We start from the raw sequence: 55,756 nt of genomic DNA, 5'->3' as shown, positions 1-55,756 counted from the left end.
GACTCCTGGGGTAATGGGGAAAGATGATTTCTTAAAATTGTTTTTATCAAGTTTCCAACATCAAGATCCATTTAATGCGATGGATATGAATCAAATGATGAATCAGACAGCACAGTTATCTCTTATGGAACAAGTACAGAATATGACGAAAGCAGTAGATAAGCTGCAATCAACGATGTATTCAACAGCACTTGATGGTGGAATGAAGTTTTTAGGTAAATACGTAAGAGGTGTTGACGGCGACGGAAACAAAGTAACCGGTCAAGTAGAAACGGTTCGCCTTGCGGAAAATAACGATGTACAGCTCGTTATTAACAATAAGGTTGTATCTCTTCGTTTCGTTGAGAGAGTGTCTGATAAACCGATTGGGGAAACGAATCCAGAAGACGCAAAGAAAGACGATCAAAAAGTAACTGAAGAAGTAAAAACTACAAATTCATAAGGAGTGTCCATACGTTATGATTAAAGCGTTATATACAAGTATTACAGGGATGAATGCAACACAAAATGCATTAAGTGTAACTTCAAATAATATTGCCAATGCACAAACAGTAGGTTATAAAAAACAAAAAGCAATGTTTGATGATTTACTATATAACAATTCGATTGGTGCAAAAGGTGACGGTAAATATGCAGGAACGAATCCGAAAAGTATTGGTAACGGTGTGAAAATGAGTGGTACGGTTACGGATTATAGTGATGGTACAATTACGTTAACAGGTGGCAAAACACAAGCCGCAATGGAAGGTAATGGTTTCTTCGTTGTAGGTGATTCAAAAGGCGGAAATATGGAATTTACTCGTAAAGGTACGTTTGGGATATCTTCAGATTACTATATTACGAATACTGAAGGTCAATACGTATTTGCATACCCTGCAAATGAGGCAACTGGTGAAGTTGATTTATCTGGAATTCCAGGACCGTTGCAAATTCCAATGGGAACAGCAATTGGTGGTATTCGAACATCGAAAGGGACAATTAAAGGGAATATTCCAACTGGTGAAAAACAAATTACACAAGATTTACCTGTATATGATAATGCGGGAAATACATGGACAATGCGTGTCGAGTTTAAACAAACGAGCGAACATAATTATACATATAAAGTACAAATGCGTAATGACTCGAAAAAAGAAACAGAGTTTAAGGATGTTCAAGGTGCAGGTGGTAATATGACATTTGATGCTGTTGGAAATCCAAATCCGAAAGAGCAAGGGGCCAATATTCCATTTGATGGCGGCTCTATAAAATTAGACTTAAGTCATTTAACAAACCATCCAACAGATAAAACATTATCAGTAACAGACGTAGATGGTAGAGCAGCAGCGACGGTTAAAGATTGTTTCATTGCTGACGGTGGATATGTGATGGTAAAATATTCTGATGGAAGTATGAAATCTGCAGGTCAATTAGCTGTTGCGATGTTCCCGAACGAAGGCGGACTAATGAAAACAGGTAATGGTAACTATACAGCGACGAATACAACAGGTATTTTAGCTCTTGGTGCATCTGGTCAAAACGGTGCGGGTAAAGTACGTGGTGGTGCACAAGAAGGTGCAAACGTAGATTTATCTGTAGAGTTCGTTGACTTAATGTTATACCAACGCGGATTCCAAGGAAATGCGAAAGTAATTAAAGTTTCAGATGAAGTATTAAATGAAGTTGTAAACTTAATTCGATAATATATCGTAATGAAAAAATGTAATGGAGTAGAAAGGGTTTTTTATTCGTATGACAAGACAAGAGCGAATTTTACAATTGCCTTTTTTCGAAAATAAACGTGAACTTGCCGAGCAAGTATTAAAAATAGAACGAGAAGAGCATGTATATTTACCAGATCAATTTGAAATTAAGCAAGTGCCTCCGTATTCATTTGGTGAAAAACAAGCAATCATTGGCCGTATCCATGAGTTTTATTTCATAAGTGTTGGTAGCGATAGCGTTTGGAAGTATCAACTGTTTAAGGATGAGATGAAGTGTCGTGAGTTTTTTGTTATGTTGCCTGATATTACGGATCAGCAGATAGCGTTTTGGTTTAATAACATAGAGTTATTGAAAAGTTCTTAAAAAAGATCTTAAAAGCTCTTTTTAGGGTTGACGAGAGGACCCAGCGTTGTTTTGGAGCGGTTAGTGCCTAATAGGGACTCGACTGGTGTGTAAGGACAGAGGTATGAAGAGTTACTAGGGTAGTATAAGAAGAGGTAAGCAAGATAAACAGTTATGATCCAGAAGAGCTCCTAGTTGTAAGAATAGAGCTATGGAGGCGTACTGAGATAGTTGGAGATGAGATAATCATCTCATAGTAGGCCAGTGCCTTCTGGATAGTATGTGATGATAGATTTTTATAAAAGGAGAGGTGAGGAGGATGGCGCAAAATAAGTATCGCGTTACATTCATTTCGCCGAGTGAGATTGAGCAGCGGACTGTAATGGCGGCGAATAGTTTGCCAGATTTAATTCGTAAAGTAGAAAGTATTATTGCAGATCCAAACGGTTATTTTGTAAATGATAAAAAAAATAATTGTTATTTTAAAGTGATTAAAGAAAATGTTACGTTTATTCAATATGAGTTACTATTTTCGGATAAGGAAATTCATATTGAAAAATTAAAACATATAGCACCGGTGGTATTAAAACGATTATTCGAAAAAATAAATGACCCGGAATTATATGCACTTGCGCTACTTGATGTTGATATAGCAACGAAAGAATATGTGCTAGCCGAAATGAATTCTGAGTTGAGAATAAGAGTAGAGACCGAGCTTTCGAAAAAATGGGAAGCAATGCCGACGGAAGTTGTAGGAGCACAAGAAGTGTTATTAGAGGCACTTGCTTCGTTTATACAAGATTAATTGTTTTTTTATAAAATGAATCGTTCGACTATCTATATTTTTTATATAGGTAGTTGACTTTTTCGCTTTTATAAAGCTTAATAATTAGATATACGGAATTAATGGAAGGGGAGCGACACCTTTATGTCACAAGCACAAAGTATTTTATTAGAAAGCGGAACAAATGAATTAGAGATTGTTACGTACACTGTTGGTGAAAACCTATTTAGTATTAATGTAATGAAAGTACGTGAAATCATTAATCCATTCCCTGTTACAACTGTGCCAGAATCTCATCATGCAGTTGAAGGTGTTGTTCAAGTACGTGGTGAAATTTTACCTGTTATTAACTTGGCAATGGCTCTTAATTTAAAGTCAACAAAGCCACTTGATCAAACGAAATTTATCATCTCAGAATTAAACCAAATGAAAGTTATTTTCCGCGTTGATGAAGTGCATCGTATTCAACGTATTTCGTGGGAACAAATTGATGAACCAGCTTCATTATCTATGGGACTAGAAGAAACGACATCTGGTATTGTAAAACTAGATGGCAAAATCATCTTACTATTAGATTATGAAAAAATTGTATGTGAAATTAGCGGCACTGGTTATGACAATAAATCAATTGCAGGGTTAGAACAAAAAACAGATCGAGCTGAAAAAGTAATTTATATTGCAGAAGATTCAGCGATGCTTCGCCAAATATTAGAAGAAACATTATCATCAGCTGGATATACAAAAATGAACTTCTTCAGCAATGGTGCAGAAGCGTTAGCGCAAATTGAAAAATTAGCGAAAGAGCAAGGCGAAAAAATGTTTGAACATATTCACCTGCTAATTACGGATATTGAAATGCCAAAAATGGATGGACATCATTTAACAAAAGTAGTTAAGGATAGTGAAGTAATGAATCGTTTACCAGTCATTATTTTCTCTTCATTAATTACAAATGAATTATTCCATAAAGGTGAAGCTGTAGGAGCAAATGCTCAAGTAAGTAAGCCAGATATTCAAGAGCTAATTGGTTTAGTTGATAAGTTAGTGCTTTAAAAGCTTCTATCTAGCCAGAATAGAAGCTCTAGCTAAGTGTTGAGCGGTCAGTGCTTAATAGAGCCCGCGATGTTGAGACCAGAGATATGGAGTGGTTATAGGTAAGTAGAAGAGCTGGTGTATAACATTTTTCTATTTAGTAGGAATAGGGGAAACTACTTATGTAAGTAAGTTTTCAGTGATTAATAGAGTCTCATGCGATGTGAGTTCAGAGTTATGAAGTAGTTTTAGGTAAGAAGAAGTGAGACTTCGATTGAGGATTTGAAGATTGGATTTATAACTCTATTCTGTTAGAGAGAGGAAGGAATTAGCCATATGTAGCATTGGCTAATTCCTTTTTGGTATTCTATACTCTAACCTGGCAGAAAAATGAAAGGTTTCTGAGATGTTTGGCGCTGTATGTATGAAAAAATCTTCAAATAAAGATTTTTGATTCGAAAATATAAGCAAACGTATTTTCGAGGGTTATTTTAGTAACATTTCGTGGTAACGCAAATTTTTTCGGTGAAAAAATATTCAAAATACCATATAATATAATTAAATGTAATTAATATGCAATTTTACATATTAATAAAAAAACATTTTCCAAATTTTTATACTTTCTATACATTTTTGTATGTTAATTATTTGACAGATAATTTCGAACTGTTATAATATGGATATGTAAAAATTGCTATTTTCTTAAAAGACATGGGAGTCAGATGAGAATTGTGAAAGGATGAGGGGGAGTGGCACAGATTATGTATCACCACACAGCAATTAATGTATTAGGTCTTTTACAAAACATGTCAAATAATAAAATGAACGATATGCAACTAGAGGTGGAATTTAAAAAAATAGAAAAAGAATTCCAAGTAAAGTATGAAGAATTAGTTGATTTACATAATAGAATGGTATTATTTCAAATAGATATAGAAAAAAATGGCGGGATGCAAGCATATGAAAAATCAGCAATTACATGGTTGAAGTCTGAACTAGAGCTACTGTATGAAGTGTATCAATTTTGTCAACGTCACGGTTTAAACATTTTAAATATTTCAAAATACGTAAGTAAAAATGAACTAAATCTTTTTCCAAAAACAGAAAGTCAATTGCAAAATACGTATTATAAATTGAAAAAACGTGAAATACCGTTTGAAAATATTGAAAAACAAAAACCAGGACGAAAGCGAAAATATATACCAGTAAAAGAGACAATTGTTGCAAGAAAACAAGAAAACGAGTACGAATTAAAAGAAGAAATCCAACATAAAGAGGATGAAAAAAATCTTGTAACAGTTATATCTGGTATCGTTGATAACTTTGAAACAATTAATCAGTGTAGTGAAAGAAAAGAAGACGAACTACATCAGTTTATGGAAGGTATTTATAAGCTTTCTAGCATGGCAGCAGGGCGTTCTAGAGAAGCAAAGAATACACGTAGCCTAGAAGGTGAATTGCGGTCGTTACAACTAGAAAATGAAAGGTTAAAACGAGAGAAAGAAGAGCTTGTACAAGATATTAAAGGCATGACGCAGCTTTTAATTCATTTCATTACAAGTTCTGATATCGATCAAATTCGTAAATTACCAACTTTCGTACAAGATTGTAAAATGGAATTACATAAACTAGGGCTATATAATGCACAAGACGGTAAAATGAAAATTATGGTTGATCGTAGCGGACAAGTTATGACCGTAACACAGTAATAAAATTTGGGTACAAAATAAAAGGGAGATACATAGTTTATATGTATTTCCCTTTTATTTTGTATGGAATCGTTTCAAAGAAGGAAGATAATTTTTTAAGATTGTAGTAACTTGGAAACCATTTGCGGTATTTGATTTGCTTGTGAAACCATACTAAGCGCAACTTCAGTTAATAATTTGAACTTTAAAAAATCACTTATCTTCTGTGCCATGTCTGCATCTTCAACTTGAGATGCAGTATCTGTTAACGCCATACTTTGGCTATTTAAATTTTCAATATTGAATTGTAAACGATTTATCATAGAGCCAAGGTCAGCACGATGAAGTGATACATTTTGTAAAGCCTCTTCAATTTTAAGAATCGCCGCTCTTGCTTCTTGTTCTGTTGAAATCTTGATGTCATGTTGTGTAGGGGAAGGGGGAATAAGTTTCGTCATATTTATTGTATGACCGATATCGTCTAATGTAACTGGGCGGTTTTGACCGTCAAATACGGATAAATCATTAAACTCCGTCGTCTCGTCAATATAGCCAATTTGTTCTGTTAAAGACTGAAACTCTTTATTTAGTGGATCACGGTTTGCATTTGAATTTGTCCCGTTTGCGGATTGAATGGCTAAATCACGCATGTGCTGCAAAATAAATATTCGTAACAGTTTGAAGGGCAGCTTCTGCCGTACGTAGCATCGATATCGCATCCTCATTATTTCGAATGGTTACGCGCATACCACTCGCTCTCGCATGCATACGAGTTACAATCGCAACATTTGCAGGATTATCAAAAGCGTTATTTAACTTCTTACCAGTAGCCGAATGCTCCATCGCAACATTCATACGTTTCTCATTCTCATAAAACGACTGTCTAGCATTCATACTCGAAATATTCGTACTAATACGCATAATAGACACTCCTTATAGATTGATATAGTTAGTGTTCTAAAGCTAATAAATAAAAAATAAACCTCTCCGCAAGCAGAGAGGTTTATTCAGGAAACTAACTCAAATGGCTTATTGTAATAATTTAGAAACCATTTGTGGTGTTTGGTTTGCTTGAGAAAGCATGCTGATTCCAGCTTCGTTCAAGATTTTGAACTTAGTCATTTCAGACATTTCTTTCGCCATGTCAGCGTCTTCGATTTGAGAAGCAGAAGCTGCCATAGAGTTTTCTTGGCTCTTAAGGTTGTTTACATTGAAGTCAAGACGGTTTAATGTAGCACCTAGAGTAGCACGGTTATCAGCAACTGTTGTAAGAGCAGCATCAAGTTGTCCAACTGCATTTAGAGCTGATGGTTTTGCAGTATCTAATTTTGCAGTATCTTTAATTGCATCAAAAGCATTTACAATATCAGTGTATCCTTTTGCTGCTGTTGTTGGATCTGTTGCTGCTGTTGCAAAGCCAGTTGCTGCTGTTGTAACTTTAGTTGCATCTGCACTATCAAATCCTGCTGCTTTAAATGCAGCTCCAAATGCAGCTACAGCTGCCTTTTGATCAGTAAGGTTAGCTGCTTTAGCATAGTCAGCTTTAAATTTGTCAAAAGCTTCAATAGATTTTTTTGCATCATCTGTTAAAGCAGTTTCGATTGATAAGTCTGCGATACCTAAATCTGTAAGGCTCGCACCCTCTAATTTAATTCCAATCTGTTGAGCTGTTGCATCAGAGTCAAGAGTTTGGATTTTAATTTCTTGTGTAGACTTTAATAGGTTTTTGTCGTTAAATTGAGTATTGTCAGCAATGTAAGTGATTTGCTCTTTTAATGCAGCAAACTCCTTGTTTAAAGCAACTTGGTTTTTTGTAGTATTTGTACCAGTTGCAGATTGGTTTGCAAGGTCACGCATACGAAGTAAGATGTTAGATACAGAGTTTAAAGCTGAATCTGCAGTACGGATTAAAGACATACCATCTTGTGTGTTACGGGCAGCAACGTTTAAGCCGCCTTCACGAGCTTTCATACGAGTTGCGATTGCAAGACCTGCTGCATCGTCAGCTGCGCTATTGATACGTTTACCGCTTGATAAACGATCCATAGAGTTACTCATTTTTGCTTGGTTTTGGCGCATGTACTCTTGAGTACGCATGCTGTTAATGTTTGTATTAATTCTCATGTTAAGAAACCCCCATTTTTTTATATTGACTTTTCTGCAAATTGAAAAACGGTAATATGCGAAAAAATCAATTTCGAGATTTATTGTAATCCCTGTCATAGCGGGTGTCAACTAAAAATTCGAATTAATAAATATAAAAAAATAACAGTTTAACAATATATTCATTTTTTTATTACATAATTATTAAAAGGATTATTGCAAACTTTAAAAAAAAACTCTAATATTAGATTATCTTTGTTTACCGAAAAGGTGATTTTATGATAGTTGGAAATATAGTAAAAGAAGTGCTTGCATATAAAAAAGGACAAATTCAGCAAAAGCTAAGTAGTCCACAAGCATTTGTTAGTAGTCGTTTTCAAGAGAAGTTGCAGAGTGAAACTGCGAAGGAGACGAAAGGAACTACGCAGCCGGCAAAAGTAGAGGATATGAGTCAGCCGGTACAATCTACGAAAATAGAAGCGGTTGTTAATAAACCGGCAGAAACTATTAATAAAGTAGAGGAAGCGAGTAAACCTGAAGAAAAGGTTGAAACGAAGAAAGCAGATGAAGTGCAAGTTGCGCAAAAAGAGTTTGAACGACGTTTCCCAGAAACGAAAAATGAGGCTGTTGATACGTGGGAATTAACGAAGAAGTATAATATTCAAAAAATACGTTCTTCCAATGAAGGGAAGTATGAGGATATTATTGATCGTGTAAGTCGTACATACGGAATTCCAAAAACGTTAATTCAAAAAATGATTGAAGTAGAGTCTAATTTTAATCCGAAAACGGTGTCACATGCCGGTGCGATGGGACTTATGCAGCTTATGCCAGCGAATGTGAAGGAGATGGGTGTGAAGAATCCCTTTTCACCAGCTGAAAGTATTGAAGGTGGCGTGAAAGAGTTAAGCGGTTATTTAAAGAAAAATAATGGCGACTTAGTATTGGCGCTTGCTTCTTATAATGCTGGTCCTGGGAATGTGAGAAAGTACGGAGGCGTTCCGCCATTTAAAGAAACGCAAGGATATATTAAAAAAATATTAAATATCGACGTTTCAAAATAGGGAGTTTCATATATAGAGAGAACATGAAATTTTCGTGAACATGATATGGGAGTTGGCTAGATTTGAAATTACAAGATGATATTCCGTTAACAATTTATTTTGAAATCGGAAATACGAAAAAGAAAATTGAAGATCTGCTTCATATTACGAAAGGTACATTGTATCGTCTTGAAAATTCAACGAAAAATACGGTGCGTCTTATGCTTGAGAATGAAGAGATTGGAACCGGAAAGATTTTGACGAAGAATGGGAAGATGTACGTTGAAATCGTTGAATTGAAAAGGTAGGGAAGGGGATTGTCATGAGTGGCGAAAAATTAAGCCAAGAGCAAATTGATGCCCTGCTGAAGGCGGTAAATGAAGGCGAGGAAATGCCAGCTTTCGCACAAGAAGCAGGAAAGCAAGAGAAATTTCAAGAGTATGATTTTAATAGACCAGAGAAGTTCGGTGTTGAGCATTTACGTAGTTTGCAAGCGATTGCTTCTACGTTTGGAAAACAGACGTCACAGACGTTATCAGCGCGTATGCGTATTCCAATTGAACTAGAGCCTTCAACAGTTGAGCAAGTTCCATTTACGAGTGAGTATGTGGAGAAAATGCCGAAAGATTATTATTTATATTGCGTGATTGATCTCGGTTTACCAGAGCTTGGAGAAATTGTTATTGAGATTGATTTAGCATTCGTTATTTATATTCATGAATGTTGGCTTGGCGGAGATAGTAAGCGTAACTTTACGATGCGCAGACCGTTAACAGCATTTGAGTTTTTAACGCTTGATAATATATTTTTGCTTCTTTGTAAAAATTTAGAGCAATCATTTGAAAGTGTTGTTGCGATTGAACCAAAATTTGTAACGACGGAAACAGATCCGAATGCATTAAAGATTACGACAGCGAGCGATATAATTTCATTACTTAACGTAAATATGAAAACAGATTTCTGGAATACGACGGTGCGTATCGGGATTCCGTTCTTATCTGTTGAAGAAATTATGGATAAGTTAACGTCTGAAAATATTGTCGAACATTCTTCAGACAAACGTAGGAAGTATACGTCTGAAGTGGAAGTGAAAGTAAATCAAGTGTACAAACCTGTTCACGTTGCGATTGGTGAGCAGAAAATGACAATGAGTGAGATTGAACAAATTGAAGAAGGCGATATTATTCCGCTTCATACGAAAGTTTCGGATGAATTACTTGGTTATGTAGATGGAAAGCATAAATTTAATTGTTTTATTGGAAAAGATGGAACGCGTAAGGCGCTCCTATTTAAAAGTTTTGTAGAGTAGGAGGATCCATATGAAGCATGAAGTATCTCCTGTGTCATTAATGGGATTAGAAGATTTTGCAGGAAAGCGAAATGAAGCAGGCAAAGCACATATCGATACTGTTTCAGATATTTCGATTGAACTTGGTGTAAAGCTTGGAAAGTCATCTATTACGCTTGGTGATGTAAAGCAGTTAAAAGTTGGCGATGTTCTTGAAGTAGAGAAAAACTTAGGACATAAAGTAGATGTGTATTTAAGTAATATGAAAGTCGGCATCGGTGAAGCAATCGTAATGGACGAGAAATTCGGTATTATCATTTCTGAAATTGAAGCTGACAAGAAACAAGCGGCGCTTATGAAAGCGCAAAGTCAAATGCAAGATAAAGAGTAGAGGAGGAGTCATATGTCGTATATGACGACCTTATTTCAAGTCGTTTTACTGTTTGGTGCGCTCGGTTACGGTGCATATTATATGACGAAAAAGACGCGCAAACAGCAGTTTTTTAAGCAGGGTGAAAATGGCCATATTCAAGTAAAAGACGGCGTGTATTTAAATCATCAAACGAGTGCCTTTTTATTTGAAGTGGACGGAAAGCAAGTGTTCACTGTTATTAGTAATAACGGTGTGCAGTCTGTGCAATTAACCGGAACAGGAAATCAGTTTCAACAAGCACTAGAAGACGCGGTGAAGACTGAAACGAAAAAAGTAGAGGATCCATCATGAGAATAAAGAAACAGTTATCATTATTAGCCGTTATTTTCGTATTTTCTATCGTTTTTTCAATTATTTTTGTAAATCCAGCGTATGCGGCCCCGAACGGTTTTATTAATTTCGAAAATGGAAAAGAGTTTACGAGTAATTCAAGTGTACAACTATTTGCGCTCGTTACCCTTTTATCATTATCTTCTTCTATCGTTCTATTATTTACACATTTTACTTATTTTATGATCGTTCTTGGGATTACACGTCAAGGACTTGGGGTAATGAATTTACCACCAAACCAAGTGCTTGTTGGACTTGCATTATTTTTATCACTCTTTACGATGCAGCCTGTACTCGGGCAACTGAAGAGCGATGTGTGGGATCCGATGACGAAAGAGAAAATAACAGTAAGCCAAGCTGCGGAAACGACAGCTCCTATTATGAAAGAATATATGTCAAAGCATACGTATAAGCATGATTTGAAAATGATGCTGAAAGTACGCGGAGAAGAGTTACCGAAAGATTTGAAAGATCTTTCCTTATTTACACTCGTACCATCCTTTACGTTAACGCAAATTCAAAAAGGTTTACTAACAGGGATGTTCATTTATTTAGCGTTTGTATTTATAGATTTGATTATTAGTACACTTTTAATGTACCTCGGGATGATGATGGTACCGCCGATGATTTTAAGTTTACCGTTTAAAATACTTGTTTTCGTATATTTAGGTGGATATACAAAAATCGTCGATATTATGTTTAAGACGGTCGCCTGAAGCGTTTGATGCTATGTGATAGGAGTCATATAAATGAATACGTCACCAATTATAGATATTTTCCAAACCTTTTTTTATAAAGGGGTTATGATTTTAATGCCGATTGCCGTTGTAAGTCTGATTGTCGTTATTATTATCGCGGTTATTATGGCGATGATGCAAATTCAAGAGCAAACGCTGACGTTTTTACCGAAAATGGCGAGTATTGTGCTCGTTATTATCATTTTAGGTCCGTGGATGTTCCAAGAGTTAACGATGCTTATTTTAGATTTATTTGATAAAATCCCATCGCTATTGCGTTCGTACTAAGATAGGTGAACTGAAATGAATATGGAATTATGGGCGGCGACGTTTTTTGCGTTTTGTCGCATTACTTCATTTTTATATTTTTTACCGTTTTTCTCAGGCCGATCCATTCCAGCGATGGCAAAGGTTACATTTGGACTTGCTCTTTCAATTACAGTGGCCGATCAAGTGGATGTCTCTCACATCAAGACAGTTTGGGACGTTGCAGCTTATGCAGCAACGCAAATTGTAATTGGTTTATCACTTTCAAAAATTGTAGAGATGCTGTGGAACATTCCGAAAATGGCAGGGCATATTTTAGACTTTGATATCGGTTTATCACAAGCAAGTTTGTTTGATGTAAATGCGGGCTCACAGTCTACTTTACTATCAACCATTTTTGATATATTTTTTCTCATTATTTTTATTTCACTTGGCGGCATTAACTATTTCGTTGCCACGATTTTAAAGTCGTTTCAATATACAGAGGCGATTTCAAAATTGTTGACGACTAGTTTTTTAGATAGTCTACTCGCAACGTTATTATTTGCGATCACATCAGCGGTTGAAATTGCTCTGCCGCTTATGGGAAGTTTATTCATCATTAACTTTGTTCTTATTTTAATTGCAAAAAATGCTCCACAATTAAACGTTTTTATGAATGCATACGTAATTAAAATTACATGTGGTATTTTGTTTATTGCGATGAGTGTACCGATGCTCGGTTATGTGTTTAAAAATATGACGGATGTATTACTTGAAGAGTATACGAAACTATTTAACTTTTTCTTAACGAAGTAGGGGGACGCGCATGGCAAAGGATAATAAAACAGAAAAGGCCACCCCGCAGAAGCGTAAAAAATCGCGTGAAGAAGGGAATATTGCCCGAAGTAAAGATTTAAATAATTTATTTTCCATTCTCGTATTAGCAGTTGTCGTTTACTTTTTCGGAGATTGGCTAGGGTTTGAGATTGCGAATTCCGTAGCGGTGCTGTTTGATCAAATTGGAAAAAATACAGATTCAACCGAGTATTTTTATTTAATGGGGATTTTATTACTGAAAGTATCGGCTCCGATATTAATACTCGTATATGCTTTTCATTTATTCAATTATATGATTCAAGTCGGCTTCCTATTTTCTTCTAAAGTCATTAAACCGAAAGCGTCACGTATTAATCCGAAAAACTATTTTACGAGATTGTTTAGTCGTAAAAGTTTAGTAGATATTTTGAAATCACTGTTTTATATGGGATTAATCGGTTACGTTTCGTACGTTCTCTTTAAAAAGAATTTAGAGAAAATCGTCAGTATGATTGGATTTAACTGGACAGCGTCACTTACTGAAATTATTAGCCAAATTAAATTTATCTTTTTAGCCATTTTAATTATTTTAATCGTTCTTTCTATTATTGATTTCATTTATCAAAAATGGGAGTACGAACAAGATATTAAGATGAAAAAAGAAGAAGTAAAAAGGGAGCATAAAGATAATGAAGGGGACCCGCAAGTAAAGGGGAAACGAAAAAACTTTATGCATGCGATCTTGCAAGGGACAATCGCGAAGAAGATGGATGGTGCAACGTTTATTGTGAACAACCCGACGCATATTTCAGTGGTGCTTCGGTACAATAAACAAGTTGATGCGGCGCCTATTGTCGTTGCAAAAGGGGAAGATGAGCTCGCATTATATATACGAACGCTTGCCCGTGAACATGAAATACCAATGGTGGAAAACCGTCCGCTTGCTCGTTCTTTATATTATCAAGTCGAGGAAGATGAGACAATTCCTGAAGATTTATACGTAGCTGTAATTGAAGTTATGCGCTATTTAATTCAGACGAATGAACTTGAAGTATAATAGCGCGTTTGGAGGAGATCTCTTTGTTTAAGATAGATTCTGCAAGAACCTATTTTTCTATCTTTTTAGCAGCGTCATTCGTTGTGGCGCTCTTAATTCCACTTCCACCATTTATACTTGATATCGTTATCGTTTTTCTGCTAAGTATGTCAGTACTTATTTATATGCGAGCGACAAGTATTAACGAGTGGGATGAATTAAAGTCATTTCCGACGATGTTGTTATTAATCGGGATTTTCCGCGTATCGATTAACGTTTCGACGACGCGAGCGATTTTAACAGACGGAAATGCCGGTCATGTTATTGAAGAGTTTGGCCAGTTCGTAATTGGCGGGAACTTATTAATTGGTATCGTTATTTTTATAGTTTTAATCATATTCCAGTTTATCGTTGCAAACGGTGCATCTCGTACAGCTGAAGTAGCAGCTCATTTTACACTTGATTCTTTACCAGGGAAACAAATGTCTATCGATGCTGATTTAAACCAGCGTATTATTTCAGAAAAAGATGCACAGGCAAAACGTAAAAAATTAAATATGGAAACAGAGTTTTACGGAGCGATGGATGGTGCCGGGAAGTTCATTAAAGGGGACGTTATTTTCGGGATTGTCATTTTATTCGTAAACATTATTTTCGGTTTAATTGTCGGCATGATGCAGCAAAGAATGAGCTTTGCAGATGCAGCTCTTCATTATACACAGTTAACTGTCGGTGACGGAATCGTAAACCAAATCGGTTCATTAATGCTTGCAATTTCAACAGGTATTATCGTAACGCGTGTATTTGACGGCTCACCGGATACAGTAACAGAAGGTATCTTTAAAGAGTTATTAGCGCATGAAGTCGTTGTATATGCACTAGGTGGTTTATTTATTGCAATGGGTATTTTTACTCCGCTACCGTTTTTACCATTCGCACTCGTTGGTGGAACGATTATCTTCTTAGGCATTCGTAATAAAAATCGAATAAAGAAAGAAAAAGAAGACGAGCTTCAAAAAGAATTAGAAATGATTCAAGGTGAAGATGAGCAACTGCAACAAGTGGAAGATTCATTCGGAGTATTTACGGATAAATATCCGATTATTGTAGAACTCGGTTTAGATTTAGCAGCACTTGTAAAGCAGAAAATTAACGGGGAAACAGCTCGTGATAAAGTTGTTCTTATGCGGAAGTCGATTATTACTGACCTCGGTATTAACGTTCCTGGAATTAACTTTAAAGATAATACGAGCTTTAGACCACGCGGACGTTACATTATTCGAATTAAAGGTGCGAAGGCGGCTGAAGGTGTTTTAAAATCAGGTTATTTATTAGCACTGAAAACGCCAAACGTAATGGCTGATTTAGATGCAGAGCCAGCGAAAGATCCAATTTTCGGTGAAGATGGATATTGGATTTTAGAGCATATGGTGCAAGATGCACAAATGAAAGGCTATCAAGTGTTAGAGCCACTTAGCATATTAATTACACATTTAGATGTTGTCGTAAGGCGTAATCTGCATGAATTAATTCAGCGCCAACATGTAAAAGACTTAATTAACTCGCTTGAAAATGATAATGGCGTTCTATTAGAAGAGATTAAGAAGAAAGAAATTGATTTATCACTCGTTCAAAATGTTATTAAACAACTTCTAAAAGAAGGTATTTCTATTCGTGATTTACCAACAATTATTGAAGGTATTATTGACGGAAAAGAAGTGTATCAAAATCACGTTGATGGTGTGACATCATTTGTTCGTGAATGTATTTCAAAAGTTATTTGTGAAAATGCGAAAAATCCGGACGGAAAAATTTATGCAGCGCTCTTCTCTGATTCAATTGAGTTAGATGCGGATGTTGTGAATAATTCATATCAAGGTTACTTGTTAAACTGGGATTTAGATTTAGAAACACGTGTCGTTGAGCAAGTGCAGCGCGTCTTTAAGCAAGCACGTTTAATGGGAAGAGAACCAGTGTTATTAACACGTAGAAAAGATTTTAGATTTGCAATTGTAAGACTGCTAGAACGTTATCAAGTAGAAGCACAAGTACTTTGTATTAGCGAATTAGCACCAGAAATTGTTGTGGATCAAATTGCCTATATTGAATAGTAGGGGGTGAAGTAATGGAAAGTACAGAAAAGAAAGAAGCGTTAATGCGAATAAAAGCAGCTTCGAAAAATGAATTGTATCGAAAGTTATTTGACCAATATGGTACAGATTATTATTACGTTGTCGATGAAAGTGTAAAACGAAATATACCGTTTTTTTGGAAAAAGGATTATGAAATGTTAGTTGCTTTTCCAGAAGAAAAACAGGAAGAAGTGAATGAAGGTACAGCTCAATTTCATGAACAGTTAATGGATGTCGTGAATGATCCTTCAGAACAAATTGTGAAGGCGAATGGAATTCAATCAGTACTGCACAATTTAGAAAACGTAACGACTTCTATGTCATACGCGGCAATGCAAACAGGAAATAGTGAAGAATGGGCAAGAAAAAAAGAAAAACTATTAAAGCTGTTTGAAAAAGGAATTGTCGTGGTGAAACAGACGAAAGAAACGGAAGTACCGAAAAAGAAAAAAGTTGTGAAACAAGTCGTTCCGGTAAAGAAAGAAGAAGTAGTTCCAAAGAAAGAAAGTCAAGAATCTGTACCGTTTATTATTCAAAAGGTAATTCGGATGCTAGAACAAAACGATGTGGAACAATATTTCATTTATGCATATGCTGAAAAGTTAAAAATAAAGTTTGAAAATGCAACGATGATTACGGAAGAAGAAGTTATTAGGTACATATTGGAAGATATGAAATCTCATTTCAATACGGAAAACGTCTTTGAAAAAGAAGTACAAACAATTGCATTAATCGGTCCAACTGGTGTTGGTAAAACGACGACGCTTGCGAAAATGGCATGGCAATTTCACGGTAAGAACAAAACAGTTGGTTTTATAACGACAGATCATTCGCGCATAGGGACAGTGCAGCAATTGCAAGATAACGTAAAGACAATTGGATCGGAAGTAATTGCTGTGCGTGATGAAGCTGCCATGACAAGAGCGCTTACGTATTTTAAAGAAGAAGCGCGCGTCGATTATATTTTAATTGATACAGCCGGAAAAAATTATCGTACGACAGAAACAGTGGAAGAAATGATTGAAACGATGGGACAAGTAGAACCAGATTATATTTGTTTAACGTTATCAGCTTCGATGAAAAGTAAAGATATGATTGAAATCATTACAAACTTTAAAGATATTCATATAGATGGTATTGTGTTTACAAAATTTGATGAAACAGCAAGTAGTGGTGAATTGTTGAAAATTCCAGCAGTATCATCAGCTCCTATTGTATTAATGACAGACGGCCAAGACATAAGGAAAAATATACATATCGCTACAGCTGAACATTTAGCGAAACAAATGTTACAAACATCGTAGAAAAGAGGTGAAGAATAAGGCGCTTGCCTTATTCAAACGAATATGAACGGTCTTTATATAGGTTCTATGGGTATGATGAACTACATGCAGCGAATTAATGTTCATTCGAATAACGTTGCAAATGCTCAAACGACAGGATTTAAAGCAGAAAATATGACGTCTAAAGTATTTGATGTACAAGACACATATCGCCGCGGAGATGGGGCGGTAACAAATATCGGTTCGGTCGATTATGCTGTAGTACCAGCTGCAACACATGTGAATTTAGTACAAGGAAATATACAAATGACAAATAGCGCTACAGATTTCTTTTTAGATGACGGCGCAGCCGGCACAACATCATTTTTCATTACTTCTAAAAATGATGAAACGTTTTTAACGAGAGATGGTAGTTTCACATTAAATAGTGATCGTTATTTACAAACATCTTCAGGTGCTTTCGTAATGGGAGAGAATAATGAGCGTATTCGTATTCCGGAAGGAGCAAAGGTTGCTGTACAAGCAGACGGTACATTATATGATGAAGTAACACAAAATAATATTGCTCGTTTGCAAACAAAAACAGTAGATGCAGAAACGAATGCTCGTCTCGTGCAACGTGAAAATAAAAGCTTTACACTAGCAGAAGGAAACATTGCTAATTTACCGAACGGAACAGGAATAGTAAAAAATCATATGCTAGAAAATTCAAATGTAGATATGACGAAAGAGATGGCCGATCTTATGACGGATCAAAAGATGATTCAAGCATCACAGCGCGTTATGACGTCATTTGATAAAATTTATGAAAAAGAAGCGAATGAAATATTGAGATAAAGGACTTCCAAAAGTGGGAGTCTTTTTTGTTATTGCTTTTATTACAGTTACATCATAAGATGATAATGATTATCAATATCATTTTACCTATTTTCATAAGAATAGAATTTCATAATGACAGCAACATTTGTTTAACTAAGTGAATTAAAAACAAGGGGATGGTGTATATATGTCTACAAAGAATCAACTTTGCATTGGATTATGTTTAATTTCTAGAAAGAAAGAACAAGAGAATGAGTTTAATTCCGGAATTGATGAACAAGTAGAGTTGGCACTACAGGCAGAAAAGGCTAAGTTAGATTTTGTTTTTAAAGCCGATTATTTAGTGGCGCACCCAGATTTAATTGCTCGTAATAAAGGGAATGTCATTTTAGACCCGACGTTACTGTTTACTGCTATTGCTTATGCGACAGAAAAAATTGGAGTCGTTACGACCGCTTCAACTTCGTTTTATCCACCATATATATTAGCAAGGCAATTACAATCGTTACACTGGATTAGTAACGGCCGAGTAGGGTGGAATATTGTTACATCCATTGACGGTGCTGAAAACTTTGGTGAGGAAGGGGTGCCATCATCTGAGGAACGATACGCGAAAGCGGCAGAATGTACAGAGTTAGTAAGAAAACTTTGGAGGAGTCACCCTAATGAAGTATTGAAAGTAGATAATCCTGATGTTATTAGAGAGATGGTAAAGCCTATTGAGCATAATGGTGAGTACTTTAAGGTAAAAGGTCCACTGAATATCCCACAGCATATATCAGGAGAAATGCCATTATTTCAAGCCGGTGCTTCAGAGTCTGGTCGGAATTTTGCTGCTTCTGTTGCTGATGCAATTTTTGCTGCAACGCCAGATGTAGAGTCAGGTATTGAACTTCGTCAAGATTTAAGAAGAAGAGCAGAACAGCATGGCCGCAAGCAAGATGCTATACGTGTATTACCTGGATTATATTTCTTTATAGGTGATACATATGAAGAAGCGTTAGAAATGCATAGGCAAGCTCATCAACATCTCACAAAAGAGAAGAGATATACGTTACTTGAAATGGTTCTCGGATTAGATGCGAGAGGGATTCCGCTAGAAAGTAAAATTACGGAAGAGATGCTGCCAAGTCGGGATCAAACTGTTCGTAGTAAAACTCATGCCGAGTTATTACGGAACTTCATTATTAAAAATGAACCAACAGTTGAACAAATACTAGAACGACCAGAAGTTGTTGGATCGGCTCATTGGGTTGCAGTTGGTACACCAAAAGACGTTGCGAAGCAAATTATGGATAGGTTTGAGGCAGGGGCGTTAGATGGATTTATTGCCATTCCAGGAGGACCTCCAAAGTCACTAGATCTATTCTTTAGTGAAGTCATCCCTTTATTTGTGAAGGCGGGTGTATTTAGGGAAGAGTATACAGGTTGTACTTTACGGGAGCATTTGGCGGGGAACATATTAAATACTTTACAGTTAAAATAAATAATAGTATGTAGAAAAAAGCCTTATTGTAAAAGGCTTTTTTTATTTGAAATTAAAAATTCTGAAATATAAGTTGACTGTATGAATGTTATTTTTTATATTAGTAGGTATAACTATAACTACTAAAGGGGTGCGAGTATGACAAAGGCATTATATTTAGAAGATGCATACAAAACGAGTTGCGAAACAGAAGTGATAAAAGTAGAAGGGAATAAAGTATTTCTAAAAGAAACAGTTTTTTATCCAACTGGTGGAGGACAGGAATGTGATACGGGTGTCATTGTACAAGAGGGGCTTGTATTTGAGGTTGAAAAAGTAAAGAAGGAGCAGGGAGAAATAGTTCACTATATAAAAGATGAAGCTCAAGTAAAATTAGGTCCAGTTAAATTAGAGATGAATTGGGAAAGACGTCATAATTTAATGCGTCATCACTCGTTACTGCATCTTATCGGAGCTGTTGTTTATGAAAAGTATGGAGCACTATGCACCGGAAACCAAATTTATCCTGATAAAGCACGTATCGATTTTAATGAGTTACAAGAGTTATCGAGCGTGGAAGTAGAAGAAATTGTTGAGGAAGTGAATAAACTTATTGAGCAAAATAAAGAAATTTCCACTCGCTATATGAGCCGCGAAGAAGCAGAAAATGCTGTAGGAATGATTAAAACAGCAATAAATCTCCTGCCAACTACTATCCAAGAAATCCGCATTGTTACAATTGAAAATTTAGACGAACAAGCTTGTGGAGGCACACATGTGAAAAATACGAGTGAAATAGGAACACTTGTTATTGATAAAGTAAAAAGTAAAGGGAAGCAAAATCGTCGTTTTGAAGTAAGGGCGATTTAGATTGTGAGGGGTTACCGATGGATGAAATTATAAAGGAATTACAAAAGTTAGGATTTTCCCAGTATGAATGTAAAGCGTATATTGGATTGTTAAAACACTCCCCAGTAACAGGCTATGAAGTGAGTAAACAAACAGGAGTACCTCGTTCTATGATTTACGAGGTACTCGGTAAGTTAATGGATAAAGGAGCGGTGCATATTGTACCTTCTGAACCAGTTAAATATGTACCAGTACCAGCTACCGAATTAATGAATCGAATGCGAAAAGACTTTGAAAAATCCTTTGAATTTTTAGATGAGAAACTAAATTGTTTAGAACAAGAGCGACAAATAGATGTAATTTCGCATATTCGCTCAAATGATCGTGTTTTAAAAGAAATATGCAATATAATTAATAGGGCAAAGGAAGAATTATGGATTTCTGTATGGGAAGATCAAGTGCATGAAATTGAGCCATACATTCATCAAAAGAAAGAGGAAGGCGTACATATATTTTCAATCTTATTTGGAGCTCCAGAAACAAAAATAGGAGCGACGTTTCATCATAATTATATGACGCCCCACGTTGTTGAAAAGAGAATGGGTGGTCATTTAACTGTTATTGCTCGTGATGGAGAGGAAGTATTAATTGCGAACTTCTCAAATGATAGCACTTCATGGGCCGTTACAACGTATGACCCAGCGCTAGTTCTCGTTGCGACAGAGTATGTGCGGCACGATATTATGGTTGAAGAAATCACAAAGGAATTTGGAGCTGATAAGTTAGATACGTTATGGCGTGAAAATATAGATTTAGTTCATGTCGTAACAGGAAAACGAACTTTAGAAGGAATGGAGGATGATAAGGATGAGTAAAGCTGAGGCACATGTAGCTTTGCAGAGCGATGATACATTTCAGCAAGGAGTAAAAGATTGTTTACCAACTGTATTTGGTTATTTGAGCATCGGTATAGCAGCTGGTGTAATTGCAAAAACAGCAGGTTTTTCTATCATTGAAATTGCATTTATGTCCACTTTAATTTATGCAGGTTCTGCCCAATTTATATTAGCTGGTATGTATGCAGCCGGTGCTCCTGCTTCCGCAATTATTTTTACTGTATTTTTTGTTAATTTACGCCATTTATTAATGAGTGCTGCCCTCGCACCGTACTTTACGAAACTACCTCTATTAAAAAATGTCATTATCGGTTCTCAAATTACAGATGAAACTTTCGGCGTTGCAATGCAGCATGCAGCGCAAAAAGGATATTTAGGTGAAAGATGGATGATTGGGCTTAATGTAACAGCGTATTTAAATTGGATACTTGCTACTATTATTGGTGGGCTATTTGGTGAGTGGATACCAGATCCACATACATACGGGATGGATTATGCATTACCAGCGATGTTTATCGGATTATTTGTTCTTCAGCTCATAAGTAGTAAACCAAAACTAGTAATTCATTTAAGTGTTGCAATTGTAGCGATTATTATCGCATACGTTTCACACCTATTTATGCCAGATAGTATAGCGGTTATTATCGCAACATTACTAGCTGCGACGATTGGAGTGGTGATTGAAAGATGGAAATGAGATTAGATGTATTATTACTTTTACTAGCAGCAGGAGCTGTTACACTCGTGCCACGTATTTTACCTCTACTCGTGTTTAGCAAACTACAAATTCCTGACTGGGGTTTAAAATGGTTAAATTACATACCAATTGCGATATTAGCAGCGCTTTTAGCACAAGTTTTATTTATGCATGAGACGATACAGTGGGATTATCTTATTGCAGCAATTCCAACATTTCTTGTAGCGATATATACTCGTAGTTTATTAGGTACAGTATTAACGGGAGTGGTTGTGATTATTTTGTTACGTTTCTTTTTCTAAAAAGGATTCAGCTCATATAATAGCGAAAAGTGTAATAACATGAAAAATATAGGGGTGGTGTTATGATACTTTTAACGATAGGAGCAATTTTGTTAACGTTGTTTATTTTCTTTATTATCGGTTTCGTTACGTTTATGATGTTTGTTGATAAGGCGACACCTCAAATATATTATACACCTTGTGAATCAGTGACAGTGAAAACTAAAGGTAAACATAGAAGGAAGAAAAGTTGAAAGTTGGCTTTTCTTCCTTCTTCTATTACATCCCCGAAAGAACTAACAACAACAGCCCAAATAGAAAACTAATAAAGGAAAGAAAACCAATACATATCGAGAACACACGATTATTTCTCCATTCGTGCCAAAAAGCGATAAATCCTAAAATACAAAGGAAAAACCAAATGGGCAGGAATATGAACTCGCTAACTTTCTCGGGGAGTAACGAATAAAAAGTTGTTACATATAAGATCCAATTTGTAAAAAATAAAATGCAAATGATAATAGATTGTAAGTAGGGGCGGTTGAAAAATATCCCTTTTTTTACGGTTTTAAAAATGATAGTTAGCGCTGAGATAAAGGCAATGAGTATGAAAACAAGTAAGAGTAATGTCAGCGTCATTTTGAGTCTCCTTTATAAGATTGTTCTTATCACGCATGGGCAGTAAGACCCACATCTTAAAACTCAACGTAAGAAAAGAGATTAGGTGGGGGATGAACACCCCCCACTGATTGAAGTTTCACTTTACAAGAAATGAATCTATTAAATGGTATGCTTGTTTTGTAGAGTGCCAGTTATATTTTTTAGTGTACGGATTTAGAAATCCATGTTCACCGTGTAGTTGTTTTATTTCTAATAAAGGATTATTTTGTTGCTGCAATGTTTGAATTAAAGAGGATACTGAAAAACTAGCTTCTTTTTCAGGAAATATAAGTAGTGTAGCGCATGTAGGCTTTATGTGAACATAGTCGCGTATACGAGAACCGTAACATCCGATAATAAAATCTATTTTCGGATTGTTACTACATAGCCATGAGACGGTAGCTCCAACGCTAAAGCCGATAAGACCAATATGTGTATAACTACTAGAAAGATGAGAAATGAATTCTTCAATTTGCTTTTTTCCATAATCAAATCCAATATGATTTACAAAATGTTCATATGCTTTTTCTTCATCACTATAATGAAATGCATGTTGCGATTGTAGAAGGTTAGGACAGAATACGTCTATATGAGATGAAGTAAAGTGGTTGGTAACGTGATGCATATGGTCGTTCACACCATATATTTCATGAACAATAACGAGAGCTACTTTTTTCTTCATAGTTATATTGTGCCTCTTTGAAACTTAAATTCTTTCTCAACAAGGCAGATACGCAGGTGGAAGTTTTCATACCATTGCTCACGACCTCTTTTTTTCGCTTCTTTATGTAAGGCGTTCTTTTTCCAATTTTCAATCGCATCAAGTGATTCCCAATAAGAAATTGTTATTCCGAGTCCAGAATTACCTCGTGCACTTTCTACACCTAAAAATCCATGTTGCTGTTTCGCAAGTTCCTCCATTGTTTCGGCAACGGTACTATAATCTTTCGTATCATTTGATAAATTAGAAGTGAATATAACTGCATAATAAGGTTTGTTTTTTTGTAAATCAGATTTCATTGTCTTTCCCCCTTAATATATAGTACGAATAATTGATTCATAGTTTGTATTTTAGCAGGTCAAAAAAAGAAAAGAAGTAGAAAATTCTTATTTTTTTCATCCCATGTAAAATAGAGGGGTAGAAGAAATTTATAGTAAATAATCTAAAGTAAGAAAAACGCCACTCCAAAAAATTGAAGTGGCGTTTCTTATATTTCCTCTAAACTATTAACTGGAACTGTTAATTCGCGTTTTGGATTTGTTACTTCATATATGCGGGCGGTTTCGTTGCTTTCGTCGACGTGTTGAATCATAACAGGCATGCCTTGGAAACTGACATTGGCTTCTTCAGATGACTCGGAAAGCTCTTTTGCACGTTGTATATTCATTTATATTCCTCCCATCATTATTATCTTTGCAAAAATAGAGGAATAATATACCATTTTGAGACGTTCTTAAAGTTTTTGTATTATTTGTAATGTTTCTTTAATAAATGCAGAGAAAATAGAATCCGGATAAGATTGTATAATTTGATTTGCTTTTGTTGCTTCTTCAAGAGCTCTTGTTTTATCATTTAGTCTGACGTAACAAAGTGCACGATATGCACCTGCTGTTGTAAGCCACGCTTGATCAAGTGGATGGTTCATATAATCCGGTATAATACCACGTTGCAATGCTTGTAAAGCTTCCTCGTAACGTTTTAATCCGTATAAAGCTTTTCCTTTTTCAAGATAATACAATCCGTCGTCTTGAAAAATTGGTTCATCTTTTAGTTTTTCTCGAAATTGTTCTAGATGTTCTAATGCAATTGTATATTCATTCGTAATTGTGTTGTAGTAGTAAGCCTTTAAAAGATCAACAATCGCAGCGGATAAAGTATCTTCTGTAAAGATGGCAAATTGCTCAGATTTTTTTATGTAATATAAATATTGTTCTTTATCAGCTGTAATGACTTTTTGGTAAGATAAAATACGGTAAAATTCGTCTGTTTTAAAATACACTTGATGCTTTTTTGAAAACGCGAGTGCCTCTAATATCGTTTTTTCACATTTTTCATAATCGCCACATGCTAGTAAAATGATGGCTTCATATAAACATAACTCGATATGTATAATGAGATCCATTTCTAAATGTTTCTCTTCATAATCATTTCTAATACTAGCTATAAGTTGTAAACATTCAGCATATTCTTTACGTGTGAATATCGCAAAAGATAATTTTAATTTTGTTTCTGTACTGTCGCGGTATAACTTATATTTTTCAAAAATAGAAACAGCTTTTTCTACGTAAGATTCAATGCTGTAATCTTTCATAATCGCCGCAGCAGTTATAAATTGTTTGTATAAACGAGCTGTATTTAAAGTAGAAGGTAGTTCTTTTTGAACAATCGGTAGTAGAGCTTCATATACTTCATCACATTTATTTTTCTTTATGAGTTGCTCCATTTTTGTAATGAGTTCTGCCATTTCTATATCATCTTCTTCTAATAAAAAGCTCGTTTCACATTCAAGTTTTTCCGCAATATATTGTAATGTTTTCATAGAAGGTGTAGCTTTTCCATTTTCAATTTGACTAAGCATACTTTTTGTCAGTTCCGAACCTGCCAGTGCTGTTTGCGTAAGCTTTTTATCTTTTCGTAATGCTTTAATTTTTTCACCGAGAGTTGCCATATTATTGCTCCTTTATATTTAAAAAGTTTAATTGTATTTAACTTTTTGTTGTGAAAATTGGAAAGTTGATTATATAATAAGTTTAACACAATTTAACTTTTAAGGGGAGAGAGTCAAAAATGGGAGATATAAGTATAGGAAAACATGATTCAAGAATGAAGATTGCAACTAGAAATATCATTTTAATGATGATTGGAAAAATGACGTCTTTATTAGGCGCAGGTATTTATACGTTCGCAATGGGGTTATATGTATTAAAGACTACTGGTTCAGGGATGGGTTTTGCAATTACGCTCGTTTGCGGATCACTTCCAAGGATGATCTGTGGCCCAATTGCTGGTGCTGTAGCAGACCGTGTGAATCGAAAATGGCTTGTCATTGGTACTGATTTATTAAGTAGTTTAACGATGCTTAGTATGTTTATTCTTGCTACTATATTTGGGCCATCACTTCTTTTTATTTATATTTCAGCAGCATTATTATCAATTTGTGCAAGTTTTTATTCTGTTGCATTAACTTCGTCTATTCCGAGTTTAGTAGATGAAGGACGTATTCAAAAAGCGAGTGCTTTAAATCAAACGGCGGCTTCTTTATCAAATATTTTAGGACCGATTATTGGCGGAGTTGTATATGGTTTCTTTTCAATTAAATCGTTTTTCCTATTGAATAGCATTACGTTCTTTTTAGCGGTTATTTTGCAATTATTTATCGTATTTGATTTATATAAAAAAGAAGTGGCTGAAAGTACAGAGCATTTCTTGACGAGTATAAAAGAAGGTTTTTTATATGTAAAAAGACAACGTGAAATATATGGTTTAATGAAAATAGCATTGTGGGTAAACTTTTTTGCGTGTGGTCTAACAGTTGCACTTCCGTACATTATCGTCCATACATTGCATTTATCTTCAAAGCAACTCGGTACTGTAGAGGGAATGTTAGCAGTCGGGATGCTAATGGGAGCGATTGCTTTATCAGTGCGTAAAGAAGTGAATAATCCGTTTCGTTCTATTTATACTGGACTGTTTTTGTTTGCAGGTTTAAGTTTATGTACAGTCTTTCCGTTGTTAGTTATCATTCCAAAAGTAGCAAGTTTTATTTACTATATTGCTTTTATGATGTTAACTGGTATAGCAATTATGATTGTAAACATTCCAATGCAAGTACATATGCAAAAAACGACAGATCCGAGCTACCTAGGGCGTGTGTTTGGCCTACTTGAAACAATTGCGACTGCAATCGCACCACTTGGTATGATTGTATATGGACTACTATTAGATATGTTGCCAACTAGCATTGTTATGATGACAATAGGCGGAGGGTTATTGTTAGTTGTATTAGTTGGAGTAAAGCAACATATGGCGAAAAAACAAGTAGATGTGTCCGCTTAAAAATAAGAAAATAATAAAAATTTGACTTATCATTATAAAAATGACTAAATTAGTATTTTAGTTTTTGAAACTCTTTTTCATGTATGTTAAAGTAAAGTGAGCTTGCAAAGAAAAGGAGACAACAGCATGAAAAAATTAAGTTTTGTTATGCTTTTTCTATTAGTCGTAATGGCTGGATGTAGCAATTATGACACATATATTGAAACAGGTATGCAATCATTGAAAGATGAAAAGTATAGTGATGCAACAATGTGGTTCGAAAAAGCAGAAAAAGAGAAATCAGGAAATGAAGCGAAATCATATAAAGAAGTTGCTGAGAAAATGGATCACGGAGCAACAGCATTAAAAGATGGTAAGTATTTAGAAGCGAAAGACATTGCAAATGAAGTGTTACAAAAGAAAAAAGATGCTGAACTTGAAAAAGCTGTAACATCAAATGCAGAGAATATGCTTCAAAAAGCAAAAGATGTGGAAGAGAAAGTAAATGAAAGAGTGGCAAAGCGTAGAAAAGTAGAAGAAGAAGGAATCGATAAAATTATTAAAGCTGTCGATAGTATAGATGAAGTGAAAGAAAAAGAGAAGAAAGTATCAGAAGCATTAGATAAGGCTGAAGAGGCGCAAGCAAAAATTGAGGCAAAGAAAAATAAATAGATTTATAGTTTGAAAGGCTGTCGTGCATAACGACAGCCTTTTAATTTTTTGTTGCAAATGAAGTGATGCTCTGTAGTAAAAAAGAAATGATTTTAGAATTCCATCTGTCCTCATGATGAATCGTATAAATGTTACGCTGAAATTCAAATTCAGGGATTGGTATATAGCATAGCTCATTTCGTTGTATTTCTTGCTCGATAGCAAGTTTAGAAATAAAGGCAATTCCATTACCATATTTTAAAATTTGTTTCATCGTTTCTAATGAGTCTAATTCAATTTCAGATTGGAATGTAATGTTGTGCGCCAACGTCCATTGTGTAAGTAAATCTCTCGTTGTAGATGGATTACGATGCAATAGTATGCGTTCCTTTTCGATATTTTGTAACGATACATTGTCTTTCTTTGAAAAATGATGTTCTTTGGAAAAGGCAAGAACAAGTGTATCGGGCATTATATTCGTTTGTTTTAAAAGTGGTTCATCAAATGGAGCAGCGGAAATTATCCCAAGATCGATTTCGTGATTTTGTAGCATCATTCGAATTTCAGGGGCTGTTTTCACTAGTAGCGTTATTTTTATATTGGGAAATTCACATTGAAATTGATGAACGACTTCTGGTAAAAGATAAGTCGCTGGTACATAACTAGCGCCGATTGTTATAGCACCTTTATGAAAATCTTTAAACTCTTGCGTGACACGTCTGGCTTCTTTCATAAGTGCATCTATTTTACAAGCATAATGGTGCAAAGCCTCACCAGCCTCTGTTAAGAAATACCTTCCAGAACGTAATTCGAATAGAGATACACCGAGTTCTTCTTCTAAGCTTTTTATATGAAATGTAATAGTTGGTTGTTTAACGCCAAGTTTTTCTGCAACGATTATAAGCTTTTTGTATTTCTTAATAAGTACTACAATTTCTAATTTTAAGAGATTCATTATGAATTGCCGCCTTTTTTATTTTAACTATAGAAAAAATCTATAGAAATAAATAGTTTATTAGAAGTTTTTTAATTTAATCTTTACAGTACATTAACATTCAGTATAAATCTTCCATATAGAATGAAAGCAGGTTAAGAATGAGGTGAGAGAGGTGAAGCAATGGATATTACAATTAGTGGATTAGAAAAGACATTTGGAAAAATACAGGCGTTAAAGCCGTTGCAGATTGTAATGAAACAAGGGGAATTTACTACACTTTTAGGACCTTCGGGGTGTGGGAAAACGACTTTACTTAGAATGATAGCAGGGCTTGAAGAACCGGATAAGGGAGAAATATATTTTGGAGACCAGTGCATGTATTCTGCTGCAAAAAAGATAAAGACATCTCCTCATGAACGGAATATCGGTATGGTATTTCAAGATTTTGCTTTATGGCCGCACATGACTGTTTTTGGAAATGTTGCATTTGGTTTAAGAGCTACAAAGCAAACGAATCAATTGCGAGAAAAAGTAGAAGATGCGATAAAGCGAGTTCGCCTGCAAGGTATGGAGAAAAGGTATCCACACGAACTTTCTGGTGGACAGCAACAACGTGTCGCATTCGCTAGAGCAATTGTAACAAAACCTCATTTTATTTTGTTTGATGAACCGCTAAGTGCACTCGATGCAATTTTGCGAGAAGAAATGAGAATAGAGCTTATGGATATCGTTCATTCCATTGGTTTAACTGCACTGTATGTCACTCACGACCAAACAGAAGCAATGTCAATGTCAGACCAAATTATTGTCATGAAACAAGGAGAAGTATTACAAAAAGGAACACCGGAAGATATTTATGTGAAACCGTCTCATGAATTTGTTGCCAAATTTGTTGGTAAGGCGAATTGGCTTGTAGAGGGTAAAAAAATGGTTCGTCCAGAGCATGTGAGCTGGACGAAAAATGAAGTGTGCGAAATGTATACAGGTGAAATTAAGCACGTTACATATGTAGGAGAACGGTATGAAATAAAAGTAAACATGGGGGCACTCGGAATATGGACAGCTTATCACAATAGTAAATTAAGCATCGGTAAACCAGTATCGTTATATGTGCCAAAAAAATGTATTCATCATATAGGGGGAGAATCATATGAAGAAATTCAGTTCGCTTAAGTCTTTATTTGTATGTACTTTATTATTTTCGGCTGTAGTAACAGGGTGTAGTTCAAAGACAGGCAATGCAGATGCAAAAAGTAAAAATACGACTGAAAAGAAAATTGTTGTATATAGTGCAGGGCCAAAAGGGTTAGCAGAAAAAATTCAAAAAGACTTTGAAAAGAAAACTGGTATAAAGGTGGAAATGTTTCAAGGGACAACTGGTAAAATTTTAGCGAGAATGGAAGCTGAAAAGAAAAATCCAGTCGTTGATGTAGTCGTACTTGCATCATTACCAGCGATGGAAGGATTAAAGAAAGAGGGTCAAACGTTAGCTTATAAAGAAGCGAAACAAGCTGATAAGCTGCGTTCTGAATGGTCAGATGATAAAGGACATTATTTCGGGTATAGTGCTTCAGCATTAGGGATTGTGTACAATACAAAAAATGTGAAGACAGCGCCTGAAGATTGGAGCGATATAACGAAAGGGGAATGGAAAGGAAAAGTGAATCTTCCAGATCCAGCACTTTCAGGTTCAGCTTTAGACTTTGTAACTGGATATGTGAAAAAGAATGGAAAAGATGGATGGAATTTATTTGAACAACTTAAGAAAAATGAAGTTACAGTAGCAGGAGCAAATCAGGAAGCGTTAGACCCAGTTGTAACAGGTGCGAAAGATATGGTAATTGCGGGTGTTGATTATATGACGTACAGCGCAAAAGCAAAGGGTGAACCTGTTGATATCGTATATCCAAAAAGCGGAACAGTTATTAGTCCACGCGCAGCGGGGATTATGAAGGATAGTAAAAATGTAGAAGGCGCAAAAGAGTTTATTGATTATTTATTATCCGATGATGTACAAAAACAAGTTTCTAAAGCGTATTTATTGCCTGGTAGAACAGATATAAAAGCTGAAAATAGACCAAATGTAGAAGAGATTCCAGTATTAAATATTGATTGGAAAACAGTTGAGAAAGAGCAAGATGAAATAGGAAAACAATTTAAGAAAGTATTTCAATAAGATGGTGATTCCATGGTAAATCGATTCGTATCAGTAAGACAAGTTGGAATGACGGTAGCGTTATTGCTTGTGGCGATGTTAATCGTCATTCCCCTTTTTCTTATTTTGTTTTCTAGTATATATGAAAATAGCAGTTGGAACTTTTTAAAGCCTTTTGAAGTGATGCAGAGTGGTGGATTAGCTGGGATTTTTCTGAATTCGCTGCTTCTAGGTGTACTCGTTGTAATAGGAGCTACAATATTTGCATTTCCATTGGCGTTTATTATGAGCAAAACAGATGTAGGAAAGTATAGTAAGTTAGATATTGTTTTTATGATTCCATTTATGACACCGCCGTATATTGGATCAATGGGCTGGATTTTGTTCATGCAACCTAACGGCTATTTTGAACAATTTTTTCCGATGCTAAAGACAGTTTCATCATCGTTTTTTAGTTTAGGAGGTATGGTCTTAATTATGAGTCTGCATTTATTCCCATTCCTTTATTTCATGCTGAAAAACACGTTACTTCAGATTGGGAGTAGTAAAGAAGAAGCTGCAGCAGTTCATGGCGGAAGTTTTTTCTATCGTTTAAGAAAAATAATATTGCCGTTATTAGTATCAAGTTATGTAATGGGTGCTTTACTCATTTTCGTAAAGACGATTGCTGAATTTGGAACACCGGCTACATTCGGACGTAGAATAGGATTCCACGTGTTAACATCAGAAATCCATAAATTTATTTCGAGTTGGCCAATTGATTTTAGTAGTGCAACAGCATTATCTTCTTTATTACTTAGTGCTTGTATGCTTATTTGGTATATGCAAAATGTATTGAATCGAAAGTATTCATATGCAATGGTTAGTGGAAAAGGTGTGAAATCTAAAAGATATACTTTGTCTATATTTACGCGCGTTGTAGCATGGATGTATGTAATTGGTTTATTAATAGTATCAATTGGAATTCCATACTTTTCTATACTTATTGCTTCTTTGTCAAAATTAAGAGGCGGCGGTTTACATGTAAATAACTTTACAACAAGCCATTATGAGGCATTGTTTACAATAGGATCTCCGGGATTAGAGGCTTTATGGAATAGTTTTCTTTTTTCACTCGTAACAGCGATTATCGCGGTAATGATTGGAGTCTTTTTGGCACTTATGATTCGAAAGGGGAAAAAAACCTCTGAAAAATGGCTTGATATGTGCGGTATGTTACCGAATATGGTACCAGGAATCGTTATGGTTGTAGGTCTTATTCTATTTTGGAATTCACCATATATGCCTATGTCAATTTACAATACACCAATCATGGTTATCGTAACGTATGTTGTTCTGTTTTTACCTTACACGGTGCAATATGTAAAATCATCACTCGGACAAATTGATGATTCTCTCATGCAGGCAGGAAGTGTTTTTTCTGGAAATTATATTTATATTTTTAGAAAAATAATAATGCCTCTTATTATCCCAGGCATTCTTGCTGGATGGGCGATGACATTTACAATTTCGATAAGAGAGTTAGTAGCATCGCTTCTCGTATTACCTCCATCAGTAGAAACGTCAGCAACGTTTATTTTTGCTCAATTTGAACAGGGTGAAGTATCTATAGGCATGGCGATGGCCGTTGTTTCTGTTGGACTTACAACAATGTGCTTATTACTGCTGCAACATATGGAGCAAAAACGAAAAGGGGTAGCATGATGAGGGTAGAAGTATGGGGAGGAGCTGGAGAGTACGGTCGCTCCTGCTATTTTGTAAAAAATAAAGAGACGAAAATAGTATTTGATTGTGGTATTAATCGATCTTATGAGGATAGTTATCCAAAAATAGAGAGAGAAGCTGTTCCATTTCTAGATGCGGTATTTTTATCACATATTCATGAAGATCATACGATGGGTTTACCTTTATTAGCGAAGTATGGCTATAAGAAAAAAATTTGGACGACTCGTTATACGAAGGAGCAACTGCCGTTATATTATGAAAAATGGAGAAACTATAATGTGATGCAAGGGTGGGATTTACCTTATAGCGACCAACACATAAAAGATTTAAATTATGTATGTATTGATGAGATTAGCAATCCAAATGAATGGGTACAAATTACTCCTACATTGCGGTTTCAATGGGGATATAGTGGGCATGTATTGGGAGCTGTTTGGTTTTTAGTTGATATGTATAATACATACGTATTTTATTCAGGCGACTATTCAGCAGAGTCTAATATACTACGAGCTAATTTACCTGAGAAATTGGGCCACAATATAAAAGTCGCAATTGTGGATGCCGCTTATCACACAGATGATGTTTCGCAAAATGAACGTGTAAACGAACTATGTGCAGAAATTGAACGAGTTATGCAAAATAAAGGAATAGCATTATTACCGCTGCCACAACTTGGTAGGGCGCAAGATATAGTATTGTATTTATATGAACGATATAAAGAATTTCCGCTTATAGTAGATAAAGAAATTTTGGCTGGATTTGAAGAGATGTTCGTATATAAAGATTGGATAAAAAATAATGAAGAATTTAAATGGATTATGGAGAGTTTAAAAAGAAACATAATAGTGATGGATAATGACATTAGTATGCAAAATAGTTACGGAATAGTTGTAATGAGTGATGCGAATATGCAAACGAAACGAGCACAGTTATGCTATGAACAGCTTCGGAATGAAAAACGTAATTCCGTTATTTTTACTGGGCATATTGCGAAAGGGAGTTTTGCAGAAAGAGTTATGAAAGAACCTGTAAGGAGTACATGTAGGGTGAAGCGAGTTCCGTATAAAGTTCACCAAAGTATAAGAGACGTTAAAGAGATGTTAAATACATTATTACCAGAACATACGGTGCTAGTACACGCTTTGAAAGAGGATACAGATCGATTACAACAAAAGCTAAGTACAGCAGGATATGAAAATGTATATTCACTTGCAATGGAACGTATAGAAGTCATTTAAAATACAAAGGGGATAGGTATATGAAAAAAGTATTTGTATTCGTAAGCATTTTCTTTTGTTGTTTCCTTTATAACGTTAAGGAAGGGTTTACTGCTAGTCCAATGAAACCTAGTTTTGAAGTGAAGTTATTATTAAAGCCAGAACAAGTATTAGGTTATAACAAAGAGATGAAGCAAGAGGTGCTAGAACATTTCCAGGCTGGTACAAAATATGAAAGAATACAAGTGCAATTTTTAGATACTGCGAATAAAAGTTTAAATGATGAAGGTTGGTTTGCTAGAATTCGAAAGAAAGAATTTAGTAAAGATTTTGAACTAACATATAAAAAAAGATATCCTATTCAAAATGGTGTAATTCAAGATGCACTAGAAGTAGCTAAAAAAGAAGGATTCGATAGTAATACGGATAGTTATGAGGCGGAAATAGATTGGGGATTTGAGAAGAAAACATTAAGCATTTCAAATAAGAAAAGCTACAGTGCTAAAGGATATGGGATACTTGATTTACCAAATGAACAAGCTGCTCAAAACATGTTAATAGAAAAATTACCAGGGAAAATGAACAAATGGTTGTATACAAATTGGGGAGAAGAGATGTTAAAGAATTCCCGTATTTACGGTCCTGTATTAATGAAGCGATATACAGGAGAGTTTGAAAACATAAAAGCAAATATTGAAATTTGGCCATTAAGTAATACTGGGAAATTAGAAGATGACTTCGTAATAGAAGTGTCATTTAAAACAAATGAAGAAAGTATTGCGACAAAACAAAGGGAATTATTAATGGCGGGTTTAGAGAAAAAAGGCTGGTTGTTACCGAAAGATAGTTTAAAGACAGAGCTTATTTTTCAGTAAATGAGAAAAAAGGAATCCATATTTCGTGGATTCCTTTTTCTAATATATGAGTATTAAGCTAAATCAGCTGACACGAACATATCACTATTTTGAAGATTTTTAGAGCGTAAACTATAAGCAACTACCTTCTTTTTATATTGTTTTACAACATCAACATGCTCTTCATGACTGTAAATATAAAATGTGAAATCTTTTTTACCACGTTTTGCATGGATAATTAAAGGAGTGCCTTCATTATGGGGTGGTGCATAATAGCGATCTAAAAATAAACCTTCGTTAAAATCATGAATAATTTTTGATTTCTGTTCGCCTTCTACGTTATTTCCGTGAATTGTAATAGTCACATTCTCTTCTTCAAGTTGTGGATGTGTTTCGTACTTGCTAATAATGGATTCAATAACAGTGTTAGGAAGGCTAGAAACGATAATTTTAAATGCTCCAAATACAACTAACATTACAATAAACCAAGTCGTCATAGTAATCATCCCCTTTATTCTATTTAATAATATAACTCATATGGTAATAGTACATATGGTGAAGTTTTGTATAATTTGTGAAAAATATGCCATTTTTACGAACGAAATGTTAGAAAAATCAATTTTGTTACAAAAAGTTGAAATTGAAGTATTTTGAAAGAAAAAGGTTTATAATAAAAATATAACTAATAACCACATTACTAATTATAAGGAAGTGTAACTATGAGTACTGTAGCAATCGTATATGGTATTATTCTTTCCACAATTATTGTTTTGTTTTTTGTTGGGGTTTCACGTTATATTCATAAATGGAAAGAAGGCGTTGCGAAATTAAATCACATTGAAGAAGAACTTAGTGATTTAATGTTACATCATGGTAAGTAAAATTTTTCAACTAAACAATGTGAAGAATATCACAAAACATGCTTTCCTAATGAAGGCATGTTTTTTTGTTGTTTAAAAAAAGAAGTGTTTTGTATAAATAATCTAATTATTACTTAAAAAGGGAAATTTATTTAGTATAATATATAATATGTTTATTTTAGGGGGAGTATCATGAGGGGATTAAAAGTTGTTGGAATTATAGCTGGAATTACTATAGTAGGCTGTATAGCTTTCTTTTCAGTGAAGGAATATGTCAATTCCAAAGAAGACTCTAATTATGTGCTAAATTACATAAAAGAACATAAGGATGATAAAACAACTTCTTTAATTGTTAAAAGAAATGGTGAAACATTGACATCAATAAATGAAAAAGAAAAACTACCGCTAGCAAGTATGTCGAAAATCGTTATAGCAATTGAATATGCTAAGCAAGTAGCTGAAGGGAAAATAAGAAAAGACGAGCAAATTTCATTGAAAGAATTAGAAAAATACTATGTGAAAAATACTGATGGTGGTGCACACCCTGCATGGATAGATGATGTAAAAGTTAAAGAGTTAGTGAAGGGTGGTCAAACTTCTTTAGAAGAAGTAGTGAAAGGAATGATCCATTATAGTTCGAATGCGAATGCATCATATTTATTGGACAAGCTTGGAGCAGCGCGGATAAATGAAAGTTTGAAAGAGTTAGGCTTAAATAGTCACGATGAATTTTATCCAACGTATACAGGGGCATTATATATGAGGGGCTATGTTGAAAAAGAACTGCATATTCCTCAAAATAAAGCATTGGACAAGCTACGTAATATGTCTAATGATGAATATGTTAAGCATGTATGGCAAATACATGAATGGATGAAAGACGAGAAAGAATGGACAAAACGCGAGATATCGTTAAAAGCCGATATGGACTTTCAGCGTATTTGGTCAGATCGGTTTATAGGTGCAAATGCGAAGGATTACATGAGTTTACTGGAAAAGATAAATAGCAGAAATTATTTTACACCACAAATGCAAGGTGAGATTGAGAATATATTTAAAGGAACCGTAGGAGAGGGTATGTTCGAATTTGCTGGACAGAAAGGTGGTTCTACGGCATTTGTATTAACAAATAGTTTCTATGGTACTGATAAAAAAGGGAATAAGATTGAGATTGTCTTTATGATGAACAATTTGAGTGAAAAAGCATTTGAAAAACTTCTAAGTAATATGGATTACTTTATTCGAGATATTGTCATAAGTGAGGAATTCAGAAATAAATTATAATGAAATAATTTTATTATGTAAACAAAAGGCGATTATGAAAAGCGCTCTTTTTTAATACAGGATTTTCCAATCATATTATTGAATATAGATTGAAAATAAGAAAGGAGGTTGAAAAATGACAACAATATATTTCGTTCGCCATGCCCATTCTACATATACAAAAGAAGAACGGGAACGACCTTTATCTGAAAAAGGGCACTGTGATGCAGAGAATGTAACGCATTTATTAAAAGATAAACATGTTGATGTTGTTATTTCTAGTCCGTACAAAAGAGCAATCCAAACTGTACAAGGAATTGCGAATACATATAAATTATCAATACAAACAGAAGAAGATTTGCGTGAAAGATTATTGAGCACAGAGCTGGTATCAAATTTTAATGATGCTATGCAGAATGTGTGGGAAGATTGGAGTTTTGCATACGAAGGCGGAGAATCGAATGATGTCGCACAAAGGCGTGCTGTAATATGTATGCAAAATATATTAAAACAATATGAAGGTAAGAAGATTGTAATAGGTACGCATGGAAATATTATGGTATTACTCATGAATTATTTTAATTCGAAATATGATCTTGAGTTTTGGAAAACACTTCATATGCCTGATGTGTATCAATTAAATTTTGATAAAAATCGTTTCATTTCTGCTGAAAGAATAGAGAAAACAGGTCATCGGTTAAATATTTTGTAAAAGTTTATCAAAAAAAGAGGAAAGAGAGAAGTTATTGTAGAAGTATGACTTTGTAACATAAAAAATATATGTTAAAGGAGGCTGTTTACATGTTTGAGAAAGAGAAAGAAGGGCTTATTGAAGTTCAAAACGTATATGAAATTGCACCAGAAGATGGAACAATTATTGGTATGGCAACGGAAGAAGAAATGGAAATTGCTGCTGAACTAGAGTTACAGTACTATGCCCATTCTCGTTTGTTAGAAGCAAATATTCAGTTAGACGGTTCCTCCTACAAAGAGTTACTTCAGGAGTTCCAGGAGTACGAAAGAAAATCAATGAGCTTTTGGCGAGCGATACATAAACGTTTAGCTGTGCCATGGGCGTGGGTACTACGTATTGATGTTGCGAATGGCCCTATATATGTAAGTAATGGGAGTTCATATTACGAAGAAATCGATGATGAAGAAGATTATGAATAGATAAGTAAGGAAGCAGCTTTAGTTGCTTCCTTTTTTGATTTGTAAGAAATGAATCGCTTCAATAATAACATCTGGTCGATCATTTTCTATACCGTGACTAGCATGTTCGGCAAGAATATATTGGTTATTAGTTGAGAGGTGTAATTGTTCGTGAATTAGTTCTTGCCACATTGCTTCAAGTTGTGTTGCTTCCTCTTTTGGCATGCCGCCATTAGTCAATTGAGTAATAGAATATTGAGGATCTCTACCGATAACGATTAATGGTATTTCTAATGTTTTACATAGCTCTTTTAGTGAGAGAGCACAGTTTTTCCACTCCGATAGTTCAGAAGCTGTCGCTTTATATAATGAAGACGAGGTAGAGAATTCAATTTGCTGTTTTGATTGATCGGTGAGCATAGGTTTTAGTTCATTATAAAGTGTGTCTACATCCATTTTGGAATATATATTATATTTTTGAAACCAAACATCATCAGAATCAGTTTGATCAGAAATTGGTAAATGAAGTTCATCTAAACGGTGTAAGTTCATCGAAGTAGAATCAACTAAAATAAGTGCTTGCAGCTTATCTTCATGTAACATCGCAAAATGTTGTGCACATAATCCTCCATAGGAATGACCGATTAGAATGAATGGATCTTGAATAGCTAGTTTGTTTAGTAACATATGTAGCTCTTTTGTAACTTGCCTTATTGTACGCGGCTGATTGCCTAAATCACTTTTTCCGTAACCTGGGCGATGGTATGAAACGACTGTAAAGTGCTCTGAAAGCTTTTCTATAATAGGAAACCAATCATAAAATGAGCAACTCATTCCAGTTTGAATGACTACAGTTTGTTTACCAATTCCTTTTATATGTACTTCTATATTTTGCCCCATTATTTCTACAAATTTATGAATGTTAATTCCTCCTAAGCTTGAAATAATTTTTGACAAGCAAAAACGATACACCAAACACCTATACCGAGTAGGACAGATGTACTAAGTGTAAATGAATTTTTCAAACCAATATAGACGATAAATAATAGTAGTGCTGATGCGGGGAATCCATATAATACCCCTAAAGCAAATTGACTCAATTCTTGTTTATTTCCGCCTTCGAATGAAATCCAAAATAGACTAAGTAAACTCACGAGAGGAAGGGCAGCAATAAAGCCACCTATCGTACTGTAGTGTTTAGCGACTTCAGTGATAACGCCGATAATAAGTGCCGAAACGATTACTTTAACGAGGAAATGCATATTTTGCCTCCTTCGCTAATAACGAAAATGCTTTTTCAATTAATTGTTGTTCTTCTTTTGATAACTGTGATTCTAATATTTTTATCTTTTCTTTATCTAGTAAAGTATGTTTTTCTAATCCTTCAATTCCTTCAATTGTTAATGTAAGGTTTACAACTCTTTCATCTTTTTTATTTCGCTCTTTAATGATGAAGCCCTTTTGAATAAGGCGCTTTATGTGTTCAGACGCTGTGTTATGAGAAAGACTAAGCTCAGTAGCGACTTTTCCAATTGTTATATCTTTCTCACGAGAAACGATTTGTAAAATACGAATTGCTTGGTGGGAAAGGTTGTCCTCGTATTCGTATCGTAAGTGATAATAAATGCTCTCCCAATGTTGATTAATGTTGTTCATAATAATAAATCCCCTTTTTTATATCGTATAGTAAGATATATTCGTTGTTTTAGAAATAAAATCCTTTTATTTGGATAAAAAATGTTGAAAAAGTTTATTTTTATTGAAATATAAGGTAATCTATGTGTAAAGGTATACATTTAGCAAGAGAGAGGATGATAGCTGTGAATACATTCAAATGGATTAGTCATGAACAGATGTATGTAGATGAAATACATGTTGAAAAATGTGGTCCTCTTTCAGTCGGCGTATATGGGGGGAATCAAGAGAGTGATGCATATGAACGAGGAGATGCGGTGCTAGCTTGGTGGGATCCTGAATTACAATTTGAATTTGTTATGATTTTTGATACACATCACAAAACAAAAAATATAGATTATATAATAGAAGCGATTTCGGAAAGAAAAGAAAAACTAAAAGAGTTATTCTCATATCCAATACATTTAGCTTTTCATCATACACATATGTACTTATTAGCGTTATTTACAGATGAGTTATTTATTAAAAAGTGTGATCAAGATGATGAGGAACTCGCTTGCTTAATTTGTTTACGAAAAGGCGAATTTTTATATTGGTTATCAGTTGGTGATTGTTTCGCGTATTTATTCTATTCTGAGAAAACGAAAAATGGAAAAGGACGATTAAATAAACGGAAAAATTACGAATATATTGGCAGGAAAAATATATTTGCAGCAAATACACCTTGCTTTACGTCAGGTGTAAGAGGATTAGAAAAAGGAATGAATCACATTGTAATGGCAACGGACGGTATTTTAGAGTGTGACAAACGAAGGTTTGATGATGATCAATCTTTAGTAGAAATATTACACGACGGAAATAGCTTGCAGATTGAGCCAGTATTAACAAATGTACTGCAGTGGAAAGGTAGAGACTGTGCCACGATTATTGGATGGTCTATTGATACTGATAATAAACAATGTGCTAATTAATATAAAAGGAGTTCAAGGTTTTTATCCTTGAACTCCTTTTTGTTAAGCAATATGGATGTGATATGTTTTTAACCATTCATTTACTTGTAGCATATACTCCATGGCACTTCTTGCCTCAAAATTGTTAATCTCTTTATTACTTTGATCAGCAATTGAAAGTAAGATGGAATGGTTAATAAGTGAGAAAATAGGATTGTTTTTATTGTTACACATATCAAGTGTTAAATTACGGATTGTTTGTAAGTAGTGTGGATCTTGTGAAGTTGGATAAGCGCTTTTTCTTCTATTGCGTACATCGTCAGGTAAAGCTGGTTGGAGTGCTCTACGTAAAATGCCTTTTTCAATATTATCAATACTTTTTATGTTGAAAGGAACATTCCATAAATATTCAACTAATCTATAATCGCAAAACGGTACACGAACTTCAAATCCAACAGCCATACTCATGCGATCTTTACGGTCAAGTAAGAAAGGAAGGAATCTTGTTAAAAATAAATAAAACATTTGACGTTGTTTCGCGGATTTTTTACTTTCGCCTTCAAGAGTAGGTACTTCAAGTATCGCTTCTTGGAATCGTGTATCAATATAGTCTTCTAGATTACATTGGTTACTTACTTCATTTAGTAGAAGAGGAGATGTATTTTTCCAATTTGTTAGCCAAGGAAACTTATCTACATATAGTAGTTCTTCTTGATGAAACCAAGGATATCCACCGAATACTTCATCAGCCGATTCGCCGGATAAAGCTACGGTCGCATCTTTTTTCATTTCGCAAAATAGTAAATATAGTGAAGTTTCCATTTCACCAGCACTCGGTAAATCTTTTGCATGAAGGGGAACGAATAAGTGATTTGCCAATTCTTCAGCATTCACAATAATATCATGATGCGCTGTCCCGACATGTTCAGAAACGCGTTTTACCCAAGGTGCGTCTAAACCAGTGCGAGCAAATGTCAGTTCGAAATCTTTTGCGCTATTTACAAAGTCAACAGAATACGTATGAAGTGTTTTATTTTCAGCAGCAAATTCTTTACCCGCAAGTGCAGTAATACCGCTAGAGTCTAATCCGCCTGATAACATACAAACGAGAGGAACATCGGCAATTAATTGTCTTTTTACTGTATCTTGTAAAATAGATAAAATATGCGAAGATGTATCTTCTATAGAGTCTGTATGGAACTTACTTTCTAAATTCCAATACTTCGTAACTACTTTTTTATGACGTGTAAATGTTATAGAATGTCCAGCACGTACTTCTTGAATATGTTTAAAGACGCCACATCCTGGAGTGCGAAATAAGCCTAATCCAAATATTTCATTTATTCCATCCGCATCAATTTCAGCAGGGACAGATGGATGTGCTAATAATGCTTTAATTTCAGAGCCGAAAATAATACTGCCATTTCTTTCTGTAAAAAAGAGTGGTTTTACACCTAAATGATCTCGTGCTAAAAACAATTGTTGCTTCTGATCATCCCATAGGGCAAAAGCGAAAATTCCGTTTAAATGTCGTACGCAGTCTTCTTTCCATTCTAAATAAGCATGTAGCAATACTTCTGTATCTGAATGGGTTTCAAATGCATGCCCACATTTTTGAAGCTGCTCTCTAAGTTCACGGAAATTATAAATTTCTCCATTATAAGTAAGAGCATACGTATAATCACCAGCACGAAATGTTTTTGGCTGCGTTCCTCCTTTAGGATCTATTACGATTAATCGGCGGTGTGCAAAAGCTGCGCGAGGTGAAAACCAAAATCCTTCAGCATCTGGACCACGATGCTGGATACTATTTGCCATCTTTTTTAAAATAACATGTTGATTTGAAAGGTCTTCCTTCCAATCTACCCAACCTGTAATTCCACACATACATATCTCATCTCCTAAATTAAAATAGTAGATTAACGAAATAAAATGTACACCAAGTTAAAAAATGACTATATAAATAGTGTACTACATGAATTAAATTCCAGACTTGAGAAAATTTTCTTTGAGCGCATAGTTATGTGAGACAATGGCTAAGGGAAAGTATTCCATTACATACAAAAAATAAAAAAGATGAGAGAAAAAATTTTCTCAGACGTTATATAGGGTGTAAAAGCTTTTACAAAACAATAAGGGGAATCGCTACATGAAATCAAATGAGAAAAATTTTATAAAAAGATTACAGCGGCAAAAAGAAGACGCGTTAGAATTTGTTGTCGATACATACTTACCACTCATAAAGGGGATCACGCATAAAGTTCTACTTCCAATTCAAAATGATGGACTCATAGAGGAATGTATAAACGATATATTTCTTTCTATTTGGAATAACGCAAATAAATTCCATGGAAAGCCGAGTGATTTTAAAAAGTGGATTGCAGCGATTGCGAAGTTTAAAGCAATTGATTATTACCGGAAATCGACTAAAAAAGTAGAAATCATTTCAGATGAGTTTCATATCAGTACAGAAAAATCAGCAGAAGACGAATTAATCGTTATGGAAGATAGGGAAGAATTATTGAAGCTCATTAATCAATTAGAAGCGCTAGATCGAAAGGTGTTCATTATGAAATATTTACTTGGTATGAAGACAGAGGAAATAGGTGACAAGTTAGGATTAACTCGGGCAGCAATTGATAATCGAGTGTACCGGGGGAAAAAGAAACTACAACAAAATGCTACGAATATTAGTTTTGGAGGTAGTGCAATATGAAGGACATTTATGAACTATTAAATGATATTGATATAGACGAAAAAGAACTAGAAGAAATTGAGGCTTCTGAAATTGAAAAGGAAAAAGTAAAACGAAATGTAAAACAATCGATACGTACGAAGAAAAAGATGAAAAGTTGGAAGAAGGGTGTCGTTGCTGCATCTATTTTAGTAGGATTATCGGTTGCAACTCTTGGTATCGGTTTTCCTACATATGCGGGGGGATTGCCAATTGTCGGTGACATATTCCGATTTTTAGATAATGGTAGAACAGGGTTATATGAAAATTATAAAGAGTTTTCGACTGAGTTGAATATGACGAGAGAGAGTAATGGAGTTAAGGTTACAATTAATGATGCTGTGTTCGATGGTAGAACAATCACAATTACTTATTCTATTGAGAGTGATAAAGATTTAGGTGAGAAACCGTTCCTATTTGGAAGTCCGCAAGTTAAGGGCTTTAATGGTGGGGGAGGTGGTTCGAGCGTTACAAAAGTTGGAGAGGGAAAATATGTAGGTATGATTACGATGAGTGGTCATAGTAATGAAAGGCTAGATGTTGCAAATGTTTGGTGGGATATAGAGGCAATTGAGTTGGATTATGAAGGTAATGTAATAAAGGGGAACTGGAATTTCGCACTTAGTTTAAAAGCAATGGATAGTAAGGAAGTAAAGGTTAATGGGGTTTCTGAAAATGAATTAATAAAAGTAAATATAAACAAAATGGAAGTAACCCCGATGTCCTTTATCGTTTTTTTCAATCAGGAAGAATCTAAGGCGTTAAGAAGTATATGGGATAGTGCGGATGTTGAGTTAGAAATAAAAGATGATTTAGGAAATCATTATACTGGTGAAGGAAATGGCGGAAGTAGTACAGTAGCAGAGCCACATAAAAGTAGTTGGAGTGCCACCTTCCAAAAACTAAACGAAAATGCAACAAAGCTTATCGTTACACCTCGCGTGCACTTGCGAGTACATACACCTGAAAATCATGGTGGAGTAGAGTATGTGAATGGGAAAGAGAAGAAAATAGAAGTGCCGAAAAAAGAAGCGAAGAGTAAAGATATTGTGTTAGATGATATTGTCATTGATTTAAAGAAATAAAAAAGAGACTGCCTAAAACCATTTAGGCAGTCTTTTTTTCGTTAAGAACTAGTAACGAGCAATGCATGCGGATGCTGCGTTTTATATTCATCTTTCCACGGAATATTTAGTTGTTCCCACGATTCGCCGCTATCATTGGATTGAAAGACGCCATTGTTATTTAACGTGTAAAACGTATGTGGTTCAGCCTTGTTTGTCGCAAACATCGAAATGACTGTACCGATTGCAGATGGTAGTCCTTGTTGTACTTGCTGGAACGGAGTATCTTTCGTTTTTCGATAAATATAAGATTCATAAGGGATACGGTGATGAGCCAGATCAGCACTCGGTGCAGCTGAAACGAGAATCGTATTGCAATCAGCTGGATCAATTGCCATGCTGTATAAATAATGATGTTCAAGTCCTTCACTACATGAGATCCAGCTGTTTCCATTGTTATAACTTTCAAGATAAGCACGATCAGGTCCGCCCATAAATCCGTCACCACATGATGCATAAAGACGATTTGGTGCTTCAGGGTGCATAAGTAATTGATGAGCATCGATAGGAGCACCGAATTTTTTATCAATCCATGTATGCCCTTTATCATTACTTTGAATAACAGCACCAGCTTCGATTGAAACGTGTATTGTATTAGGGTTGTTTGGATCAACTGTAATCCAGCGTACGTGATGGGTAAAAGGTCTAGGCGGGAAAGCCCACGTATAAGAAGATAATAATGATTTCATATTTTTAAGTTCAGTCCACGTTTCACCACCATTTTCAGAGCGAAATAAAGCGCTCGGTTCTGTGCCGACATAAATGACCCCATATCCGTTCACTTGTTCATTTGAGCTTATTGTTATGGAAGTGATAGAGGAGTGTAAAATACCATCTTCTTTAGGGAAATCAAAGTAACGATAAGAATCTCCAATTGGTCTCCATGAATCCCCGCTATCGTCACTTAACCATAGACCTCGTCCAAATGTTCCGCAATATACACGGTTTGGGTGGAACGGATCAACAGCGATACAGGTAGGTTGCATATTTTGTAAGTGGTAAGTCGTTTCATAGTTATCATATTGTTCTTTCACTACAACAAGTTCACGTTCCATACAGAGAAATAAACGTTTCATTTAAGTAACCTCCTTAAAATTCTTTCATTAGTAAACAATATGAAAATAAAAAAGAAGTAGTCTTGTTTTATTTGAGAAAAAGGGATTGTCTAAAAAATAGCGAAGTGTGTATACAGAGGAAGCGGGCGTTTACAATCAGTCGATTCGGGATAAAGATGGGGAGTTTGTTTCATACTAACATACAGATATTGTACTTAAAGGAGTATAAGTATGGGACATTCGCATGATCATGGTCATTCAAAAAATAAAAAGGCGTTACTAATTGCCTTCCTACTAACAACAAGTTTTATGATTGCAGAAGTTATTGGTGGATTTGTAACAAATAGCTTAGCACTACTATCTGACGCGGGGCATATGCTAAGTGATGCAGTATCTTTAGCTTTAAGTTTACTTGCGTTTAAGCTCGGAGAAAAAACAGCAACTACTGTGAAAACATATGGATATAAGCGAGTCGAAATGTTAGCAGCATTATGTAACGGTGTCGTTCTTATTGTCATTTCGGTATACATTTTTATTGAAGCAATCCGTCGTTTTAAAGAACCAGTTGAGATTGCTAGTAATGGGATGCTCATTATTGCAGTCCTTGGTCTGCTTATTAATATTTTATCAGCTTGGATATTAATGAGAGGCGGAGATGTGAAAGGTAATTTGAATTTAAGAAGTGCTTTCTTACACGTACTAGGCGATCTATTGGGTTCCGTCGGAGCGATTATTGCTGCGTTACTTATTAAATTTTTCGGATGGACTGCTGCAGATGCGATTGCTAGTATTCTTGTGTCTATTTTAGTCATTATTAGTGGATGGCGTGTAACACGTGATACGGTTCATATATTAATGGAAGGTGCACCACAGCACATAAATGTTGAAGAGGTAAAAAGTACGTTATTAAATATTCCGATTGTCAAAGAAGTTCATGATTTGCACATATGGTCTGTCACATCAGATTTTCAAGTATTAACATGTCATCTTATTATTAAAGGGAATGAAACGCAAAGTGTATTAAAAGAGGCTACGTATGTATTAAAGGAGAAATTTCATGTAAAACATGTCACCATTCAAGTAGAAATAGATGGTGAATTTCATCATGATGAGACAACTTGCAAAGTATGAAAGAAAAAGGATAAGAAAAAGTGTCATAACATTTTTTGCACGGCATACATATATATAATGTGGCCACAAATACTTTGCAAGGTAAATATTTCATGAAATTACTTTACTTATAAAGAGTCATCTTTTATAATCAAAAGTGGTAATTGATAAAGATTATCATTTTCAATGATCGTAGAAAGGAGTTTTTTAAAAGATGAGTAGTCAACTCCGTTTTGCTGTTGAAAATCGTAAGAGGCATTTAATTGATGAGTTAATTGGAGCAGGTGTGTTTAAGATTCGCGACCGACAATTATACGAGCTGTCTTTAGAGGAATTGGAAAAAGAGTACGAAGATATGGAAGATTATGCAAATATTCAGGCGTAGCTATATAGATTAGTAAAAGGAGAGCTGGTTACGATTTTGTGTAACCAGCTCTCTTTTTATTTCGTAGAAATTATTTTTTGTATTTCTTTCATGGGACGGAGCCAGTTTTGAGTCATTATTTGTTCCATTTGTTTTTCGTCCTGCTTCTGCAATGCTTGAATGATAGAGTGATGTTCTTCAATAGATTGACTTGCTGGAACAAAGTTTTGGAAAAACAAATATTCAAGACGTAAAACGTGAAGTTGCATATTTTCTAGAAAGGGTTCAATATATTGATTTTTAGCAATAGAAGAAATTGTATTGTGGAATTGTATATCTAATTCTAAAGCTTGTTTTGCGTTTTTTTTCTCTATAGAGTGCTGAAAATGATCATTTATTTCAGAAAGTAGTTGAATATCAACGTCTGTAATGTTTTGAAGAGCTTGCTTTCCTATAATAGAGTGAAGACCAGCCATCGTTTCATAAATGATAGATACGTCGTCTAACTTAATAGGAGCAATTTTCGTTTTTTGCCCTGGTACCATTTCCACTAATCCAGAAAGCTCTAATATTTGAAGTGCTTCCCTTACAGGTGTTCTGCTTACTCCTAGTGCCTCAGCCAATTCCCCATCATTAATTTTTTCATTGGGCTTCAGTACACCTTCAATAATCCAATTTTGTAGTTGATTTAAAACGAGTGATTTTGCTGAAATTCTTCCTGGTTTTTTATAATTTTGAGGGACAGGCATAGTGAATTCAATCCTTTCATTGTATATTTTCCTTTTTTGCATGAACAAGCTTTAATTTTTCTTTCCCTTCATCCGGCTTTTGGCTTAAGATGAGCACCATTACAATGACACAAAAAGCGCCTAATAACTGAAAAGATTGAAATGGCACGTGCAATATAAGTATAGAAGAAATAATAGCTGCGAGTGGTTCTGTGCAACCAAATAATGTTGTTTCTTTCGGAGTCAGGTATCTTATGCTGTCTAAGTATAAATAAAAGGCAATAAGTGTCCCGAAAATGACGACAAATGTGATGAGCGGTAGGGTACTTAGTTTTACATATTTCATAGTTGATAATAAAATGAATTCGTTTGTAGAAATAAAGTGTACAATCGTTACACCAATACCCCCAATAATCATGCCCCATCCAACGATAACGGAGGAAGACCATTTTTCTAACAATTCCTTTGAATATAAACTATAAAAAGCGAGAGATAATCCAGATAAAACACCCCAAATAATAGCTGGTGTAGAAACAGCCAAGTTATGAACAGACCCGTTTGTTAGTAAGAGAAAAGTGCCTACTAATGAAAGGGTAATTGAAATGAAATCAATTTTTGATGGACGAACGTTCCATTTGAAAAGTAAGTATACAGTGATGAATATAGGAGCTAAATATTGTAATAATGTTGCCACGGCAGCATTTCCTTCTTTAATTGAAGCGAAATACGTATACTGTACAGCAAGCATACCGAATAGACCAAACAAAATCATTTTAATAGCATCAGATTTTTGTTTCCAAATGCCAAATATCTCTTTTTTTCTCGTTCCGAATGAGGAAATAATGAGCAAAATAATTCCAGATATAAGTAAACGGATCGTAACTAACCATTCGGTTGAAACATTGTCATATTGAAAAAGTTGTTGTGCTACTGTACCAGACAAGCCCCATAAACAAGCACCGATTATGACCATTATAATTCCTTTTAATCGATTCGAATCCATATGATCTAAAATTCTCCTTTCTACAAATACAAATTGAATACAATATGCAATATATCACAGAATGACTTGTTAATAAACTGAAATTTCTCATTAAAAACTTTTTTATGTGCAGTAAAATATTGTAGAGGAGGGGAAGGAGATGTTAGCTGGATTTTTAGTTTGTTTATTTGTTGGGTTACTTATCATTTTTTTAGGGTATCAAATACATGTGAAAAAGAGGTTGTTTTTGCTAGCAGGATATCAAGAAGAAACGTTTGTTGGAGATAAAAATAAATTAGCGAAGCTTTCAGGAGCATTTTCTTATATAGTCGGAGTTGCTACTATAATATTACCGCTCGGCTTAGAAAAAATAGGTGATGTAGTTGGTATCGTATATGCTATATTAATTGTTTTAAGTACAGTTGTATTTATAATTAAAGCAAACCTATTAAATAAGAGTGCTATAAAATAAAAAGGCTTCATTCTACTGAAGCCTTTTATTAATTATTATGAAGTATAAGTAAAAGCCGGAATAGGATCAATAAATGTATTCCACTTTTGTTCCATTTCCTTTTCTGTTAATAGACAATCATCTAATGATTGTTCAATCACAGAACGATTCATATCAATACCGATAAATACGAGCTCAGTTATTCGATCTCCATATCGCTCGTCCCAGTTTTTTAATACTTCTGGTTCTTCTGCAATCATTTGATTTCTTTCAGTTTCAGGTAATGCGGCTATCCATTCACCGGCTCCTTGAATTGTAATAGAGGAACCTGCTTGAGATAGAAGCCCTATCATATTATTACGAGATGCGAGCCAGAAGAATCCTTTCGCTCTTACAACATCTAAAGGCCATTTTTCTAGCCAATTCATAAGGCGCTCGGGATGGAAAGGATATTTGCGACGGTAAACAAAGGAATTGATACCGTATTCTTCCGTTTCCGGTGTATGATGTTCACTATTTAATTCTTGTATCCAGCCGGCCGATTGACTAGCTTCTTCATAATTAAATAGATTTGTGTTTAAAATTTCTTGTAATGATACTTTGCTAAACGAAGCTTCAAGAATTTTTGCATTAGGATTTAATTTTTTTAGTAAATGATGAAGCTCTATCACATCTTCTTTTTCTAGCAAATCTATCTTATTAAGAATAATTACGTTTGCAAACTCAATTTGATCTATTAATAAATCAATAACTTCCCGGGTATCATTTTCATCGATTGTTTGTTTTCGGTCTAATAAACTTTCTCCGTCTGCAAAATCATCCCAAAATCTATTTGCATCTACAACTGTAACCATCGTATCGAGGCGGCAATTTTTCGTTAAATCAATGTTAAGAACTTCGTCTGTATAAGTAAACGTTTGAGCAACTGGAATAGGCTCACTTATGCCAGAAGATTCAATAATAATATAGTCAATATCACCATTTTCAACAAGACGATTCACTTCTATCATTAAATCTTCTCGTAGTGTACAACAAATACAGCCATTTTGAATTTCTACTAGTTTTTCCTCCGTACGTGAAAAACCACCCTTTTTTATAAGAGATGCATCAATGTTTACTTCGCTCATATCATTAACGATAACAGCTACTTTTAAGTTATTCTTATTAGTTAAAATATGATGTAGTAAGGTAGTTTTTCCAGATCCTAAAAAACCACTTAATACAGTGATAGGTACTTTTTTCATGAAATGATCTCTCCTTTAAATCGTAATCATTACGTTTTATAATAAATGATGGGAAAGGAAAAATCAATAATAAATCATAATGATTACGATTTAAGAATAGAAATAAACTATAAAATTTGTGCTGTAGTATGAAGCATTTGGACAAGCACATGCTTACATATAAATAAAATGGAGGCGAGAAGGTTGGTTTTTAATAGAGTTTCAAAAGAATTAGCAGGCATAGCTCTTATCACTATGTTTCTCTTTTTATTATTTTTTGTAGATTTTACAAGTCTAGTAAATTTGCACAAAAATATGCCGCAGGAATGGTTGAATGTGAATACGGTATTTTTAAGTATCATTTTTGAAGCAATACCTTTTATTTTATTAGGGGTAATTGTTTCTTCATTTATTCAAGTGTTTGTGACGGAAGATATGATTCAAAAAGTAATGCCGAAATCTCCAATTGTTGCAATGATTCCAGCAGTATTTGTGGGAGTTCTTTTTCCAATGTGTGAATGTGTCATTATACCAATTGTAAGAAGGCTCATTCAAAAGGGGTTACCACTTCATGTAGGCATTGTTATTTTACTGAGTGCACCCATTATGAATCCAGTCGTTTTTTTATCTACTGTATATGCGTTTCAAAAAAATGATTACGTTGTATATGCACGCTTTGGGATAACAATTCTAGTTGCTCTATTCATAGGTCTAATTGTGTATTATTGCTATCGCGAAAGAAATGTTTTAAAAGACGTAGAGGTTTCAGTTCAAACAAGCGAAAAAAAGAGTTGGAAAGATGTTATGAATCACACTGTAGATGAGTTTTTTGATACTGGTAAGTATTTATTGATTGGTGCTTTTTTAGCAAGTGTATTTCAAACGTTTTTTGATCGGAATGTACTGGATGCAGTAGCACATAACGAAGTAATTGCTCCCGTTATTATGATGGGGTTTGGTTATGTTTTATCAATTTGCTCTGCAGCCGATGCTTTTATAGCGGCGTCTTTTGGACATGTTTTCTCGATAAAGGCACTTCTCGCATTTCTTGTGTTTGGGCCTATGCTTGATATGAAAAATACGTTAATGCTATTTGCATATTTTCAAAAGAGATTTGTATTCTTTTTGATGGGAATTGTGATTGTATCTGTGTATACCATCGTGCAAATCATAATGTTATAGGAGGTGAGAAAGAATGGAGAAAGAGGAGCAGAAGGCATATCATCGCTATATTCGTGGCATTATTTTAATTGGTTTAGCAATGCTCTTATTTAAGCTACTTGTAACAGGGAATATTTATAATTTTATCGCTCCAAAAATGATCAAATTTACGTATATAGCTTTTGTAGTAATTTTAATTTTTGGTACTGTGCAAGTTTGGGGAGATGGAAGAGAGAAACAGCATGATTGTAATTGTTGTAAACATCATACAACATCAAAATCAGGGATAAAAAGTTTCTTTGTATATGTTTTATTTGTTGTTCCGATAGTTAGTGCTTTTCTCTTTGGAAGTGTAACAATTGATGGAAGTTTAGCAGGAAAAAGGGGTATGAATCAAAGTGTACAGGCGAGAAGTCTAGAAAGGAACGAAAAAGAGGGGGAACAGGTTAAGTTTGATGGGCGAGAAGTATCCGTTGATCCAGAAGAAACATCAAATTTATCAACGACTTATAAAACGGAAGAGCAAGTAGTAAAAAGTATGTTAGGACAGCGTAAACTACAAGTAAAGGATAAGGACTATGTTCAAACAATGAATGTAATTGGTCAAAATGTTAATTGGTTTAAAGGGAAAGAAATTACATTCTTAGGGTTTATATATAAGGATAAAGATGTGACGGGTAATAAAGCAGTAGTGGCTCGATATGGTATAACTTGTTGTATTGCGGATGCATCAGTCTGGGGGATGATTGTTACCGGGAAAAATATTGAAAAAACTCCAGAAGAAACATGGGTGAAAATAACAGGATTATTAGATGAAACGACATATAAAGGAACAGTCTTTCCACTTGTAAAAGTAAACAAAATCGAGAAAATTAATAAGCCAACTGACCCATATGTATATGATGCTTTACCTTAATAGAAAAGAATAAATTCTTCATATTTTCATGAAATAGAATCATAATCAAGGCGATAAAAAAATAAAGATAAGAGTAATTTGGTTTGTTAAAAATATGTGCAGAAGGAGTTATGCGATGAACTGGGTTACTCATAAACCATCATTTGAATTTGAAACATTTAGTCCTATTATTCGGTCACAATCTGCGTGGAGTGGACATTTAGATTTTGCATATGACTTAGTACGATTTGAAAAACCAGAAACTTTAGTTGAGTTAGGTACACATCTAGGTGCTTCTTTCTTCAGTTTTTGTCAAGGAGTAAAAGATGGAGGGTTATCGACTAAATGCTTTGCAGTAGATACTTGGGCTGGAGATGGGCATACAGGTCCATATGGAGAAGGGGTTTTTCAAATAGTAGAAAAAGTAGTGAGCGATAACTACCTTAATATAGGAAATTTAATTCGATCTACTTTTGATGATGCTGTAGACCGGTTTCAAGATGAAACGATAAATCTTTTGCATATTGATGGCTATCATACGTATGAAGCTGTTTCTCACGATTATAACACTTGGCTACCGAAAGTCGCGAAAAACGGTATTGTATTATTTCATGATATTGAAGTTAGAAGTGGTGATTTCGGCGTATATAAGTTTTGGGATGAGGTAAAAGCGAAGTACCCTCATTTTCAATTTGCGCATTCATATGGACTGGGAGTGTTATTTCCGAAGGGTTGTAGTGATAAGTTTGAGGAAATACTTAAAAATAAAGAAGAAATACAAAATATGTATAAATAAAGGTAGGGCATGCATCATTTTAATGATGTGTGCCTTATTTTTTATGTAGAAAATAATGGTGTGAATTAAAAAGTTAAGATAGTTGTAAAAAGTTTTGTTGCAGCAAATATTAAAAAAGTTAGTATGGGATTGTTCTTTGTAAATAAAGTGAAGCTTTAATACGTTCATGTCAATCCGGGATTTTACAGTAGTTAATTTCTTAACTAGGTGCTTTGCACTTACTGAATTTTGATACAAGGGTCTTATTGACCGAAAATATCGGGATAAATAAAAATACAACATTTTTTATATTTTTCATTGCGAAAAACGTAATCTACTTTTACAATAGAAAGGGTTGTGAATATATTATACTGGAAAAATAAATCGAAATAATATGAAAATTTTGTTTTGTCTTCGCTAATTGTATATTACATACATGTAAGACGACATACGTCATGTTATCGACTTGTAAGGAGAGAAAAAAATGAAAAGTGTAAGATTACCATCGATGCTAGAAATCATAGTTCTTTTATTACTATTTCTTGCTGTTGTCTTTTCCTTCCAAACGATTTTTGATCTCCCAATTCAATTAGCGCTATTTATTTCATGGTTTTTAGTAATTGCGCTTGGATTAAGATTAGGATTTCGTTATCAAGAATTGCAAGATGCAATTACGAAAGGGATTTCTAACGGATTAGAAGCAATACTGATTTTAGTTGCAGTAGGTGCTTTAATTGGAACATGGATTGCTGGTGGGGTAGTACCAACATTAATCTATTATGGATTAGAATTTATTCACCCTAGCATATTCCTATTAGCAACATTAATTATTTGTTCTATAACTTCTATCGCAACAGGAACGTCTTGGGGAACAGTGGGAACAGCAGGTATTGCTATGATGGCGATTGGTGAAGGACTTGGTTTACCACTTCCGCTTGTTGCTGGTGCAGTTCTTTCAGGAGCTTATTTCGGCGACAAATTATCACCACTTTCTGATAGCACAGTTCTTGCAGCTTCTATGGCGAAAGTAGATGTTATTGCTCACGTTCGAGCTATGCTCGTATTAGATGTTCCGGCTTATATTATTACTAGTATTATGTTTACTGTAGCTGGTTGGATGTATGGCGGCGATAATGTAGATTTGAATCGAGTAGAATTTTTAAAAGAAGCTTTATTAAAGCAATTTGATATTAAAATATGGATGCTTGTTCCGGCGGTCATTGTTATCGTTCTATTAGCGATGAAGAAACCGTCTATGCCAACAATTGCAATGGGAGCTTTAATTGGTGCAATTTGGGCAACTCTTTTCCAAGGGATGAACTTTGGAGAGGCGATTGGAACAGCTTATAACGGATTCTCAATTCAATCTGGTGTTGAGTTTGTTGACAAGTTATTAAACCGTGGTGGAATTAACGGCATGCTTGGCTCAGTAGCCGTTATTATTTTCGGTTTAGGATTTGGTGGATTACTTGAAAAACTAGGTGTTTTAAAAGTAATCGTATCAAAATTCGAGAAGAAATTAAATTCTGCAGGTAATGTAACATTGTCTACATTAATCGTGGCATTCTTAGCTAATATATTTGGTTGTGCGATGTATGTATCACTAATTTTAACACCAAAAATTATGGAAGATAGCTATGATAAATTAAAAATAGACCGTCGTGTATTAGCGCGTAACTCAGAAGTAGGTGGAACATTAACTTCAGGTATGGTTCCATGGTCTGATAATGGTATTTTTATGGCTGGTATTTTAGGTGTAGCAACGTTCTCATACGTTCCGTTTATGTGGTTAAGCTTCGTATCGTTAATTTTAGCAGTTATTTACGGATATACAGGCAAATTCATCTGGTATGTAGATGATGCAGATAAAGGAAAGCAAGCATCATAAAATAAAAATCACCTTCTACAATATGTAGAAGGTGATTTTTATTTTTTAATAGCATTTGCTGAAGTTATTTCAATCTCATATTTAACAATTTTTTGTTGTATCTTTTTTAAGTTTTTTTCAGTGTCTTGAATGAGCTGTAAGACATTGGTCTCCTGTTGTTTCATTAATTCTAACCTTTGAAGGATGGTAGATTCTCCTTCCATAGACCAGTCGATAAATTGTTTTATTTTTTGAATTGGCATACCAGTGTTTTTTAAACACAAAATCATCTCTAAATATTTCAGTGCTTCTTCATCAAAAACTCGATCTCCTTTTTCGTTTCTTTGCAGAAAAGGAAACAGTCCTTGTTTATCGTAATAACGTATTTGAGAAATAGTTAAGTGTTGCATTTTGGCGACTTGCCCAATTGTATAATACATATCATTCATCCTTTTATTACCAAGGTATAATGCCATCTTTGTTAAATATTTTACCATTATAGTTTGTTTCACTTAATGCATATTTAATAATAATTTTAGCACTTTCAGTGGTTGTATGGCCACCGGGGGAATTTCCATTAAGATCCGTAGTTGTAAAACCAGGAGTTACTCCAAATACTTCTGGACCGTTAGTGGAAAATTCTTTACTAAAAGCTAATGTTAAAGCATTAATAGCTGTTTTGGAAGAATTATATCCTAGTGTATTAATTGGATGTGTTTCACCATTAGCAAACATTGTTAGTGAGGCCATGTCAGTTGTTACATTTATGATTTTACTGTTGCTGGATTTCTTTAATAATGGTAAAAAGGCTTGCATCATTTGGAAAGTTCCAAAAAAGTTAACTTCAAATCCTTGGCGTAAAGTTTCAATATTTAATTCACTAGGTAGCGTATTGAAGTCTAGCGCTATGCCTGCGTTATTAATTAATAAATGTAAGTGGTCAGTCGTTTCGTAAATTTTCTTTGTTGCTTCTTGAATGGATTGTGAATTTGAAATATCTACTTGAATATAGGAAACGTTTGAAACATTTAAAGATTCTACGGCTTGTTGTCCAAGTTGTTCATTACGAGCACCTAAAAATACGTGATAATCTTTTTCTGCTAATTGACGAACAAGTTCATATCCAATTCCTTTATTCGCACCTGTTATAAAAGCATATTTTTTCATATTGAATTCCTCCAGTAG

The 55,756-nt window shown here is 34.7% G+C and carries 64 protein-coding genes and 1 pseudogene (1 of these 65 cut by a window edge); 46 read left to right on the top strand and 19 right to left on the bottom strand.

Going from position 1 to position 55,756, the window contains the following annotated elements:
* From ACS2FK_RS16560 to ACS2FK_RS16535, 6 genes are all read left to right on the top strand, one after another.
* On the top strand, positions 1-442 hold the 3' portion of the coding sequence (locus tag ACS2FK_RS16560) for a flagellar hook assembly protein FlgD (protein ID WP_001143462.1). It extends 137 nt beyond the left edge of the window; 442 of the gene's 579 nt are visible here — the last part of the coding sequence; its start codon lies off the left edge, out of view; it ends in the stop codon at positions 440-442.
* Between the two features lie 16 nt (positions 443-458).
* Entirely contained in the window at positions 459-1,682 is a 1,224-nt protein-coding gene (locus tag ACS2FK_RS16555) for a flagellar hook protein FlgE (protein WP_000588324.1), read from the top strand.
* A 49-nt stretch (positions 1,683-1,731) separates the two neighbouring features.
* Positions 1,732-2,067: a DUF3964 family protein gene (locus ACS2FK_RS16550; protein ID WP_016122222.1), complete on the top strand. Its 336-nt coding sequence runs from the start codon at positions 1,732-1,734 to the stop codon at positions 2,065-2,067.
* Between the two features lie 298 nt (positions 2,068-2,365).
* Positions 2,366-2,851, top strand: coding sequence for a hypothetical protein (locus ACS2FK_RS16545; RefSeq protein WP_063546972.1), 486 nt, complete (start codon positions 2,366-2,368; stop codon positions 2,849-2,851).
* A gap of 123 nt (positions 2,852-2,974) precedes the next feature.
* Positions 2,975-3,883, top strand: coding sequence for a chemotaxis protein (locus tag ACS2FK_RS16540; protein ID WP_000075943.1), 909 nt, complete (start codon positions 2,975-2,977; stop codon positions 3,881-3,883).
* Between the two features lie 740 nt (positions 3,884-4,623).
* A complete protein-coding gene (locus tag ACS2FK_RS16535; protein WP_063546973.1) occupies positions 4,624-5,571 on the top strand; it encodes a DNA-binding domain-containing protein in 948 nt (315 codons plus the stop codon).
* Positions 5,572-5,666: 95 nt separating this feature from the next.
* Here ACS2FK_RS16535 and ACS2FK_RS16530 read toward each other — a convergent pair.
* Together ACS2FK_RS16530 and ACS2FK_RS16525 are read right to left on the bottom strand one after the other, a co-directional pair.
* A pseudogene (locus ACS2FK_RS16530) lies at positions 5,667-6,471 on the bottom strand (flagellin N-terminal helical domain-containing protein).
* A 108-nt stretch (positions 6,472-6,579) separates the two neighbouring features.
* A complete protein-coding gene (locus ACS2FK_RS16525; RefSeq protein WP_063546974.1) occupies positions 6,580-7,674 on the bottom strand; it encodes a flagellin N-terminal helical domain-containing protein in 1,095 nt (364 codons plus the stop codon).
* Between the two features lie 257 nt (positions 7,675-7,931).
* Here ACS2FK_RS16525 and ACS2FK_RS16520 point away from each other — a divergent pair, with 257 nt between their 5' ends.
* The 18 genes from ACS2FK_RS16520 to ACS2FK_RS16435 all read left to right on the top strand — a co-directional run bounded on the left by ACS2FK_RS16520 (position 7,932) and on the right by ACS2FK_RS16435 (position 22,261).
* Positions 7,932-8,717 (top strand): lytic transglycosylase domain-containing protein, encoded by a 786-nt coding sequence (locus ACS2FK_RS16520; protein ID WP_063546975.1) that lies wholly within the window; start codon positions 7,932-7,934, stop codon positions 8,715-8,717.
* 62 nt (positions 8,718-8,779) lie between these two features.
* On the top strand, positions 8,780-9,004 hold the full coding sequence (locus tag ACS2FK_RS16515; protein ID WP_000775712.1) for a flagellar motor switch protein FliN: 225 nt from the start codon (positions 8,780-8,782) through the stop codon (positions 9,002-9,004).
* A 14-nt stretch (positions 9,005-9,018) separates the two neighbouring features.
* Positions 9,019-10,005, top strand: coding sequence for a flagellar motor switch protein FliM (gene fliM / locus ACS2FK_RS16510; RefSeq protein WP_000012361.1), 987 nt, complete (start codon positions 9,019-9,021; stop codon positions 10,003-10,005).
* Between the two features lie 10 nt (positions 10,006-10,015).
* Complete coding sequence (gene fliN / locus ACS2FK_RS16505; protein WP_000680010.1) at positions 10,016-10,375, top strand: flagellar motor switch protein FliN; 360 nt, start codon at positions 10,016-10,018, stop codon at positions 10,373-10,375.
* Positions 10,376-10,387: 12 nt separating this feature from the next.
* On the top strand, positions 10,388-10,708 hold the full coding sequence (locus ACS2FK_RS16500) for a hypothetical protein (protein WP_000121178.1): 321 nt from the start codon (positions 10,388-10,390) through the stop codon (positions 10,706-10,708).
* Entirely contained in the window at positions 10,705-11,463 is a 759-nt protein-coding gene (locus tag ACS2FK_RS16495) for a flagellar type III secretion system pore protein FliP (RefSeq protein ID WP_001220582.1), read from the top strand. The genes ACS2FK_RS16500 and ACS2FK_RS16495 overlap by 4 nt, the downstream gene beginning before the upstream one ends.
* A 33-nt stretch (positions 11,464-11,496) precedes the next feature.
* Complete coding sequence (locus ACS2FK_RS16490) at positions 11,497-11,772, top strand: flagellar biosynthetic protein FliQ (protein ID WP_001098080.1); 276 nt, start codon at positions 11,497-11,499, stop codon at positions 11,770-11,772.
* A gap of 15 nt (positions 11,773-11,787) precedes the next feature.
* Positions 11,788-12,549: a flagellar biosynthetic protein FliR gene (locus tag ACS2FK_RS16485; protein ID WP_001055695.1), complete on the top strand. Its 762-nt coding sequence runs from the start codon at positions 11,788-11,790 to the stop codon at positions 12,547-12,549.
* Positions 12,550-12,559: 10 nt separating this feature from the next.
* A complete protein-coding gene (flhB, locus tag ACS2FK_RS16480; protein ID WP_063546976.1) occupies positions 12,560-13,606 on the top strand; it encodes a flagellar type III secretion system protein FlhB in 1,047 nt (348 codons plus the stop codon).
* A gap of 23 nt (positions 13,607-13,629) precedes the next feature.
* The gene (gene flhA / locus ACS2FK_RS16475; RefSeq protein ID WP_063553413.1) at positions 13,630-15,696 is read left to right on the top strand and encodes a flagellar biosynthesis protein FlhA; all 2,067 of its coding nucleotides are present in this window, start codon (positions 13,630-13,632) and stop codon (positions 15,694-15,696) included.
* Between the two features lie 14 nt (positions 15,697-15,710).
* On the top strand, positions 15,711-17,021 hold the full coding sequence (flhF, locus tag ACS2FK_RS16470; RefSeq protein ID WP_000446182.1) for a flagellar biosynthesis protein FlhF: 1,311 nt from the start codon (positions 15,711-15,713) through the stop codon (positions 17,019-17,021).
* A 42-nt stretch (positions 17,022-17,063) separates the two neighbouring features.
* Positions 17,064-17,837 (top strand): flagellar basal-body rod protein FlgG, encoded by a 774-nt coding sequence (locus tag ACS2FK_RS16465; protein WP_080469763.1) that lies wholly within the window; start codon positions 17,064-17,066, stop codon positions 17,835-17,837.
* Positions 17,838-18,006: 169 nt separating this feature from the next.
* The gene (locus tag ACS2FK_RS16460) at positions 18,007-19,305 is read left to right on the top strand and encodes an NtaA/DmoA family FMN-dependent monooxygenase (protein WP_063546978.1); all 1,299 of its coding nucleotides are present in this window, start codon (positions 18,007-18,009) and stop codon (positions 19,303-19,305) included.
* A gap of 138 nt (positions 19,306-19,443) precedes the next feature.
* Entirely contained in the window at positions 19,444-20,154 is a 711-nt protein-coding gene (locus ACS2FK_RS16455; protein ID WP_016082167.1) for an alanyl-tRNA editing protein, read from the top strand.
* Positions 20,155-20,171: 17 nt separating this feature from the next.
* Positions 20,172-21,008, top strand: a complete 837-nt coding sequence (locus tag ACS2FK_RS16450; RefSeq protein ID WP_000343355.1) for a TrmB family transcriptional regulator — start codon at positions 20,172-20,174, stop codon at positions 21,006-21,008.
* Entirely contained in the window at positions 21,001-21,726 is a 726-nt protein-coding gene (locus tag ACS2FK_RS16445; protein ID WP_063546979.1) for an AzlC family ABC transporter permease, read from the top strand. The genes ACS2FK_RS16450 and ACS2FK_RS16445 overlap by 8 nt, the downstream gene beginning before the upstream one ends.
* Positions 21,717-22,028, top strand: coding sequence for an AzlD domain-containing protein (locus tag ACS2FK_RS16440; protein ID WP_063546980.1), 312 nt, complete (start codon positions 21,717-21,719; stop codon positions 22,026-22,028). Before ACS2FK_RS16445 ends, ACS2FK_RS16440 begins: the two co-directional genes overlap by 10 nt.
* A 62-nt stretch (positions 22,029-22,090) precedes the next feature.
* Entirely contained in the window at positions 22,091-22,261 is a 171-nt protein-coding gene (locus ACS2FK_RS16435; RefSeq protein WP_000602244.1) for a DUF3951 domain-containing protein, read from the top strand.
* A gap of 25 nt (positions 22,262-22,286) precedes the next feature.
* Here ACS2FK_RS16435 and ACS2FK_RS16430 read toward each other — a convergent pair whose 3' ends face one another.
* From ACS2FK_RS16430 to ACS2FK_RS16410, 5 genes are all read right to left on the bottom strand, one after another.
* Positions 22,287-22,646, bottom strand: a complete 360-nt coding sequence (locus ACS2FK_RS16430) for a hypothetical protein (RefSeq protein ID WP_080469764.1) — start codon at positions 22,644-22,646, stop codon at positions 22,287-22,289.
* 118 nt (positions 22,647-22,764) lie between these two features.
* Positions 22,765-23,349, bottom strand: coding sequence for a dienelactone hydrolase family protein (locus ACS2FK_RS16425; protein WP_063546981.1), 585 nt, complete (start codon positions 23,347-23,349; stop codon positions 22,765-22,767).
* Between the two features lie 2 nt (positions 23,350-23,351).
* Positions 23,352-23,687 carry an antibiotic biosynthesis monooxygenase family protein gene (locus ACS2FK_RS16420; protein WP_063546982.1) on the bottom strand — a complete coding sequence of 112 codons (336 nt, stop codon included), beginning with the start codon at positions 23,685-23,687 and terminating at the stop codon, positions 23,352-23,354.
* A 188-nt stretch (positions 23,688-23,875) separates the two neighbouring features.
* Positions 23,876-24,055, bottom strand: a complete 180-nt coding sequence (locus tag ACS2FK_RS16415) for an H-type small acid-soluble spore protein (protein WP_001025736.1) — start codon at positions 24,053-24,055, stop codon at positions 23,876-23,878.
* A gap of 66 nt (positions 24,056-24,121) precedes the next feature.
* Positions 24,122-25,336: a helix-turn-helix domain-containing protein gene (locus ACS2FK_RS16410; RefSeq protein ID WP_063546983.1), complete on the bottom strand. Its 1,215-nt coding sequence runs from the start codon at positions 25,334-25,336 to the stop codon at positions 24,122-24,124.
* Between the two features lie 119 nt (positions 25,337-25,455).
* Between ACS2FK_RS16410 and ACS2FK_RS16405 the strand changes: the two genes are divergently transcribed.
* Together ACS2FK_RS16405 and ACS2FK_RS16400 are read left to right on the top strand one after the other, a co-directional pair.
* Entirely contained in the window at positions 25,456-26,724 is a 1,269-nt protein-coding gene (locus tag ACS2FK_RS16405; protein ID WP_023521619.1) for an MFS transporter, read from the top strand.
* A 126-nt stretch (positions 26,725-26,850) separates the two neighbouring features.
* Complete coding sequence (locus ACS2FK_RS16400; RefSeq protein ID WP_000736436.1) at positions 26,851-27,375, top strand: DUF4398 domain-containing protein; 525 nt, start codon at positions 26,851-26,853, stop codon at positions 27,373-27,375.
* Positions 27,376-27,415: 40 nt separating this feature from the next.
* On the opposite strand, the gene ACS2FK_RS16395 is transcribed toward ACS2FK_RS16400, so the two are convergent.
* Positions 27,416-28,309 carry a LysR family transcriptional regulator gene (locus ACS2FK_RS16395; RefSeq protein WP_063546984.1) on the bottom strand — a complete coding sequence of 298 codons (894 nt, stop codon included), beginning with the start codon at positions 28,307-28,309 and terminating at the stop codon, positions 27,416-27,418.
* Between the two features lie 162 nt (positions 28,310-28,471).
* Here ACS2FK_RS16395 and ACS2FK_RS16390 point away from each other — a divergent pair, with 162 nt between their 5' ends.
* The 5 genes from ACS2FK_RS16390 to ACS2FK_RS16370 are packed head-to-tail and all read left to right on the top strand — an operon-like array spanning position 28,472 to position 34,263.
* Positions 28,472-29,464, top strand: a complete 993-nt coding sequence (locus tag ACS2FK_RS16390; RefSeq protein WP_063546985.1) for an ABC transporter ATP-binding protein — start codon at positions 28,472-28,474, stop codon at positions 29,462-29,464.
* The gene (locus tag ACS2FK_RS16385) at positions 29,442-30,467 is read left to right on the top strand and encodes an ABC transporter substrate-binding protein (protein WP_000714686.1); all 1,026 of its coding nucleotides are present in this window, start codon (positions 29,442-29,444) and stop codon (positions 30,465-30,467) included. The genes ACS2FK_RS16390 and ACS2FK_RS16385 overlap by 23 nt, the downstream gene beginning before the upstream one ends.
* Before the next feature lie 12 nt (positions 30,468-30,479).
* Positions 30,480-32,150, top strand: a complete 1,671-nt coding sequence (locus ACS2FK_RS16380; protein WP_000248146.1) for an ABC transporter permease — start codon at positions 30,480-30,482, stop codon at positions 32,148-32,150.
* Entirely contained in the window at positions 32,147-33,409 is a 1,263-nt protein-coding gene (locus ACS2FK_RS16375) for an MBL fold metallo-hydrolase (protein WP_063546986.1), read from the top strand. Before ACS2FK_RS16380 ends, ACS2FK_RS16375 begins: the two co-directional genes overlap by 4 nt.
* 20 nt (positions 33,410-33,429) lie before the next feature.
* Positions 33,430-34,263, top strand: coding sequence for a hypothetical protein (locus ACS2FK_RS16370; RefSeq protein WP_063546987.1), 834 nt, complete (start codon positions 33,430-33,432; stop codon positions 34,261-34,263).
* A 53-nt stretch (positions 34,264-34,316) separates the two neighbouring features.
* On the opposite strand, the gene ACS2FK_RS16365 is transcribed toward ACS2FK_RS16370, so the two are convergent.
* Positions 34,317-34,739: a YfmQ family protein gene (locus tag ACS2FK_RS16365; RefSeq protein WP_063546988.1), complete on the bottom strand. Its 423-nt coding sequence runs from the start codon at positions 34,737-34,739 to the stop codon at positions 34,317-34,319.
* Positions 34,740-34,779: 40 nt separating this feature from the next.
* Between ACS2FK_RS16365 and ACS2FK_RS16360 the strand changes: the two genes are divergently transcribed.
* The 5 genes from ACS2FK_RS16360 to ACS2FK_RS16340 all read left to right on the top strand — a co-directional run bounded on the left by ACS2FK_RS16360 (position 34,780) and on the right by ACS2FK_RS16340 (position 37,538).
* Entirely contained in the window at positions 34,780-34,896 is a 117-nt protein-coding gene (locus tag ACS2FK_RS16360; protein WP_001987133.1) for a hypothetical protein, read from the top strand.
* Between the two features lie 65 nt (positions 34,897-34,961).
* A complete protein-coding gene (locus tag ACS2FK_RS16355) occupies positions 34,962-35,123 on the top strand; it encodes a hypothetical protein (RefSeq protein WP_000108701.1) in 162 nt (53 codons plus the stop codon).
* A gap of 171 nt (positions 35,124-35,294) precedes the next feature.
* Complete coding sequence (locus ACS2FK_RS16350; protein WP_063546989.1) at positions 35,295-36,386, top strand: serine hydrolase; 1,092 nt, start codon at positions 35,295-35,297, stop codon at positions 36,384-36,386.
* Between the two features lie 115 nt (positions 36,387-36,501).
* Positions 36,502-37,077 carry a histidine phosphatase family protein gene (locus tag ACS2FK_RS16345; protein WP_063546990.1) on the top strand — a complete coding sequence of 192 codons (576 nt, stop codon included), beginning with the start codon at positions 36,502-36,504 and terminating at the stop codon, positions 37,075-37,077.
* An 89-nt stretch (positions 37,078-37,166) separates the two neighbouring features.
* On the top strand, positions 37,167-37,538 hold the full coding sequence (locus ACS2FK_RS16340) for a hypothetical protein (protein ID WP_000461779.1): 372 nt from the start codon (positions 37,167-37,169) through the stop codon (positions 37,536-37,538).
* 18 nt (positions 37,539-37,556) lie between these two features.
* On the opposite strand, the gene ACS2FK_RS16335 is transcribed toward ACS2FK_RS16340, so the two are convergent.
* From ACS2FK_RS16335 to ACS2FK_RS16325, 3 genes are read right to left on the bottom strand one after another with little or no spacing between them, the layout of a single operon-like run.
* Positions 37,557-38,489, bottom strand: coding sequence for an alpha/beta fold hydrolase (locus tag ACS2FK_RS16335; protein WP_063546991.1), 933 nt, complete (start codon positions 38,487-38,489; stop codon positions 37,557-37,559).
* Complete coding sequence (locus tag ACS2FK_RS16330) at positions 38,450-38,779, bottom strand: DUF3147 family protein (RefSeq protein ID WP_000545640.1); 330 nt, start codon at positions 38,777-38,779, stop codon at positions 38,450-38,452. Before ACS2FK_RS16330 ends, ACS2FK_RS16335 begins: the two co-directional genes overlap by 40 nt.
* A complete protein-coding gene (locus tag ACS2FK_RS16325) occupies positions 38,763-39,173 on the bottom strand; it encodes a MarR family winged helix-turn-helix transcriptional regulator (protein WP_063546992.1) in 411 nt (136 codons plus the stop codon). The genes ACS2FK_RS16330 and ACS2FK_RS16325 overlap by 17 nt, the downstream gene beginning before the upstream one ends.
* A gap of 122 nt (positions 39,174-39,295) precedes the next feature.
* Here ACS2FK_RS16325 and ACS2FK_RS16320 point away from each other — a divergent pair, with 122 nt between their 5' ends.
* Entirely contained in the window at positions 39,296-40,123 is an 828-nt protein-coding gene (locus ACS2FK_RS16320; RefSeq protein WP_063546993.1) for a protein phosphatase 2C domain-containing protein, read from the top strand.
* Between the two features lie 42 nt (positions 40,124-40,165).
* Here ACS2FK_RS16320 and asnB read toward each other — a convergent pair whose 3' ends face one another.
* Entirely contained in the window at positions 40,166-41,989 is a 1,824-nt protein-coding gene (asnB, locus tag ACS2FK_RS16315) for an asparagine synthase (glutamine-hydrolyzing) (RefSeq protein ID WP_063546994.1), read from the bottom strand.
* A 262-nt stretch (positions 41,990-42,251) separates the two neighbouring features.
* On the opposite strand from asnB, the gene ACS2FK_RS16310 reads away from it, so the two are divergent.
* Both ACS2FK_RS16310 and ACS2FK_RS16305 read left to right on the top strand, forming a co-directional pair.
* Entirely contained in the window at positions 42,252-42,818 is a 567-nt protein-coding gene (locus ACS2FK_RS16310) for a sigma-70 family RNA polymerase sigma factor (RefSeq protein WP_063546995.1), read from the top strand.
* Positions 42,815-43,921, top strand: a complete 1,107-nt coding sequence (locus ACS2FK_RS16305; protein ID WP_063546996.1) for a DUF4179 domain-containing protein — start codon at positions 42,815-42,817, stop codon at positions 43,919-43,921. Before ACS2FK_RS16310 ends, ACS2FK_RS16305 begins: the two co-directional genes overlap by 4 nt.
* Before the next feature lie 41 nt (positions 43,922-43,962).
* On the opposite strand, the gene ACS2FK_RS16300 is transcribed toward ACS2FK_RS16305, so the two are convergent.
* The gene (locus tag ACS2FK_RS16300) at positions 43,963-45,036 is read right to left on the bottom strand and encodes a WD40/YVTN/BNR-like repeat-containing protein (protein WP_063546997.1); all 1,074 of its coding nucleotides are present in this window, start codon (positions 45,034-45,036) and stop codon (positions 43,963-43,965) included.
* Positions 45,037-45,246: 210 nt separating this feature from the next.
* Here ACS2FK_RS16300 and ACS2FK_RS16295 point away from each other — a divergent pair, with 210 nt between their 5' ends.
* Positions 45,247-46,146, top strand: coding sequence for a cation diffusion facilitator family transporter (locus ACS2FK_RS16295; protein ID WP_063546998.1), 900 nt, complete (start codon positions 45,247-45,249; stop codon positions 46,144-46,146).
* A 193-nt stretch (positions 46,147-46,339) separates the two neighbouring features.
* The gene (gene fbpA, locus ACS2FK_RS16290) at positions 46,340-46,510 is read left to right on the top strand and encodes a Fur-regulated basic protein FbpA (RefSeq protein ID WP_000098302.1); all 171 of its coding nucleotides are present in this window, start codon (positions 46,340-46,342) and stop codon (positions 46,508-46,510) included.
* A gap of 56 nt (positions 46,511-46,566) precedes the next feature.
* On the opposite strand, the gene ACS2FK_RS16285 is transcribed toward fbpA, so the two are convergent.
* Positions 46,567-47,238 (bottom strand): GntR family transcriptional regulator, encoded by a 672-nt coding sequence (locus ACS2FK_RS16285; protein ID WP_063549272.1) that lies wholly within the window; start codon positions 47,236-47,238, stop codon positions 46,567-46,569.
* A gap of 16 nt (positions 47,239-47,254) precedes the next feature.
* Positions 47,255-48,220 carry a DMT family transporter gene (locus ACS2FK_RS16280; protein ID WP_063546999.1) on the bottom strand — a complete coding sequence of 322 codons (966 nt, stop codon included), beginning with the start codon at positions 48,218-48,220 and terminating at the stop codon, positions 47,255-47,257.
* A gap of 139 nt (positions 48,221-48,359) precedes the next feature.
* Here ACS2FK_RS16280 and ACS2FK_RS16275 point away from each other — a divergent pair, with 139 nt between their 5' ends.
* The gene (locus ACS2FK_RS16275) at positions 48,360-48,671 is read left to right on the top strand and encodes a DUF3784 domain-containing protein (protein ID WP_063547000.1); all 312 of its coding nucleotides are present in this window, start codon (positions 48,360-48,362) and stop codon (positions 48,669-48,671) included.
* Between the two features lie 35 nt (positions 48,672-48,706).
* On the opposite strand, the gene ACS2FK_RS16270 is transcribed toward ACS2FK_RS16275, so the two are convergent.
* Positions 48,707-49,894: a GTP-binding protein gene (locus tag ACS2FK_RS16270; RefSeq protein WP_063547001.1), complete on the bottom strand. Its 1,188-nt coding sequence runs from the start codon at positions 49,892-49,894 to the stop codon at positions 48,707-48,709.
* Between the two features lie 168 nt (positions 49,895-50,062).
* Between ACS2FK_RS16270 and ACS2FK_RS16265 the strand changes: the two genes are divergently transcribed.
* The 4 genes from ACS2FK_RS16265 to nhaC all read left to right on the top strand — a co-directional run bounded on the left by ACS2FK_RS16265 (position 50,063) and on the right by nhaC (position 54,592).
* On the top strand, positions 50,063-51,055 hold the full coding sequence (locus ACS2FK_RS16265) for a permease (protein WP_176543690.1): 993 nt from the start codon (positions 50,063-50,065) through the stop codon (positions 51,053-51,055).
* Between the two features lie 13 nt (positions 51,056-51,068).
* Entirely contained in the window at positions 51,069-51,950 is an 882-nt protein-coding gene (locus ACS2FK_RS16260; RefSeq protein ID WP_063547003.1) for a TIGR03943 family putative permease subunit, read from the top strand.
* Positions 51,951-52,065: 115 nt separating this feature from the next.
* The gene (locus ACS2FK_RS16255; RefSeq protein WP_001104670.1) at positions 52,066-52,725 is read left to right on the top strand and encodes a class I SAM-dependent methyltransferase; all 660 of its coding nucleotides are present in this window, start codon (positions 52,066-52,068) and stop codon (positions 52,723-52,725) included.
* A 463-nt stretch (positions 52,726-53,188) separates the two neighbouring features.
* Positions 53,189-54,592 (top strand): Na+/H+ antiporter NhaC, encoded by a 1,404-nt coding sequence (gene nhaC / locus ACS2FK_RS16250; RefSeq protein WP_000843992.1) that lies wholly within the window; start codon positions 53,189-53,191, stop codon positions 54,590-54,592.
* A gap of 38 nt (positions 54,593-54,630) precedes the next feature.
* Here nhaC and ACS2FK_RS16245 read toward each other — a convergent pair whose 3' ends face one another.
* On the bottom strand, positions 54,631-55,011 hold the full coding sequence (locus ACS2FK_RS16245) for a MerR family transcriptional regulator (RefSeq protein WP_063549274.1): 381 nt from the start codon (positions 55,009-55,011) through the stop codon (positions 54,631-54,633).
* Positions 55,012-55,027: 16 nt separating this feature from the next.
* Positions 55,028-55,738 carry an SDR family NAD(P)-dependent oxidoreductase gene (locus tag ACS2FK_RS16240; RefSeq protein ID WP_000759553.1) on the bottom strand — a complete coding sequence of 237 codons (711 nt, stop codon included), beginning with the start codon at positions 55,736-55,738 and terminating at the stop codon, positions 55,028-55,030.
* Positions 55,739-55,756: the final 18 nt, after the last annotated feature.

The sequence above is a fragment of the Bacillus cereus group sp. BceL220 genome (genome assembly GCF_051776965.1).
Classification (GTDB): domain Bacteria; phylum Bacillota; class Bacilli; order Bacillales; family Bacillaceae_G; genus Bacillus_A; species Bacillus_A cereus.
This window is presented reverse-complemented; position numbering and strand designations above follow the sequence as displayed.

What these genes read in the sequence shown, in the direction of transcription:
- ACS2FK_RS16555 (WP_000588324.1), top strand. Translation starts at nt 459, where the DNA reads ATGATTAAAGCGTTATATACAAGTATTACAGGGATGAATGCAACACAA.
- ACS2FK_RS16550 (WP_016122222.1), top strand. Translation starts at nt 1,732, where the DNA reads ATGACAAGACAAGAGCGAATTTTACAATTGCCTTTTTTCGAAAATAAA.
- ACS2FK_RS16545 (WP_063546972.1), top strand. Translation starts at nt 2,366, where the DNA reads ATGGCGCAAAATAAGTATCGCGTTACATTCATTTCGCCGAGTGAGATT.
- ACS2FK_RS16540 (WP_000075943.1), top strand. Translation starts at nt 2,975, where the DNA reads ATGTCACAAGCACAAAGTATTTTATTAGAAAGCGGAACAAATGAATTA.
- ACS2FK_RS16535 (WP_063546973.1), top strand. Translation starts at nt 4,624, where the DNA reads ATGTATCACCACACAGCAATTAATGTATTAGGTCTTTTACAAAACATG.
- ACS2FK_RS16525 (WP_063546974.1), bottom strand. Translation starts at nt 7,674, where the DNA reads ATGAGAATTAATACAAACATTAACAGCATGCGTACTCAAGAGTACATG.
- ACS2FK_RS16520 (WP_063546975.1), top strand. Translation starts at nt 7,932, where the DNA reads ATGATAGTTGGAAATATAGTAAAAGAAGTGCTTGCATATAAAAAAGGA.
- fliM (WP_000012361.1), top strand. Translation starts at nt 9,019, where the DNA reads ATGAGTGGCGAAAAATTAAGCCAAGAGCAAATTGATGCCCTGCTGAAG.
- fliN (WP_000680010.1), top strand. Translation starts at nt 10,016, where the DNA reads ATGAAGCATGAAGTATCTCCTGTGTCATTAATGGGATTAGAAGATTTT.
- ACS2FK_RS16500 (WP_000121178.1), top strand. Translation starts at nt 10,388, where the DNA reads ATGTCGTATATGACGACCTTATTTCAAGTCGTTTTACTGTTTGGTGCG.
- ACS2FK_RS16495 (WP_001220582.1), top strand. Translation starts at nt 10,705, where the DNA reads ATGAGAATAAAGAAACAGTTATCATTATTAGCCGTTATTTTCGTATTT.
- ACS2FK_RS16490 (WP_001098080.1), top strand. Translation starts at nt 11,497, where the DNA reads ATGAATACGTCACCAATTATAGATATTTTCCAAACCTTTTTTTATAAA.
- ACS2FK_RS16485 (WP_001055695.1), top strand. Translation starts at nt 11,788, where the DNA reads ATGAATATGGAATTATGGGCGGCGACGTTTTTTGCGTTTTGTCGCATT.
- flhB (WP_063546976.1), top strand. Translation starts at nt 12,560, where the DNA reads ATGGCAAAGGATAATAAAACAGAAAAGGCCACCCCGCAGAAGCGTAAA.
- flhF (WP_000446182.1), top strand. Translation starts at nt 15,711, where the DNA reads ATGGAAAGTACAGAAAAGAAAGAAGCGTTAATGCGAATAAAAGCAGCT.
- ACS2FK_RS16465 (WP_080469763.1), top strand. Translation starts at nt 17,064, where the DNA reads ATGAACGGTCTTTATATAGGTTCTATGGGTATGATGAACTACATGCAG.
- ACS2FK_RS16460 (WP_063546978.1), top strand. Translation starts at nt 18,007, where the DNA reads ATGTCTACAAAGAATCAACTTTGCATTGGATTATGTTTAATTTCTAGA.
- ACS2FK_RS16455 (WP_016082167.1), top strand. Translation starts at nt 19,444, where the DNA reads ATGACAAAGGCATTATATTTAGAAGATGCATACAAAACGAGTTGCGAA.
- ACS2FK_RS16450 (WP_000343355.1), top strand. Translation starts at nt 20,172, where the DNA reads ATGGATGAAATTATAAAGGAATTACAAAAGTTAGGATTTTCCCAGTAT.
- ACS2FK_RS16445 (WP_063546979.1), top strand. Translation starts at nt 21,001, where the DNA reads ATGAGTAAAGCTGAGGCACATGTAGCTTTGCAGAGCGATGATACATTT.
- ACS2FK_RS16440 (WP_063546980.1), top strand. Translation starts at nt 21,717, where the DNA reads ATGGAAATGAGATTAGATGTATTATTACTTTTACTAGCAGCAGGAGCT.
- ACS2FK_RS16435 (WP_000602244.1), top strand. Translation starts at nt 22,091, where the DNA reads ATGATACTTTTAACGATAGGAGCAATTTTGTTAACGTTGTTTATTTTC.
- ACS2FK_RS16430 (WP_080469764.1), bottom strand. Translation starts at nt 22,646, where the DNA reads ATGACGCTGACATTACTCTTACTTGTTTTCATACTCATTGCCTTTATC.
- ACS2FK_RS16425 (WP_063546981.1), bottom strand. Translation starts at nt 23,349, where the DNA reads ATGAAGAAAAAAGTAGCTCTCGTTATTGTTCATGAAATATATGGTGTG.
- ACS2FK_RS16420 (WP_063546982.1), bottom strand. Translation starts at nt 23,687, where the DNA reads ATGAAATCTGATTTACAAAAAAACAAACCTTATTATGCAGTTATATTC.
- ACS2FK_RS16415 (WP_001025736.1), bottom strand. Translation starts at nt 24,055, where the DNA reads ATGAATATACAACGTGCAAAAGAGCTTTCCGAGTCATCTGAAGAAGCC.
- ACS2FK_RS16410 (WP_063546983.1), bottom strand. Translation starts at nt 25,336, where the DNA reads ATGGCAACTCTCGGTGAAAAAATTAAAGCATTACGAAAAGATAAAAAG.
- ACS2FK_RS16405 (WP_023521619.1), top strand. Translation starts at nt 25,456, where the DNA reads ATGGGAGATATAAGTATAGGAAAACATGATTCAAGAATGAAGATTGCA.
- ACS2FK_RS16400 (WP_000736436.1), top strand. Translation starts at nt 26,851, where the DNA reads ATGAAAAAATTAAGTTTTGTTATGCTTTTTCTATTAGTCGTAATGGCT.
- ACS2FK_RS16395 (WP_063546984.1), bottom strand. Translation starts at nt 28,309, where the DNA reads ATGAATCTCTTAAAATTAGAAATTGTAGTACTTATTAAGAAATACAAA.
- ACS2FK_RS16390 (WP_063546985.1), top strand. Translation starts at nt 28,472, where the DNA reads ATGGATATTACAATTAGTGGATTAGAAAAGACATTTGGAAAAATACAG.
- ACS2FK_RS16385 (WP_000714686.1), top strand. Translation starts at nt 29,442, where the DNA reads ATGAAGAAATTCAGTTCGCTTAAGTCTTTATTTGTATGTACTTTATTA.
- ACS2FK_RS16380 (WP_000248146.1), top strand. Translation starts at nt 30,480, where the DNA reads ATGGTAAATCGATTCGTATCAGTAAGACAAGTTGGAATGACGGTAGCG.
- ACS2FK_RS16375 (WP_063546986.1), top strand. Translation starts at nt 32,147, where the DNA reads ATGATGAGGGTAGAAGTATGGGGAGGAGCTGGAGAGTACGGTCGCTCC.
- ACS2FK_RS16370 (WP_063546987.1), top strand. Translation starts at nt 33,430, where the DNA reads ATGAAAAAAGTATTTGTATTCGTAAGCATTTTCTTTTGTTGTTTCCTT.
- ACS2FK_RS16365 (WP_063546988.1), bottom strand. Translation starts at nt 34,739, where the DNA reads ATGACGACTTGGTTTATTGTAATGTTAGTTGTATTTGGAGCATTTAAA.
- ACS2FK_RS16360 (WP_001987133.1), top strand. Translation starts at nt 34,780, where the DNA reads ATGGTAATAGTACATATGGTGAAGTTTTGTATAATTTGTGAAAAATAT.
- ACS2FK_RS16355 (WP_000108701.1), top strand. Translation starts at nt 34,962, where the DNA reads ATGAGTACTGTAGCAATCGTATATGGTATTATTCTTTCCACAATTATT.
- ACS2FK_RS16350 (WP_063546989.1), top strand. Translation starts at nt 35,295, where the DNA reads ATGAGGGGATTAAAAGTTGTTGGAATTATAGCTGGAATTACTATAGTA.
- ACS2FK_RS16345 (WP_063546990.1), top strand. Translation starts at nt 36,502, where the DNA reads ATGACAACAATATATTTCGTTCGCCATGCCCATTCTACATATACAAAA.
- ACS2FK_RS16340 (WP_000461779.1), top strand. Translation starts at nt 37,167, where the DNA reads ATGTTTGAGAAAGAGAAAGAAGGGCTTATTGAAGTTCAAAACGTATAT.
- ACS2FK_RS16330 (WP_000545640.1), bottom strand. Translation starts at nt 38,779, where the DNA reads ATGCATTTCCTCGTTAAAGTAATCGTTTCGGCACTTATTATCGGCGTT.
- ACS2FK_RS16325 (WP_063546992.1), bottom strand. Translation starts at nt 39,173, where the DNA reads ATGAACAACATTAATCAACATTGGGAGAGCATTTATTATCACTTACGA.
- ACS2FK_RS16320 (WP_063546993.1), top strand. Translation starts at nt 39,296, where the DNA reads ATGTGTAAAGGTATACATTTAGCAAGAGAGAGGATGATAGCTGTGAAT.
- asnB (WP_063546994.1), bottom strand. Translation starts at nt 41,989, where the DNA reads ATGTGTGGAATTACAGGTTGGGTAGATTGGAAGGAAGACCTTTCAAAT.
- ACS2FK_RS16310 (WP_063546995.1), top strand. Translation starts at nt 42,252, where the DNA reads ATGAAATCAAATGAGAAAAATTTTATAAAAAGATTACAGCGGCAAAAA.
- ACS2FK_RS16305 (WP_063546996.1), top strand. Translation starts at nt 42,815, where the DNA reads ATGAAGGACATTTATGAACTATTAAATGATATTGATATAGACGAAAAA.
- ACS2FK_RS16300 (WP_063546997.1), bottom strand. Translation starts at nt 45,036, where the DNA reads ATGAAACGTTTATTTCTCTGTATGGAACGTGAACTTGTTGTAGTGAAA.
- ACS2FK_RS16295 (WP_063546998.1), top strand. Translation starts at nt 45,247, where the DNA reads ATGGGACATTCGCATGATCATGGTCATTCAAAAAATAAAAAGGCGTTA.
- fbpA (WP_000098302.1), top strand. Translation starts at nt 46,340, where the DNA reads ATGAGTAGTCAACTCCGTTTTGCTGTTGAAAATCGTAAGAGGCATTTA.
- ACS2FK_RS16285 (WP_063549272.1), bottom strand. Translation starts at nt 47,238, where the DNA reads ATGCCTGTCCCTCAAAATTATAAAAAACCAGGAAGAATTTCAGCAAAA.
- ACS2FK_RS16280 (WP_063546999.1), bottom strand. Translation starts at nt 48,220, where the DNA reads ATGGATTCGAATCGATTAAAAGGAATTATAATGGTCATAATCGGTGCT.
- ACS2FK_RS16275 (WP_063547000.1), top strand. Translation starts at nt 48,360, where the DNA reads ATGTTAGCTGGATTTTTAGTTTGTTTATTTGTTGGGTTACTTATCATT.
- ACS2FK_RS16270 (WP_063547001.1), bottom strand. Translation starts at nt 49,894, where the DNA reads ATGAAAAAAGTACCTATCACTGTATTAAGTGGTTTTTTAGGATCTGGA.
- ACS2FK_RS16265 (WP_176543690.1), top strand. Translation starts at nt 50,063, where the DNA reads ATGGAGGCGAGAAGGTTGGTTTTTAATAGAGTTTCAAAAGAATTAGCA.
- ACS2FK_RS16260 (WP_063547003.1), top strand. Translation starts at nt 51,069, where the DNA reads ATGGAGAAAGAGGAGCAGAAGGCATATCATCGCTATATTCGTGGCATT.
- ACS2FK_RS16255 (WP_001104670.1), top strand. Translation starts at nt 52,066, where the DNA reads ATGAACTGGGTTACTCATAAACCATCATTTGAATTTGAAACATTTAGT.
- nhaC (WP_000843992.1), top strand. Translation starts at nt 53,189, where the DNA reads ATGAAAAGTGTAAGATTACCATCGATGCTAGAAATCATAGTTCTTTTA.
- ACS2FK_RS16245 (WP_063549274.1), bottom strand. Translation starts at nt 55,011, where the DNA reads ATGTATTATACAATTGGGCAAGTCGCCAAAATGCAACACTTAACTATT.
- ACS2FK_RS16240 (WP_000759553.1), bottom strand. Translation starts at nt 55,738, where the DNA reads ATGAAAAAATATGCTTTTATAACAGGTGCGAATAAAGGAATTGGATAT.